The 57,671-nt window shown below is 39.8% G+C and carries 46 protein-coding genes (2 of these 46 cut by a window edge); 23 read left to right on the forward strand and 23 right to left on the reverse strand.

Annotation, left to right across the window (positions count from 1 at the left end; genetic code table 11):
• Positions 1 to 10 carry the beginning of a DUF4197 domain-containing protein gene (locus tag R2Q84_RS12780; RefSeq protein WP_316816937.1) on the reverse strand. 743 nt of this gene lie to the left of the window's left edge, so 10 of the gene's 753 nt are visible here — the first part of the coding sequence; the start codon lies at positions 8 to 10; its stop codon lies off the left edge, out of view.
• A 5-nt stretch (positions 11 to 15) separates the two neighbouring features.
• The gene (locus R2Q84_RS12785; RefSeq protein WP_316816938.1) at positions 16 to 1,899 is read right to left on the reverse strand and encodes a vWA domain-containing protein; all 1,884 of its coding nucleotides are present in this window, start codon (positions 1,897 to 1,899) and stop codon (positions 16 to 18) included.
• A gap of 97 nt (positions 1,900 to 1,996) precedes the next feature.
• On the opposite strand from R2Q84_RS12785, the gene R2Q84_RS12790 reads away from it, so the two are divergent.
• Both R2Q84_RS12790 and R2Q84_RS12795 read left to right on the forward strand, forming a co-directional pair.
• Positions 1,997 to 2,575, forward strand: coding sequence for a sigma-70 family RNA polymerase sigma factor (locus tag R2Q84_RS12790; protein ID WP_316816939.1), 579 nt, complete (start codon positions 1,997 to 1,999; stop codon positions 2,573 to 2,575).
• Complete coding sequence (locus R2Q84_RS12795) at positions 2,568 to 3,863, forward strand: carboxypeptidase-like regulatory domain-containing protein (RefSeq protein WP_316816940.1); 1,296 nt, start codon at positions 2,568 to 2,570, stop codon at positions 3,861 to 3,863. The genes R2Q84_RS12790 and R2Q84_RS12795 overlap by 8 nt, the downstream gene beginning before the upstream one ends.
• 65 nt (positions 3,864 to 3,928) lie before the next feature.
• Here R2Q84_RS12795 and R2Q84_RS12800 read toward each other — a convergent pair whose 3' ends face one another.
• From R2Q84_RS12800 to R2Q84_RS12830, 7 genes are all read right to left on the reverse strand, one after another.
• Complete coding sequence (locus tag R2Q84_RS12800) at positions 3,929 to 4,945, reverse strand: inorganic phosphate transporter (RefSeq protein ID WP_316816941.1); 1,017 nt, start codon at positions 4,943 to 4,945, stop codon at positions 3,929 to 3,931.
• Positions 4,946 to 4,957: 12 nt separating this feature from the next.
• Positions 4,958 to 5,599, reverse strand: coding sequence for a DUF47 domain-containing protein (locus R2Q84_RS12805; RefSeq protein ID WP_316816942.1), 642 nt, complete (start codon positions 5,597 to 5,599; stop codon positions 4,958 to 4,960).
• Positions 5,600 to 5,685: 86 nt separating this feature from the next.
• A complete protein-coding gene (locus R2Q84_RS12810; RefSeq protein WP_316816943.1) occupies positions 5,686 to 6,711 on the reverse strand; it encodes a sensor histidine kinase in 1,026 nt (341 codons plus the stop codon).
• Positions 6,712 to 6,771: 60 nt separating this feature from the next.
• On the reverse strand, positions 6,772 to 7,536 hold the full coding sequence (locus R2Q84_RS12815; protein ID WP_316816944.1) for a TIGR03915 family putative DNA repair protein: 765 nt from the start codon (positions 7,534 to 7,536) through the stop codon (positions 6,772 to 6,774).
• 9 nt (positions 7,537 to 7,545) lie between these two features.
• Positions 7,546 to 8,802 (reverse strand): putative DNA modification/repair radical SAM protein, encoded by a 1,257-nt coding sequence (locus tag R2Q84_RS12820; protein ID WP_316816945.1) that lies wholly within the window; start codon positions 8,800 to 8,802, stop codon positions 7,546 to 7,548.
• Between the two features lie 74 nt (positions 8,803 to 8,876).
• Positions 8,877 to 9,512: an HD domain-containing protein gene (locus R2Q84_RS12825; RefSeq protein ID WP_316816946.1), complete on the reverse strand. Its 636-nt coding sequence runs from the start codon at positions 9,510 to 9,512 to the stop codon at positions 8,877 to 8,879.
• Between the two features lie 6 nt (positions 9,513 to 9,518).
• Positions 9,519 to 10,712: a class I SAM-dependent RNA methyltransferase gene (locus R2Q84_RS12830; RefSeq protein ID WP_316816947.1), complete on the reverse strand. Its 1,194-nt coding sequence runs from the start codon at positions 10,710 to 10,712 to the stop codon at positions 9,519 to 9,521.
• Positions 10,713 to 10,784: 72 nt separating this feature from the next.
• On the opposite strand from R2Q84_RS12830, the gene R2Q84_RS12835 reads away from it, so the two are divergent.
• A complete protein-coding gene (locus R2Q84_RS12835) occupies positions 10,785 to 11,153 on the forward strand; it encodes a DUF3127 domain-containing protein (RefSeq protein WP_316816948.1) in 369 nt (122 codons plus the stop codon).
• 117 nt (positions 11,154 to 11,270) lie between these two features.
• Here the strand turns inward: R2Q84_RS12835 and R2Q84_RS12840 are convergent, their stop codons facing one another.
• Positions 11,271 to 11,981, reverse strand: a complete 711-nt coding sequence (locus R2Q84_RS12840; protein ID WP_316816949.1) for a hypothetical protein — start codon at positions 11,979 to 11,981, stop codon at positions 11,271 to 11,273.
• Positions 11,982 to 12,117: 136 nt separating this feature from the next.
• Between R2Q84_RS12840 and R2Q84_RS12845 the strand changes: the two genes are divergently transcribed.
• Together R2Q84_RS12845 and R2Q84_RS12850 are read left to right on the forward strand one after the other, a co-directional pair.
• Complete coding sequence (locus tag R2Q84_RS12845; protein WP_316816950.1) at positions 12,118 to 13,953, forward strand: HAMP domain-containing sensor histidine kinase; 1,836 nt, start codon at positions 12,118 to 12,120, stop codon at positions 13,951 to 13,953.
• Positions 13,953 to 14,648 (forward strand): response regulator transcription factor, encoded by a 696-nt coding sequence (locus tag R2Q84_RS12850; RefSeq protein ID WP_316816951.1) that lies wholly within the window; start codon positions 13,953 to 13,955, stop codon positions 14,646 to 14,648. The genes R2Q84_RS12845 and R2Q84_RS12850 overlap by 1 nt, the downstream gene beginning before the upstream one ends.
• Here R2Q84_RS12850 and R2Q84_RS12855 read toward each other — a convergent pair.
• Both R2Q84_RS12855 and R2Q84_RS12860 read right to left on the reverse strand, forming a co-directional pair.
• Positions 14,645 to 15,415, reverse strand: coding sequence for a GLPGLI family protein (locus R2Q84_RS12855; protein ID WP_316816952.1), 771 nt, complete (start codon positions 15,413 to 15,415; stop codon positions 14,645 to 14,647). The genes R2Q84_RS12850 and R2Q84_RS12855 overlap by 4 nt on opposite strands.
• A gap of 13 nt (positions 15,416 to 15,428) precedes the next feature.
• Positions 15,429 to 18,170: an outer membrane beta-barrel family protein gene (locus R2Q84_RS12860; RefSeq protein WP_316816953.1), complete on the reverse strand. Its 2,742-nt coding sequence runs from the start codon at positions 18,168 to 18,170 to the stop codon at positions 15,429 to 15,431.
• A gap of 142 nt (positions 18,171 to 18,312) precedes the next feature.
• On the opposite strand from R2Q84_RS12860, the gene R2Q84_RS12865 reads away from it, so the two are divergent.
• A complete protein-coding gene (locus R2Q84_RS12865) occupies positions 18,313 to 20,124 on the forward strand; it encodes a DUF4153 domain-containing protein (protein ID WP_316816954.1) in 1,812 nt (603 codons plus the stop codon).
• A gap of 23 nt (positions 20,125 to 20,147) precedes the next feature.
• Positions 20,148 to 22,448, forward strand: a complete 2,301-nt coding sequence (locus R2Q84_RS12870) for a helix-turn-helix domain-containing protein (protein WP_316816955.1) — start codon at positions 20,148 to 20,150, stop codon at positions 22,446 to 22,448.
• Positions 22,449 to 22,475: 27 nt separating this feature from the next.
• Here the strand turns inward: R2Q84_RS12870 and dapF are convergent, their stop codons facing one another.
• Positions 22,476 to 23,261: a diaminopimelate epimerase gene (dapF, locus tag R2Q84_RS12875; RefSeq protein ID WP_410478423.1), complete on the reverse strand. Its 786-nt coding sequence runs from the start codon at positions 23,259 to 23,261 to the stop codon at positions 22,476 to 22,478.
• A gap of 153 nt (positions 23,262 to 23,414) precedes the next feature.
• Here dapF and R2Q84_RS12880 point away from each other — a divergent pair, with 153 nt between their 5' ends.
• The 4 genes from R2Q84_RS12880 (at position 23,415) to R2Q84_RS12895 (ending at position 28,645) form a co-directional block, all read left to right on the forward strand.
• Positions 23,415 to 24,956, forward strand: a complete 1,542-nt coding sequence (locus tag R2Q84_RS12880) for a trypsin-like peptidase domain-containing protein (protein ID WP_316816957.1) — start codon at positions 23,415 to 23,417, stop codon at positions 24,954 to 24,956.
• Positions 24,957 to 25,162: 206 nt separating this feature from the next.
• Positions 25,163 to 25,843, forward strand: coding sequence for a succinate dehydrogenase cytochrome b subunit (locus tag R2Q84_RS12885; protein WP_316816958.1), 681 nt, complete (start codon positions 25,163 to 25,165; stop codon positions 25,841 to 25,843).
• A 25-nt stretch (positions 25,844 to 25,868) separates the two neighbouring features.
• Positions 25,869 to 27,848 carry a fumarate reductase/succinate dehydrogenase flavoprotein subunit gene (locus R2Q84_RS12890; protein WP_316816959.1) on the forward strand — a complete coding sequence of 660 codons (1,980 nt, stop codon included), beginning with the start codon at positions 25,869 to 25,871 and terminating at the stop codon, positions 27,846 to 27,848.
• 26 nt (positions 27,849 to 27,874) lie between these two features.
• On the forward strand, positions 27,875 to 28,645 hold the full coding sequence (locus R2Q84_RS12895; protein WP_316816960.1) for a succinate dehydrogenase/fumarate reductase iron-sulfur subunit: 771 nt from the start codon (positions 27,875 to 27,877) through the stop codon (positions 28,643 to 28,645).
• Positions 28,646 to 28,727: 82 nt separating this feature from the next.
• On the opposite strand, the gene R2Q84_RS12900 is transcribed toward R2Q84_RS12895, so the two are convergent.
• The 3 genes from R2Q84_RS12900 to R2Q84_RS12910 form a co-directional block, all read right to left on the reverse strand.
• Positions 28,728 to 30,731 (reverse strand): TonB family protein, encoded by a 2,004-nt coding sequence (locus R2Q84_RS12900; RefSeq protein ID WP_316816961.1) that lies wholly within the window; start codon positions 30,729 to 30,731, stop codon positions 28,728 to 28,730.
• Entirely contained in the window at positions 30,728 to 31,105 is a 378-nt protein-coding gene (locus tag R2Q84_RS12905) for a BlaI/MecI/CopY family transcriptional regulator (RefSeq protein WP_316816962.1), read from the reverse strand. Before R2Q84_RS12905 ends, R2Q84_RS12900 begins: the two co-directional genes overlap by 4 nt.
• Positions 31,106 to 31,388: 283 nt before the next feature.
• Positions 31,389 to 31,562, reverse strand: coding sequence for a hypothetical protein (locus tag R2Q84_RS12910; RefSeq protein ID WP_316816963.1), 174 nt, complete (start codon positions 31,560 to 31,562; stop codon positions 31,389 to 31,391).
• Between the two features lie 229 nt (positions 31,563 to 31,791).
• Here R2Q84_RS12910 and R2Q84_RS12915 point away from each other — a divergent pair, with 229 nt between their 5' ends.
• Complete coding sequence (locus tag R2Q84_RS12915) at positions 31,792 to 32,826, forward strand: sensor histidine kinase (RefSeq protein ID WP_316816964.1); 1,035 nt, start codon at positions 31,792 to 31,794, stop codon at positions 32,824 to 32,826.
• Positions 32,823 to 33,578, forward strand: a complete 756-nt coding sequence (locus R2Q84_RS12920; RefSeq protein WP_316816965.1) for a LytTR family DNA-binding domain-containing protein — start codon at positions 32,823 to 32,825, stop codon at positions 33,576 to 33,578. Before R2Q84_RS12915 ends, R2Q84_RS12920 begins: the two co-directional genes overlap by 4 nt.
• Here the strand turns inward: R2Q84_RS12920 and R2Q84_RS12925 are convergent, their stop codons facing one another.
• The 4 genes from R2Q84_RS12925 to R2Q84_RS12940 all read right to left on the reverse strand — a co-directional run bounded on the left by R2Q84_RS12925 (position 33,579) and on the right by R2Q84_RS12940 (position 38,026).
• Entirely contained in the window at positions 33,579 to 34,325 is a 747-nt protein-coding gene (locus tag R2Q84_RS12925) for a lysophospholipid acyltransferase family protein (RefSeq protein ID WP_316816966.1), read from the reverse strand.
• A 25-nt stretch (positions 34,326 to 34,350) separates the two neighbouring features.
• Positions 34,351 to 34,905: an NUDIX hydrolase gene (locus R2Q84_RS12930; RefSeq protein ID WP_316817181.1), complete on the reverse strand. Its 555-nt coding sequence runs from the start codon at positions 34,903 to 34,905 to the stop codon at positions 34,351 to 34,353.
• Positions 34,906 to 34,943: 38 nt separating this feature from the next.
• Positions 34,944 to 37,439, reverse strand: a complete 2,496-nt coding sequence (locus R2Q84_RS12935) for an outer membrane beta-barrel family protein (RefSeq protein ID WP_316816967.1) — start codon at positions 37,437 to 37,439, stop codon at positions 34,944 to 34,946.
• A 305-nt stretch (positions 37,440 to 37,744) separates the two neighbouring features.
• Positions 37,745 to 38,026: an ATP-dependent Clp protease adaptor ClpS gene (locus R2Q84_RS12940; RefSeq protein WP_316816968.1), complete on the reverse strand. Its 282-nt coding sequence runs from the start codon at positions 38,024 to 38,026 to the stop codon at positions 37,745 to 37,747.
• Positions 38,027 to 38,106: 80 nt separating this feature from the next.
• Here R2Q84_RS12940 and R2Q84_RS12945 point away from each other — a divergent pair, with 80 nt between their 5' ends.
• The 10 genes from R2Q84_RS12945 to R2Q84_RS12990 all read left to right on the forward strand — a co-directional run bounded on the left by R2Q84_RS12945 (position 38,107) and on the right by R2Q84_RS12990 (position 54,219).
• Entirely contained in the window at positions 38,107 to 39,153 is a 1,047-nt protein-coding gene (locus R2Q84_RS12945) for a beta-ketoacyl-ACP synthase III (RefSeq protein WP_316816969.1), read from the forward strand.
• A gap of 77 nt (positions 39,154 to 39,230) precedes the next feature.
• Positions 39,231 to 39,800 (forward strand): RNA polymerase sigma-70 factor, encoded by a 570-nt coding sequence (locus R2Q84_RS12950; RefSeq protein WP_316816970.1) that lies wholly within the window; start codon positions 39,231 to 39,233, stop codon positions 39,798 to 39,800.
• A gap of 80 nt (positions 39,801 to 39,880) precedes the next feature.
• Positions 39,881 to 41,020 (forward strand): FecR family protein, encoded by a 1,140-nt coding sequence (locus R2Q84_RS12955; protein WP_316816971.1) that lies wholly within the window; start codon positions 39,881 to 39,883, stop codon positions 41,018 to 41,020.
• 290 nt (positions 41,021 to 41,310) lie between these two features.
• Positions 41,311 to 44,730, forward strand: coding sequence for a SusC/RagA family TonB-linked outer membrane protein (locus tag R2Q84_RS12960; protein WP_316816972.1), 3,420 nt, complete (start codon positions 41,311 to 41,313; stop codon positions 44,728 to 44,730).
• A gap of 10 nt (positions 44,731 to 44,740) precedes the next feature.
• Entirely contained in the window at positions 44,741 to 46,216 is a 1,476-nt protein-coding gene (locus R2Q84_RS12965; RefSeq protein WP_316816973.1) for a RagB/SusD family nutrient uptake outer membrane protein, read from the forward strand.
• Positions 46,217 to 46,231: 15 nt separating this feature from the next.
• Positions 46,232 to 46,966, forward strand: coding sequence for a DUF4843 domain-containing protein (locus R2Q84_RS12970; protein WP_316816974.1), 735 nt, complete (start codon positions 46,232 to 46,234; stop codon positions 46,964 to 46,966).
• 2 nt (positions 46,967 to 46,968) lie between these two features.
• A complete protein-coding gene (locus tag R2Q84_RS12975; RefSeq protein WP_316816975.1) occupies positions 46,969 to 48,510 on the forward strand; it encodes a PKD-like family lipoprotein in 1,542 nt (513 codons plus the stop codon).
• 148 nt (positions 48,511 to 48,658) lie between these two features.
• On the forward strand, positions 48,659 to 50,923 hold the full coding sequence (locus R2Q84_RS12980) for a Gldg family protein (protein ID WP_316816976.1): 2,265 nt from the start codon (positions 48,659 to 48,661) through the stop codon (positions 50,921 to 50,923).
• 89 nt (positions 50,924 to 51,012) lie between these two features.
• Positions 51,013 to 51,945 (forward strand): ABC transporter ATP-binding protein, encoded by a 933-nt coding sequence (locus R2Q84_RS12985; RefSeq protein ID WP_316816977.1) that lies wholly within the window; start codon positions 51,013 to 51,015, stop codon positions 51,943 to 51,945.
• 12 nt (positions 51,946 to 51,957) lie between these two features.
• Positions 51,958 to 54,219: a Gldg family protein gene (locus R2Q84_RS12990; RefSeq protein ID WP_316816978.1), complete on the forward strand. Its 2,262-nt coding sequence runs from the start codon at positions 51,958 to 51,960 to the stop codon at positions 54,217 to 54,219.
• Positions 54,220 to 54,276: 57 nt separating this feature from the next.
• Here the strand turns inward: R2Q84_RS12990 and R2Q84_RS12995 are convergent, their stop codons facing one another.
• The 3 genes in view from R2Q84_RS12995 to R2Q84_RS13005 are tightly spaced (at most 10 nt apart) and all read right to left on the reverse strand, a layout consistent with a single transcriptional unit that may run on beyond the window.
• Positions 54,277 to 55,152 (reverse strand): SDR family oxidoreductase, encoded by an 876-nt coding sequence (locus R2Q84_RS12995; RefSeq protein ID WP_316816979.1) that lies wholly within the window; start codon positions 55,150 to 55,152, stop codon positions 54,277 to 54,279.
• A gap of 3 nt (positions 55,153 to 55,155) precedes the next feature.
• Entirely contained in the window at positions 55,156 to 55,917 is a 762-nt protein-coding gene (locus tag R2Q84_RS13000; protein ID WP_316816980.1) for an enoyl-CoA hydratase/isomerase family protein, read from the reverse strand.
• 10 nt (positions 55,918 to 55,927) lie between these two features.
• Positions 55,928 to 57,671, reverse strand: the 3' portion of a protein-coding gene (locus R2Q84_RS13005) for a carboxypeptidase-like regulatory domain-containing protein (protein ID WP_316816981.1). It continues 947 nt past the right edge of the window; 1,744 of the gene's 2,691 nt are visible here — the last part of the coding sequence; its start codon lies beyond the right edge, outside the window; the stop codon is at positions 55,928 to 55,930.

The raw sequence follows: 57,671 nt of genomic DNA on the forward strand, positions 1-57,671 counted from the left end.
TGCGTTTCATTTTTTTTATTTTTGAGTCGAAGATAGCAAATCTCCGGCCATTAATTTTGCTGATTTTGCCAGTTTAATAAATTCCGAACGATAGCCTTCTCTGTCTGTGCCCATTGCTCGTGAGGCCGTTTGGATAACATGGTCAAACGAGGCTTGCTGTTTAAAGTCTGATTGTCTCAGTAACATTCCAAATTCAGCAACACTTGCTGCAAAGCGGAAGTTGTTACTAGCGCTTTCAAAAGCAGCAGAACGATCAGTTACAGCTTCTTTTATCAACTTACTTGAGCTCCCGTCAGGATCTTTATAGCGTAATTTAACGGTCAGCATTTCTTTACTGTTACTCACTGTTTTTGGTTTTTTATTTTCCTGATATTTTAAATCATCCACAGCGCCGGTAAAACTGCTTTTGATACCAGTCGGAATAACCTCGTATAATGCGGTTGCCGTATGTCCTGCACCCATTTCACCAGCATCTTTTTTATCATCATTAAAATCACGGTCTTCCAGTAATCTGTTCTCATAACCAATTAGGCGGTATGCCTGCACCTTTTCCGGATTAAACTCAACTTGCAGTTTAACGTCTTTTGCAATGGTAAATAAGGTGCCGCCAAATTCATTAATCAATACCTTTCTTGCTTCATTAATATTGTCTATGTAAGCATAATTTCCGTTGCCTTTATCTGCAAGGGTTTCCATTTTGCTGTCTTTTGTATTACCCATTCCATAACCAAGGACTGTTAAAAATATGCCTGATTTACGTTTCTCTTCAATCAGGCTCTCCATGTCTTTATCACTGGAAGCACCAACGTTAAAATCGCCGTCTGTTGCCAGGATTACCCTGTTGTTTCCTCCTTTGATGAAGTTTTGCCCCGCCACTTTATAAGCCAGTTCGATTCCTGCACCTCCGGCAGTTGAGCCACCGGCATTTAAGGCATTTAAAGCATCTTTAATTTTAGTTTTGTCATTGCCAGCTGTTGAGGGTAGTACAAGACCTGAAGTCCCGGCATAGACTACAATAGCCACTTTGTCTATTGGGCGTAACTGGTCGGTTAGTAATTTAAAGGAAGAAACGAGCAATGGGAGTCTGTTTGGACCGCTCATAGAACCGGAGACATCAATTAGAAACACCAGATTGGAGGCAGGAAGGTTATCTGTCGGTATTTTTTTGCCTTGTAAGCCAATTTGTACCAGTTTGTGTTTTGTATTCCACGGGGCATCGGCAATTTCTGTTACAATGTTTACCGGGGCACTACCTTTTGGCTGTGCATATTCATAATCAAAGTAGTTGATCATTTCTTCAACTCTTACTGCATCTTTAGGAGGTAAACTACCAGTGTTAATGAACCTACGCACATTACTGTAGGAGGCGGCATCTATATCAATTGAAAAGGTCGATAGTGGATTTTTAAATGGATTTTGAAAGCCATTTTCCTTAATGGAAGCATAGCTTTCTGTATTTTGATCAGCTGGATAATAGGATTTATTCAGGTTACCTACCCCTCTAATTCTAATGCCTTGCGTAGCCGAAGCTAATGCGCCCGTTATTGCCATTTTCTTTTGTATGCCATAGCCCACGGTCACTACTTCGTTCAGCGTTTGAATATCTTGTTCTAAGCTAACATTGATGACAGTAGATTTTTTGATTTTTATGGTAAGCGTTTTATATCCTATATAAGAAAAATGGAGCTGTTGACTACTATCTTCAACAGTAATGTTGTATTTACCATCTTTGTTGGTCGTTACATATTTTTTACTACCCGATGTACTTACAATTACGCCAGGAATGGGCTGACCTGAGGTTTTATCGGTCACTGTTCCTGTAATTACTTTAACCGATGCATGGCTTTCCTGGAAGCCCATAAATATCAGCAGAACTAGGGGTAGCAATAATGTTTTCATAATTTTCTGTTTTGCTAATGATGTCGGCTTTGCAGAATTTCCATACCAGTGTCAGAAAATATTTTTATACTTGAGCAGATTATGCCCTAAAAGAACATTGAAGTTTATAAAAAATAACGCCAGGATACAGGAGCAGGATGATGCTGCTTTAATTGCACACTATAAAAAAAGTGGCAATCTGGAGGTATTGGGTACGCTTTATAACAAATATATGCACCTGGTATTTGGGGTTTGTTTAAATTACCTGAAGGATGAGGAGCAAAGTAAGGATGCTGTAATGCAGATATTTGAGGAGCTGGTGCTTAAACTGAAGCTCCATGAAGTACAGAACTTTAAAAGCTGGCTACATGTACTTACACGTAACCACTGTTTAATGGCACTTCGCAAACAATCGAAGAATACGACAGTTTCAATAGATGATACTTTTGTGGAAAACACAGATTTTGTGCATCTTGATATGGATGATACAAAAGAGAAGAGGCTGACCGTTATGGAAAAGTGTATGGAAACGCTTCCTGAAGAGCAACGTGTGAGTGTAGATCTGTTTTACCTGCAGGAGAAGTGTTATAAGGAAGTGGCAGATATTACAGGCTATGAGATGGTTAAAGTGAAGAGCTATATCCAGAATGGGAAAAGAAATCTTAAAATTTGTATAGAAAAAAATAGCAGTGAATAAGGATTGGTTAGATATAGGTGTTTTAGAGGATTATCTCGACGGTAAGCTTGATGCTAAAACCATGAACAGGGTTGAGCGCGAAGCTTTAGAAGACCCCTTCGTGGCAGAGGCCCTGGCTGGCTTAAGTGAGTCGCCTAAGCGCGCTTTGCAATCTATGTCCCTGCTTCAAAAACAATTACATGAAAGAGTAGCGGAACATCAGAGAATTAAAAAAACTTCGGTCATTACCTGGCAACGACTAAGTATTGGAACTGCTGCGGCAGTAATGTTTGTTGCGGTAAGCATTATGTTCTGGATGCGTGAAAGTAATCATCAGAAAGAATTGGCCGGTAGATCTAAAAATGTGGATGTGACGATTGCTCCGGTCGTCCCTGTGGTTGAACCACCCGCAGCGATACAGGCTGCTCCGGGGCTTGCAAGTGAATCGGCTGATCAGGTCGTAGAAAAAGAAATGGATAAAGCTGTTAAGGCGGCCAAAACAAATACTTACGCAGCAAGAGGAAAATCTAAAACAGAAGTGGCAATACCTCAGTCCGCACCTCAGCAATTAAACGATGTTGTCGTAGTGGGGTATGGCGTTCAGCGGAAACAAAATATAGTCGGGGCAGTTGCTTCGGTCGCAACTTTAGATGTTGCAAATGTAATGAGCGGGAAGGTAACAGCACAGGATGATGGAAAACCTTTAATTGGAGCTATTGTGAGGGTAGATGGAACTAATTTAACTGCGGTTACCGATACCAATGGCGAATTTAAAATCAATGCAGATACTTCTATTAAGGAGGGTAAGATTTTGGTTAACTCTATTGGGTTTAAAGCAACTGAACTATTGGCTAAAGCAAACCAGCCTATAAATGTTACCCTCGTACCTGATCGTTTAGCTTTGAATGAGGTGGTAGTTGTAGCATATGGTAAAGCCGAAAAGAAAGTGCAGGCTCTTGATAGCCATAAGGTAAACAACGCACTTGCCGAAAGGGTCGGAGGAGTTCGGATCAGGGGAACCAGCACCATGCAGGGCAAGGTAGCAATGGTTTCTAATCCTGTTGGAGGCTGGGATAAATTATGGGCTTATATCGGACTCAACAATGCTTTTAAAGATGAAGTGAAAGCAGGACAAGTAGTTGAAGTAAGTTTTAAAATCAATAAAGAAGGAACCCCAACAGATCTGAAAATTGAAAAAGAGGCCGATGATAAATATGAGCAGGAAGCGATCAGATTAATTATAAATGGGCCTAAATGGGAGAGACCAGAGAAACGGAATAGCAGGATGACCTTTAGAATAGATTTCTAAAAACAAAAGACCGCAGCGTTTAAACTGCGGTCTTTTGTTAGAATATTAATTTACCTGATCAACTATTAAAAGAAAAGGTGGATAATGGCGAAAAGAATAGCTGCCAGTGTAGCTGATACCGGAATAGTCAATACCCATGCCCATAATAAGCTTACTGTAACTCCCCAGCGTACTGCTGAGACTCTTTTTAACAAACCAACACCTACGATAGATCCGGTAATGGTATGGGTAGTAGAAACAGGAATACCAAAATGTTCAGTAATACCTAAGGTTACAGCACCAGCAGATTCAGCTGCAACACCTTCAAAAGCATTTACTTTGGTGATTTTAGAACCCATTGTTTTAACAATTTTCCATCCACCACTCATTGTACCCAGGGCAATAGCCGCGTAACAAGAGATTGGAACCCATTCAGGCATTACATCTCCGCTATTTAGTTGATTTCCAGCTACCATGGCTACATAGATGATACCCATTACTTTCTGGGCATCGTTACCACCGTGGGTAAAACTTAAGGCCGCAGATGAGATCAGTTGCAAACGTTTAAACCATTTTTCTGCTACAGAAGGCCTGGCATTTTTTGAAATGTGTAAAATGATGATGGATATGATCACTGATATGACCATACCAATAACAGGGGCCAGCACTATAAAAGCTACTACTTTTAATATTGGAGCAAGGTTGATAGCCGACATTACGCTAACGCCCAATGATGCAGCTTTTGCCATTCCTGCTCCTGCAAACCCACCAATTAGTGTATGGGATGAACTGGAAGGGATACCGAACCACCAGGTAAACAAGTTCCAGGCGATAGCGGCTAATAAACCAGCTAATATAACTTCAAGTGTAATAAAGTTTTCTACGACAGTTTTGGCAATTGTATTGGCAACTTTGTGGTCTGTAAAATAAAAATAAGCAGCAAAATTGAAGACTGCAGCCCATAGTACCGCCTGAAAAGGCGAGAGTACTTTCGTGGACACAATCGTTGCAATAGAGTTTGCTGCGTCGTGAAAGCCGTTAATGTAATCGAAGGCAATAGCCAAAACGATTACAATAACCAATAACGTAAAAGTAGTTACCATTTTTTTAAAGGGTTAAGCATTCTTTACCAAAATAGACTCCAACACATTTGCTGCATCCTCACATTTGTCTGTAGCCAATTCTAAGGTCTGCAGTACTTCTTTTTGTTTGATCAGTTCAATAGCGTTGGTCTCAAATTCAAACAAGCGTGCAATAGCAAGGTTGCAAACATAATCAGCCTGGTTTTCTCCACTGTTGATACGTACACAAGCATCAGCAATTACACGGATATTTTTAAAGCTTCTTAATTCTTTAATGGCTTTCTCCAAATCGGTACACATTTCCACTAAAAGTTCTGCAAGTTTGATCATTGCGTCACCAATATTGGTCACATTGTACAGTTCTATATTACTAGCCGAGGCATGGATGTAATCTGCGATATCATCAACGGCACTTGCCAGTGCATGGATATCTTCCCTGTCGAATGGTGTAATGAAGTTTTTACTTAATTCAAGAAAAATAGAATGGGTGATCTCGTCTCCAACATGTTCCAGACGTTCCACCTCTTTAATGTATTCTTTTCTTTTTTCCAGGTCTGTTGCACTTAATGCAAGCAGTAGTGCCTGAGAAATCTTTAATACGTTGCTTCCTGCCTGCTCAAATAACGGCTGAAATTTCTTGTCTTTCGGTGTAAAGAACTTAAAAATACTGTTCATATTAATTTAAAATATGATACAAAAGTATGAGTGTAATGTTAACTTAGTGTTAAGTGTTAAGTTATTTTTACAAATATATCCAACTGTTAACCAATCTTTTCTAGTGTAAAGGCAAATGTTGTCCCTATTTGCAGGGTGCTTCTTACTGATATAATTTGTTCATGTGCCTCCAGAATATGCTTTACAATAGCCAAACCAAGGCCGGTACCTCCTTCTTCTCTTGATCTATGCGAGTCGATCCTATAGAAGCGTTCAAATAAACGGGCCAGATGTTTTTCATCAATTCCGATCCCGTCATCCGTAACTTCAATTAAGTATTGGTCATGAAGTTCGAATATTTTAATGGCGGTTGATCCATTTTCTCTTCCGTATTTCAGAGAATTATGAATGAGATTGATCAATACCTGTCTGATCTTTTCGCGGTCGGCCCTAACGTATGCCGGGTGAGTATATTTGTCTTTGAATGAAAGCTTAATTTTTCTTTTATTTGCTGAATCTTCCAGGCCCTCCATCACCTCACGTGCAAGAGGTACAAAGTCAAAGCGCTCATAATTAATAGGAATAGCCCCTGTTTCAAGTTTAGAAATGGAATCCAGATCATTAATGAGGTAACTCAGGCGTTCAACATTCTTCTCCGCTTTGTTTAAGAATTTTGAAGCCATTTCCGGGTCAGTTGTCAGGCAATCCTGCAAAGTCTCGATGTAACCTTGAATTGCAAACAAAGGGGTTTTAAATTCATGGGATACATTGGAAAGGAACTCTCGTCTAAACTGTTCTTGTTTTTTCAGGACCTCAATTTCTCTTTTCTTTGCCCCGGCCCATTCTTTTACCTCGTGTTCTACATCATTTATCGGATCAGAACTTACATATTCTCCTAAGGCATCTTTCAGATCTTTACCCAGCTTTAGGTTGTGGATCATTTTATAGATCAATACAATCTTGGAGTAGATATATTTTTCGAGCAGATAATAAAAAACAATAAAGCTCGTAATAAAAGTTACCATAAAAGAAACCAGCATGTAATACCAGTTTTGCTGGAAATAGAAATTGACCAGGCCGATAGAAAGTCCTACTGCAAAAGCAGCAATTAGCACTAAAACACTTAATTTCATTCTTATAAATTTAAGGTAAGAGAGAGTGCTTACCTGTGGAGCAATTTACAAGATAAATCGTTATATGCCCATCTTTTCAGTAAGATATTTCCAATATCTTTTTGGGACATGCTGTACATGTAATTTCGTGTTTTTTCGTGCTGTTATATTGGTGCTTTTGAAATAGTCTTTCCATAAGGTAGCATATAGATTTTCATTGTCTGCCTGAACATCTAATGTTGTGGTTTGCAGATTCTTTTCTTCTTTTGTCGTAAAGCTCACTTCTTCTACTTTTTCAAGATCATAATACAATCCATAATGTCGGTCGAGGTCGTAAATGATCCATCTTTGATCCGCATAGCGATTTTTAAAATGGTTCATGATCAGTGGCAATACATTGTAGTCTGGGGTAATTCCACAGTAAAAGACGCCATCTGCCGAATGTTGGAATCTTATAAAAGCTTCCATCCTGTGTTTTTCCCGCTCTACTTTTCTGGCTGTTTGTGCTACTTCCAGGACATAGGGATTCCCATAGTTGGCTTCAGCTCCTGATGGATTTGAAAAGATATAGCAGGCAAATTCGAATAAGCTTAGGTAGGCTTTAGCTGATTCTGAAAGGAAAGTGCAGTAAAATCGTCGCATCCAGCCTTTATCTAACTTATCTTGAAGACCTTTCCATACCCTGTCTGCTTTTTTACTATCCTTGTGCACATGTAACACTGGCGAGAAAGCATCCGGTTGGTAATACTTTTCTAATCGGAGTGTTACTTTTTCGGGTTTTCGCTCAAACCGTTCAAAGATAGCGCAAAGCAGACTTTCTAAGCTTCCATCTATTAGGTATATCATAAGATCCTGCTAAAACAAAATTAATTGCTGGATATCATTTTTTAAATATTTGCTTTGACTTTCAGCCAGTATGAAGGATTTAATTTGTGTACCCTGATAGTCTTTAATCTGATAAGGCGTGTCTGCACATCTGATAAAGTGTTTTGCCCTATTGTAGGCAACTCCGATTTTCTTGAGTTGATCAATTCTTAACTTTCCGAACTTTCTGGCTTGTATTATTTTCTTAGCCGACCCAACCCCGATACCGGGAATACGTAAAATTATTTTATAGGACGCAACGTTGATGTCAACGGGGAAAAATTGAAGATTTCGGAGCGCCCAGCTAAGTTTTGGGTCTATGTCTATATCCAGATGCGGGTTTGTGTCATTTAATAGTTCATTGACCTGAAAGCCATAAAAACGCATCAGCCAATCAGTTTGATAGAGCCTATTCTCACGGATCAAAGGTGGTTGGCTGCGAATTAAAGGTAACCGGTTGTCGTTACTTATTGGTATGTACCCTGAATAGTAAACTCTTTTGAGAGAGAATTTTTTATAAAAAGTATCTGCTGTGTGCATGATGTCTTTATCTGTTTCAGGTGTGGCGCCAATAACCATTTGTGTACTTTGTCCTGCCGGGACAAACTTTGGGGTATTTTTGATCAGTTTTTTTTCATCCTTGAATTGTATGATCTGGTTTTGAACAAGGGCTAATGGACGTTTAACATCATCATGGCTTTTTTCAGGGGCCAGCAATTTTAAGCCGGTTTCTGTAGGCATTTCTAAATTGATACTCATTCTGTCCGCATATAACCCGGCTTCCCTGATCAGCTCTTCGCTCGCCCCGGGGATGGTTTTTAGATGGATGTAGCCATTGAAACGCTCTTCGGTCCTTAGTTTTTTTACCACTTTCAGAAGGCGTTCCATGGTAAAATCTGCATTTTTAAAAATACCGGAACTTAGAAAAAGACCTTCAATAAAATTACGTCTGTAAAAATTAATGGTTAAAGAAACGACTTCTTCTACCGTGAATGCTGCGCGTTCAATATCATTACTTTTCCTGGAAACGCAGAAGGCACAATCATAGATACAATGATTGGTAAGTAGAATTTTTAAAAGAGAAACACAGCGCCCATCTTCCGTATAAGTATGGCATATTCCGGAAGCATGACTGTCGCCGAGTCCTTTATTGTCATTTTTTCTTGTCCCGCCACTTGAAGAGCATGACACATCATATTTAGCTGCATCAGCAAGAATCTTTAGCTTTTCTCTAATCCGCTCAGACATATCAATTTATTTTGCTAACAAATGTAGTAAAATAAGCTAATATATTTAGTTTTAATTAGGCTGCTGTAAGGTTGTTAAATTTCTGTGTAAAACTGCTCGAGATAGGTAAGCATAAAATCGTGACGTTGTTGTGCCATTTTTTTTCCCGTTTCGGTTCTCATCAAGTCTTTGAGCAGTAGTAGTTTTTCATAGAAATGATTGATGGTGGGGCCTGCTGAGTTTTTATATTCCTCTTTGGTCATATTGAGCTGAGGTTTGATCTCAGGGTCGTAAAGTACCCTGTTTTTGTATCCTCCGTAGGTAAAAGCCCTTGCTATGCCTATCGCACCAATGGCATCCAGTCTGTCAGCATCCTGGACAACATCAAGCTCTCTTGATTTAAAGGTAACTACCCCAAGGCTGGCTTTATAGCTTAAATTTAAGATGATTTGCTGTACGTGACTGATGATATCCTGATGCAGGCCAAGTGTATTTAAAAAATCACCTGCGATCCTTGGGCCTATTTCTTCATCTCCGTTGTTAAACTTTGCATCAGCAATATCGTGTAATAGTGCCGCCAATATAACGATTAGCTCATTTGTTTTTTCACTGGCATTAATTGCAACTGCATTGTTATAAACGCGCTCAATGTGAAACCAGTCGTGACCAGCTTCAGCATTGGCTAAGGTTTTTTTTACAAATTGTATCGTTTGATCGATGATGTGATTCATAGATAACTATATTGTTGGTTTAACAGGCCGCTGATCTTCAGGTCTCCTGCTGCCATCATATAATTCATACTCTAACATACGGCAATCCAGTTTCCCGTTGTAGAACTCTACTTTGCGTTCTGCTTTTAGTCCGATTTTTTTAGCGAGGTCGGGGTTTCCGGTAAAAATATATCCAAAATAGCCTTTACAATGTTGTTTCATGAAGTCGCCCATGCGTTTGTATGTAGCTTCCAGTTTGGAGTGTACACCAAGACGTTCACCGTATTCCGGATTAAAAACGACTACTCCTTTTCCACTGTCGGGAACCGGGGTGTCGGCAAAATCGCATACCTCGAAAGTAATCAAGGTATCTACTCCTGCTGTTTTCGCGTTCTTTCTGCTAATGTCGACGGCATCTTCAGATAAATCTGAAGCTATAATTTGCAGGTCAACATTTTTAATTACCTGGTCTTTTAATATTCGACGTTCCGCAAAAAACTCCTGTTCATCATAACCCATGATGTGCATAAAACCATAATTCATTCGGAATAAGCCCGGACGACGGTTGGTGGCAATAAGAGCGGCTTCAATAGCAAGTGTACCTGAACCACACATCGGATTTACAAATGGAGATTTCTGATCCCATTTGGTGCTCAATACCACTGCGGCGGCAAGTGCTTCCAGCATAGGTGCTTTTCCAGGTATTTTACGATAGCCATGTTTTGCAAGTGTTTCGCCTGATGTATCAATAAAAATATCAGCTTCACTGTCTTTCCAGTATAAATGTACTACTGCTTTATTCGCATCAGAGCCAGAATTCGGACGAATGCCTTTCTTCTCTTTTATGCGGTCAACAATCGCATCTTTTACTTTTAGATTAGCAAAAAGTGGGGTGGTAATTGTTGGGTTATCCACATTTGAAGTTACAGAGAAATAACCGGAAAAATCGATTAGTTCTTCCCATGGAATAGCGACCATCTCCTGGTACAACTCATCAGGGTTATTGGCCTTGAAGCTTTTCAGACAGTATAAAATCTGACTTGCACACCTTAAATTCAGGTTTAGCTTGATGCATTCTGTTAAGGTAATGTTCAGTTCTAAGCCTGTTGGGAAATCTCTTACAACTTCATAACCCAGGTCTTTAACCTCTCCTAATAAATAGGAAGAAAGGCGCTTATTGCAGGTTATTATAACCTTGCTTTTTGTGTGGAAAACTTGCATAATTTATTGTGCGAAGTTATCAATAAAAATATAGAGATTTGAACTTCGTAGTAGAATAAAAGAGTATTTGTTATGGAAATTAAAGGAAAAGTGCATGAAATTGGTGCATTACAGCAGGTGAGTGAGACTTTTAAAAAAAGAGACCTGATTATAGAATATGCAGAAAACCCGACTTATCCTGAATACATCAGGTTTGAGGCTTTACAAGATAAAACAGCTTTATTTGATAGCTTAAAACAAGGTGATGATATCGAAGTTTCATTCAACTTACGTGGTCGTCCGTGGACAGATAAAACCGGAAAAACATCTTATTTTAACAGTTTAGTAGTATGGCGTATCAATGCGTTAACAAATGGCGCAGCCGCAGCATCTACTCCAGCATATGCACCGCCAGCTGATTTAAACAGCGCACCAGGCGAGGAAGATGATCTTCCTTTTTAAGAGCTTTTTTAAAGTAAACAATTTACAAATTATGCCGGAAATACCTTCCGGCATTTTTTTTGCTCAAAATTCTGATTGAATTTTGAGCTTTCATCCGGAATACTGTGAAGTAGCAATTTAATTGTCTCCAATCTTACTCCATATTTCATAGATTTTGTCACCCTTGCTACTTAACCCACTATGGTGCCAGTTGCGGTCTTCCAGTTTGCCATCAAAGCTTAGTGAGGCACCTACACGGGTGTTATCCCTTGAAAAGAACTCAATGTTTTCTACGTACTTACCATCTTTAAATGTGTAGCTGCCGCCCCCGGTTCCCGAAAACTGTTTTTTCCCCGGGTCTATAGCTACCCATTGAAATTTAGTGCCGGTTAACAACTTATAGGTTTGTCTTGTACCGGTTTGATGTATCGGACTAAGTTTTCCATCCTGCATTCGTCCTGTGATGTGCCATACACCTGCCAAAGGAGCGTTCCCATCGTCCACCCGTTGAAAGGTAGCCTGGCCATCGGGAGCGGTTACAACAAGCTCAGTTGTTGTAACGGAAAAGGGGTAATCTATTTTACTGCCCACCTTAGTTGAGTCAAGACTGTTAAATAGCACTTTGGTGATAATTGTATTGTCTTTAATCTCATAAAGGCCACCATTAGTTCCTACAAAAACATTCCCCTGTTGAACGGTATGAAAATAAAAGCCATTCTGGAAGAAGAGATGGTGTTTCGTTTCATCCTGGTTAAGTTGCCACGCGCCTTTAACTTCCGGGGTGCTTTGTGCTTTTAGATTAGTGAAGCTGACTGTTAATGCTAGAATGCTAAATAAAAATAATTTCATGATTGCTATTTCAATTAACGGTTAAGATTATAACTAAACGGATAATAAATATAATGATTATCGCTCATAGTCGTGTTAAATTTTGTTAAATAAGGGGGCTTTGTGTGAATGCTTCTTTATTTTTGAGTAACCTATAATGAAGAAAAGAAGCCTTTGGCTAATTACCGGACTGATGACCATAGCTTTGCTAGGGGTGTTTGTAATGCAATTGTATTACATCAGGGAAGCTTATAACCTAAAATCTCAGCTTTTTGAACAGGATGTAAAACAAGCTTTGAATAATGTAGCCAGTAAAGTTCAAAAGCGTTATGCAGCCATTCATATCACTAAAAAAGATTTTGAGATCAGAAGGGAACGGGATAAAGATTTTAGAGACAAGGCTCAGCAGATCGTTGATTTTAAAGAACAATATAAAGAACAGGAGGCTAAGCGCAGACTGGAACAACAAAGAAGGGTTGTCGCAGATTTGAATATGCGTGACAGTATTGTTCGACGAACTTTTTTAAAGCCTGAACTGATCAGTGAGGAGGTATTTCAGGAAATTTCAAATCCCAGTAATAAAGGCAGTTCATCTTTGCAGGTGCAAGTTGATTTTGGTGTTGATGCCTATGGAAATGTTAGTGGAAATGTAAACCAAACCCTGGTTCCCAAAATCGGAGCTACTTTTTCGGTAGCGCCAGGCCGACTTCCTGATAGCATCCGGTACCTTGCTGTAAATCCGAGGACTTTAAATCCTATGACTGTCTCGATCGAACGCGTTGCTCCTGAAATTGCATTGAAATTTAAGATGGAAGATAGGATTGCGGAGCAGAAATATAAATCAGGGCTAAAAGAGTTAATGAACGATACACTTGCTTTGGAAGGAAGTAATTTAAATTATCTGGAGGATGTTGCGAAAGAAATGCGCCAGGTATATGTTCCCATCAATCAGCGCGTGTCCAGAGATGTATTAGATACCCTTATAAAAAAAGAGCTGCAAGATCAGAATGTAAGTTTAAAGTATGACTTCTGGTTAAAACTGGCAAACAAGGATTCTGTACTTTATCAGAAAGCATCTAATTCTAATATGGAGATTTTGCCGGAAAACACTTACCGTACAACCTTATTCAGTAACGAGATTTTCAGAGATCCGGGGATGCTTTATTTGTATTTTCCTAATAAAAACTCTTTAATCCTGAGTAATATGTGGGCTACGATGGCTTCTTCTGCTGGTTTGCTTCTGGTATTGATCTTCATTTTTGCCTATACTATTTATGCAATTCTTAAGCAAAAGAAGATCTCTGAAATGAAGACGGATTTTATCAACAATATGACCCACGAGTTTAAAACACCCGTTGCAACCATTATGATCGCCAGCGAGGCCCTTAAAGATCCGGAGATTGTAGAGGACAAGAGCAGGGTGAAAAGGCTTGCAGGTATAATATATGATGAAAACGTACGCTTAGGCAACCATATTGAACGTGTGCTGAGTATAGCGCGCTTAGAAAAGAAAGAACTTAAACTGGAGCATAAGGAGGTAAATACGCACGATTTAATTGCGGCAGTAGTTGACAGTATGAATTTGCAGTTGCAAAAGAAAAATGCAAAGGTAAATCTGAGCCTCAATGCTGAACACCCACTTGTTTATGGTGACGAATTACACCTTTCGAATGTGTTTTATAACCTGATTGATAATGCCAATAAGTATAGTGCAGAAGATCCTGAGATTACCATTGAAACCAGAAGTACGGATAAAGTCCTGGTTATAAATATCTCCGATAAAGGTATTGGGATGACCAAAGAGCATTCAAAACGTATATTTGATCAGTTTTATCGTGTTCCTACCGGGAACCTGCATGATGTTAAAGGCTTTGGTCTGGGACTGAATTATGTACAGGATATTGTTGAACAGATGAATGGAACAATAAAAGTATATAGCGAGAAAGATAAAGGAACTACATTTGAAATAACTTTACCACTAAACCACAACTAATGAAAAGAATTCTATTGGTCGAAGATGATCCTAACCTCGGATTGCTTTTACAGGATTACCTTCAGTTAAAAGGGAAATTCGATGTAGTGTTATGTACCGATGGCGAAGAAGGTTTGCGTGCATTTAGCAAGCAGGAATTTGACCTTTGTATCCTAGATGTCATGATGCCTAAAAAAGATGGTTTTACACTCGGTAAAGAGATCAGAAAGATCGATCAGGATATCCCTATTATATTTGCGACTGCAAAGGCGATGATGGAAGATAAAGCTTCTGCTTATGATTTGGGAGGAGATGATTACATCACTAAACCATTTAGAATTGAGGAATTGCTGCTACGCATCAATGCTTTGTTAAAGCGTGTCGCCGTAAAAGAACAGGTTGATCAGGGACCCGCTCAAACCGAATTTCAAATAGGCGACTATACTTTCGATTATACAACGCAATTAATCCATTATAATGGACTGCAGCAAAAGTTATCCACCAAAGAAGCTGAACTGTTGCGGTTGCTCTGCCTTAAAAAGAACGCTGTACTCACCAGGGAAGAAGCTTTATTAAGCATCTGGCATGATGATAATTATTTCAATGGCCGCAGTATGGATGTGTTTTTAAGTAAACTGAGAAAATATCTAAGGGAAGATCCTAAAGTAGAAATCTTAAATGTACATGGTAAAGGCTATAAATTATTAGTCAACTAAAGTACCAGCAATTTAATCATACTGCCGGCCTGGCTGCCCCATCTGCTCAATACTTTGTTAATGGTTTCGAAAAGACCTTTGTTGTCTAATGGTTTCCCTTTTGTAGGGGGCTTTATCTCTGTAACAGGAACAGATTTGTCGGTAACAGTCTTAGCAAACCAGGTAATGTTATCATGTGGAAGTGCAACCCCGAGAATCATCCCCGGTAATCCTGTAAATGATTCCGGTCCACCTGAAACAGGAATTTTATCGGTGTAAAAGGCAACAACGTACACAGAATCCATAATAATGGCATTTGCCCTGCGACATTCATAGCCGGCGATATCACGCATCTCGCTTGTCAGTTTCCAGTTGATTTTTCGCGGACTGTCTTTTATTAAAAAGGTTTCTTCAAAAAATGTCTTTTCCGTTGTAAATGAATTTGCAGATAAGTCTGTATAAGTAATATTTGATTGCTCCGACTCCAGGCTCCCGCCAAACATTCCCGGAAGGCTTCCCGCTTCAGCAATAGGGGTAAACAAGGTTTTGTTGCCCGAAAATGTGAGCGTACTTTTGAGTATCTTAAACTGTGGTAAGGACTTTTTATAATCGTCAAAAGAACCGCTTATCATGCCGCCTGCCCGTGCCATCATTTTTCTAATCGCAGCATGTTGATTGATGCTCTTTTCGAATTCTATAACCCCACTGTTTACAAATCTGACATTTTGGGCAAATAGATTGTGCATGGTAAAAATCAGACCCGCTAATAATATGAATTTTGTTTTCATCGTGTTTTTCTAATTATATGCCACCCATTTTATTAAAATCCCATGACAGGGATAACATGAAATAGCGTTGAATAGTGGTTGAATTGCTTTGATTGATCGTATTATTATAAACGGATCTGCTAAAACCTGAATTTTGGTTGAGTAAATCTTTTCCGGATAAAGAAAGATTTAGGCTTTCTGTTTTCAGGAATTTCTTGTTGATAGAGGCATTCCATATCAGTCGGTTCAGCGTCTCGTTGAAAGCCTGACTTTTACCAGTGTATTGATATTCTCCGTTTGTGCGAATTTCAACTTTACCTGGTAAGCGTGCCATCAAGTCGAAATTTCCATTTGCACTATAACTATCATTATTGTTCTTAACACCTAGTACTGAGTTGCTGGAGGTATTATAGCTCGGCCTCAAACTTAAATGGATACTGTATTTATCGGCATATTTATAAATAGAAGGGCCAAGCGAATAATTAAAGGATTTCGAGGTATTTAGGAAGTTATTGGAAATACTATAGTTGTAGTTACCTCCGGTGCTGGCATCTACAGTCAGATTTATTCCATTTATTTTTCTGCCAGCAGACACATTTAAACTGAAATTTATGGGCGTCTTATCGCTCATGTTTATAGCCTGGCTGGTTGTCTTACCCGCGTCGTCTGTAACGACATTACTGGTAATCGCATTGGACGTAAAACCGAAGTTTCCGTTCACCATCAGAACCTGCTCTGTAAGGATCTTAAATGAATTGTAAGAAACACCAACGTTATTGCTAAAGGAAGGACGTAAGTTCGGGTTTCCTAAAACAATATATAATGGATCTGTATTCGCCCTGTATGGCTGAATTTGTTCCATTCCCGGTTGTGAAGTACTTCCGTTGTAATTTACACGAAGGAAGGTGGTCCTTGAAAAGTTGTAGCTATAGTTTGCCTGTGGACTCCAGTTAATAAAACTTCTCTTTAAGGTCGTATCCTCATACAAATCAATTTGTTTAAATCTTACCGCGTTAATCCTTGTGCCAAAGGTTATAACAGACTTTCCTGTTCTGTAATTAAAGTTCATACCGGCATTATTAGTTAGCTGGTCCAGTTTAAACTTGTTGCTAAATTCCCTGTCAAGATCATTGTAATTCCCGATAATGTCTTTATTAAAGGATTTTTTATCTGAACTGCTGTTGTTTAGACTTAGTCCGTAGTTAAGTACAAGCGCCAGGGTTTTTGAAATAGGTTCTGTATACGTCGCATTTGTACTAAATGTTGATTTGAATATATCGCTTGTCTTATACTGATCGATGTTGACAACGCTGTCCAGTTGATTTTGGGCATTAAGGAATTCATTTTCAGAATTCAGAAAGCCTGTACCTGTCGTTTGCTTAAAGGATTGTTTGACATTTACGGAGACGGTTCTCCCTTTTTTCTTTAACTTCTTTGCCCAGAATGCACTGGCATTAAAGCTTTTTTCGTCGCCTTCGTTGTTGATTTTTCTGGTTCCACGATTTAAGAAACTGTTGTCTTCTCTTTGGGTTGAAGATTTATAATCATCTGTTGAATCATTGTTTCCAAGCAATCCGCTAACCGTCACTTTTAATGTTGAAGTGGAATCTAAGTTCATGTTCAATGTTCCATCTACCTTCTGGTTGAAAGAGAAACTATTGGATTTCTCATCTGATTTATTGGTGTTGGTTTGCCCGGGTAGCGTATTTATGCTCAGGCTATTGTTCTCTCCTTTAGAACTAACGGAGCCTAGTTTGTAATTGGTATTGATGCCATATTTGTCTTTCCATTTATTTTCATAATGTAGTCCGGCATTTCTATTGATAGATATTCCGCCAGCTCCGCCCCCCATATCAAAGTCGTCTGCACCACCCATAGTTACCATCATTCCTCCATCATCTGAAAAATCAACGGAGCCAATAGAGATATTGTTACCAAAAGATTCATTGGTATTTCCTATAGCTCCATAAGCAGCATACTTTTTCCTGCCCTTAAAGACATTCAGGGTAGCCTGGTTCTGGTAAAAGTCTTTTGTGCCAATTCCGGCATTCAGTTTGCCAAAATACCCGTTCTTTTTATCCTCCTTTAGCTTAAGATTGATGGTTTTTGACTTTTCACCATCATCTATTCCTGTAAATGTCGCCTGGTCACTTTTCTTGTCGTAGAGTTGTACCTTGTCGATCATGTCCCCACGTAAATTTTTGGTAACCAATGTTGGGTCGTCACCAAAAAACTCTTCTCCATCAACCAGGACTTTATTCACTTTTTGACCCTGTGCAGTAATTTTTCCATCCTTATCTATTTGGATACCGGGCAGCTGCTTTAATAAGTCTTCTACTTTAGCATTAGGCTGGATGTTATAGCTGCCTGCATTAAATTCTGTAGTATCACCTTTAAAGGTGATTGCAGCATTTCCCTTAATGATCACATTCTCAAGTAGTGTCGACCGCAGGATAAGATGTATGTTGCCGAAATCTTTTTCAGGATTAACTGTATCCAGGGTAAAGTTTTCGGCATAGTCAGTATAGCCAGGATAGGTAACCAGTAAAATAAACTTTCCGGAGTGCAGGTTGTTGATGGCAAATGAGCCCTCGGCGTTTGCCCGCGTAAATTTTACAAGTGTAGAGTCTTTTTGGTTTAATAAGGTTACGGTTGTATTGACCAGTTTATAGGTTGCCATAGTATCCACTACAGAGCCTTTAATGGCGTAGGGTTTTTGTGCAAACAAAAGTACCGTGGAAAATACCATTAAAAGCGTTAAATAAGTCAGTTTCATTGTTAGTGTTTTGTTGGGATTAAAGCTATAAACTAAAATCGTATGAACGTGAGACGCATAATGTTAAAGATTGTTAAAGATATTCTTAGAAAAAGTTTAGTTTAAATATGTTTACTTTTATCTGTACGATTAAATTTTCCCTATGAAACTCAAATTGCCGTCTGTTCACTCATTATGGTTAAGCTTTCTTAAAGTCGTTTCCCGGTTTCCACTTCAGGTTGTGGTGGCAGTTGCGGCAACTATTTCCTGGTGTTTACTTGTTGATTCAAGTAGACGGATAGAAGAGCAACTTATTGTATTCCTTTCTGTTTGTAACCTGGCGCTGACTTTATTGCTGGCTGCTGATTTGTATGCGGAGGCAAATCAGTTGAAATCAGCAAAACAATGGGCATTGCGTCTGGTTGCGGCGTTAATTTGTACTGGTCTGTATTTTATATTAAAGCCATCCTTTTATCTCGCAGATGTTTACCGGATCGGTTTACTGGCTTTTGCTTTTCACCTGCTTGTCGCTTTTGCACCATTTATAAACAAGGGTAATATTAATGGCTTCTGGCAATATAATAAATCGTTGTTTTTAAGAATTCTCACTTCAGCACTGTATGCCGGGGTACTTTATATAGGTCTGGCGGTAGCACTTTTGGCTATCGATGGGTTGTTTAGTGTAAAAATAGAATGGCAAACTTATATGCGTTTATTCGCAGTAGTTACTGCGGGGTTTATGACTATCTTTTTTCTGGCAGGGGTGCCTGATAATTTCGGGGAACTGGATAAAGATGAAAGCTACCCAAAAGGGCTGAAAATATTTACACAGTATGTGCTGATCCCATTGATGACCATATATCTGCTTATTTTACTGGTATATGAAGCGAAGATCATCATGAACTGGGAACTCCCTAAAGGACTGGTTTCTACCCTGATTTTAGGCTATGCTGTTTTTGGGATCCTATCGCTGCTACTTATTCACCCCATTAAAGAAAAAGAAGGCAATGGATGGATGAAGTTGTTTTCCAGATTCTTTTATATCATGATGGTGCCCCTTGTTGTATTGTTGTTGCTTGCTGTCTGGAAAAGAGTGGGCAATTACGGGATCACGGAATCCAGGTATATCCTGATCATACTTGCAGCATGGTTGTCCTTAATTACCATTTACTTTCTCTTCAGTAAAAAGCAGAACATCAAAGTGATTCCGGTTAGTCTATGTGTTTTGGCACTACTGTCTACTTATGGGCCACAAAGCGCTTTTTCTGTGTCTGAGTTTTCGCAGGTGGCCCGGTTAAAGCGGCTGATGGGGTCTAAAGAAAAAAAGGACATAAAGCAGCGCGAGGATGTAATTGATTACCTGGTAGACAGACATGGTTTGGCGGCATTGCAGCCCTTTACAAAAGTAAATCTGACAGAAATAGAGCATGAAATCGAACTAAAAGACACTACGCTGTCTCGCTATAGCATTAAAAGTAATAAAACGGATACGGCGTACGCCTTGCTTAAAATAAAACGGACCGACTATCATAATAGTTATATGGATAACAAACGTTTTGAGCCAGAGACAGGAACAGTGATGGATGTTAAAGGTTACGATTATGTGGTCCCGATTGAAAATTATACTGATAAAACTGAACTGAAAATAAATCAGGTAAAGGTGGTAATAGAAAAATTAAGACAATACGGCAATCTGAAACTTACTGTAGGTCAGGCTCCTGCTGTAGAATTTAACATTCGGAAAATGGCGATGGATGCAATTGCGCAATTTAAGTCGGGAAAGTTGGGCACCAATCCAAAAGACAACTCGACTTCTTATTTGCCTTCCGAAGCGCTTTCCTTGACACATCATGTAGGTAATATGGAAATTAAACTGGTGGTTACGATGCTCAATACTACCGTCAATATTGATGATGAAGAGGAGCTAAACCGATGGCTAAATTATAATGGTTACCTGTTAGTGAGGGTAAAGTAGTAACTTCTTGCTAAATTTGCCGCATGCTGAATTCAGAAACTGTTAATCCTGCTGATCTTGCGGCCAGATTTGTCAACTATACCTCCAAACACATTTTCCTTACGGGGAAGGCAGGTACTGGTAAGACTACTTTTCTTAGACGTTTAATAGACCTGACGCATAAGAAGGCGGTGATTGCTGCACCTACAGGTATTGCGGCTATCAATGCAAATGGGGTAACCATACACTCTTTGTTTCAGTTGCCCTTTGGTGCCTATTTGCCTAAGCAGCCTGCAGCAGATGGTGATCATTATAATCAGCAGTACAATACGCCTAAATCTATAGTCCGCCATTTAAACATGACGGCTGCAAAACGTAAGGTGTTGGTGGATATGGAATTGTTGATCATCGACGAGGTGAGTATGCTTCGTGCGGATTTGCTGGATGCCATAGATATGGTGTTGCGTTACATCAGAAGAAATAATACAGCCAGCTTTGGTGGGGTGCAGGTTTTATTTATCGGTGACTTGCACCAGCTGCCGCCCGTAGTAAAATCTAACGAGTGGACAATGCTTGGGCAATTCTATAAAAGTGCTTATTTTTTCGATGCACATGCCTTATATCATGAACCTCCGATTTACATCGAGCTGGAAAAAATCTACAGACAGGCGGATAGCGTGTTTATCAACCTGCTGAATAATTTAAGGAACAATGAGGTAACCGCACAGGACGTGGCCCTGCTTGAAAAGTACTATCAAGCCGATTTTAAACCCTCCTTAAATGAAAAATACATTACCCTTACTACACATAACAATAAAGCCGATACTTTAAATAAACAGCGACTGGAAGAGTTGAAGGACCCTTCCTATCTGTATGTTGCAAAAGTAGAGAATGAGTTTAGTGAGTATTCCTATCCGGCAGAGCATATTCTCGAATTAAAAATCGGCGCACAGGTCATGTTTATTAAAAATGACCCTACAGGAGAACAGCGTTTTTTCAATGGTAAAATCGCTACCGTTATCTCGCTAAAGCCTGATATGATTGAGGTGCTGACCGAAGGCAACAATGAGAAAATTATACTCGAGAAATACAAGTGGGAAAACATCAGGTATACCACTGATAAAGTAACCGGCGAAATAAAAGAAGAGCTGATCGGAACTTTTACCCAGTATCCGCTAAAGCTGGCCTGGGCGATTACCGTACATAAAAGTCAGGGTTTAACTTTTGATAAGGCGATTATTGATATCGGTAACGCCTTTGCTCCCGGACAAATTTATGTTGCCCTCTCCAGGCTAAGATCTTTAGATGGATTGGTGCTCACCTCCTTAATTTCCGGTTCGGGTATCAGGCAAGATCAGAACGTAACTGGGTTTTCTAAAAATAAACAGGAGGCCGCTATATTGGAAAGCAGGATCCAGGAAGAAAGTGAAAACTTCTTAAGGTCTTATCTCTTACAGTGTTTTGATCTGACCCCACTCGATAATTATGTTTACGAACATGTGCATTCTTATACCAAAGACATCAATAAATCTGCAAAACAAAAACACGTAAAATGGGCAGCGCAATTGTTAAAGGAGCTGAGTGAATTAAAGGCGCATGCCAATAAGTTTCTGGCGCAGATCAGAAGGTTGTATGAGGATAAATCCGAAGCAGGTTTGCAGACACTTTTAGAAAGAACTACAGCTGCTGAGAATTATTTTAATCCATTGCTGTCTGCTTTCTCTAAAAGGATTTTTGAGCGTATGGAATTGGTAAAACAAGATAAACAGGTGGTGGCTTTTTTAACAGAGTTGCTGGAAATGGAAGCATTGTTTTACGAACAGGTGAAAAAGATCCGCAAAGCCACAGCCCTGCTGGAAGCCACAATTAATGGGAAAGAATTTACCAAACAGGATGTAAATGGCTTGCTAAGTCAGGCAGAACGTGCTGCGCAAATGGAAAAAGTATTTGCGATGTCTGGTAAACTTGATTTTACCGAGAAAAAAGGACGGACAGCTAAAGCCGGTATTGGTAAACCAAAAGCACCTAAAAAGGAAAAAGAACCAAAGGCCGATACTAAAGAATTATCTTTAATTCTGCTTAAAGAAGGGAAGACCATTGCTGAGATTGCTGAAGAGCGCAAAATGGTTGTTGGTACCATAGAAGGGCACCTGGCACATTATGTAGCGCTGCAGGAAATTTCTGCGAAAGATATTATTGGTAGTAAAAAACTCGACAGGATTCTTGATGCCATCAAGGAGTTAAAGACTTTACAAATGAACCCGATCAGGGAACGTCTGGGCAGAGATTATTCTTTTGGAGAGATTAAAATCGGCGTAGCTGCGCACCTGGCAGAAAGGGATTAGACTGTAAAGCGAATTAGCAGGGGGAGCTTAAAAAGCGACATCCCCCTCAAATACTTTTTCAGCCGGGCCGCATAAAAATACGTTGGTAAATTGTTTACCATTGTAATCGAATTCTATGCTCAAATTACCACCTAATACTTTTACAGGTGTTTTGATGTGCCCGCTTTGACCTTTGTGTTGTGCCATAGATAAAGCTACAGCTGTAACTCCGGTGCCGCAGGCATAAGTCTCGTCCTCAACGCCACGCTCAAATGTGCGCACAAACAGGTAATCGCCTTTGTCTTCCACATAGTTTACATTGATCCCTTCATTTTTGTAGGTTTCATTGTTGCGGATTGCTTTGCCATTGTGAAAAACATCATAGTTTTCCAGGTCGTTCATTTGGGTCACATAATGTGGTGATCCGGTATTTAATACATAAGCGCTACCATCTTTGTTAATGGTGTCGATATCAATCATTTGAAGGTCTATCCAATTGCCTTCTTCTGAAATTTTGGCATAATGTGGACCGTCGACTGCCAGAAAGTTAGTTTCACGATCAATGACACCCAGGTGTTTGGCAAAAGCCACAATACATCTGCCTCCGTTGCCGCACATGCTGCCCGGTCTGCCATCTGCATTGAAATAATGCATCTCGAAATCATACTCATCATGTGCAGTTAAAAACATTAACCCATCGGCACCAATGCCAAAACGCCTGTCACACAGGTTTTTTATGCGGTCATAGCTGATTTCCGTTAAAGGACTCATTCTATGGTCAATAAGTATAAAGTCGTTTCCTGCTCCCTGGTATTTATAGAAATGAGTGTCCATTTTTGTTGTTTCCTGCGCTTTTAACATTTTTTAACAGTATTCGTGACTGTTTACAGATGCAAATATCGTTGATATGGTATTAAATTTGAATAGATCAAGGAAAGAAAATAAAGGTGTTTTCTTAATAAGTTAAATTTAAAAACTAATATATAAATGAAAAGGATAGGATTAATAGCGTTGGCTGCATTTATAGGTGGTGCGGCTGCAATTGGTGGCTATAAATTATTAGAGCCAAAAAATGACGGATTACTGTCATTTGCCGATCAGCAAAAGGTAATGTTTGCAAGTAACCCAAAGATATCTTCAGCAGGAGCTGTTGATTTTGTAGAAGCAGCAGCGGCAGTTTCGCCAGCGGTTGTTCACATTAAGACATCATATACAGGTGGGGACTTAAGCGCGGGTCAGAGACGTCAGTCATCTCCAATGGATATGTTTGATGATCTGTTTGGTGGTGGCGGTGGCCGTAGAATGCAACGCATGCCAAAAGCAGCTTCTGGTTCAGGTGTAATTTTAACCCCTGATGGTTATATTGTAACCAACAACCACGTAGTGGATAATGCAGATAAAATCGAAGTGATCTTGTCTGACAGACGTAAAGTAAGTGCCAAAGTGGTTGGTAAAGATGCAAACACCGATTTAGCATTGATTAAAGTTGATGCAACTGATCTGCCTGTAGTGAAAATGGGTAACTCTGATAATGTTCAGATTGGTGAGTGGGTTTTAGCAGTAGGTTTCCCTTTGGATCTGCAAACTACGGTTACTGCGGGTATCGTAAGTGCTAAAGCACGTAGTATTGGCATTTTAGCAAGAGATCAGCAACAGCCTACACAAGAGGAGTTTGAAGAGTACCAAAGAACTGGGAAAATGCCTTCAAGGGCAGCAAATACCAGTATTGAGTCGTTTATCCAGACAGATGCGGCAATTAATCCTGGAAACAGTGGTGGTGCATTAGTGAATGCAAATGGTGAATTGATTGGTATCAATGCAGCTATTGCTTCTCAGACTGGTACTAACGTAGGTTATGGATTTGCAATCCCGGTAAACCTTGCTAAAAAAATCCTTGATGATTTTAGAAAATATGGTGCGGTTAAACGCGGTTATATTGGCGTAACATTCCAGACTTTGGATGCAGATGTAGCTGAGAAATTAAATGTGAAAGACAATTCAGGTCTTTATGTAAGTGAAGTGCTTCCTGGTAGTGGTGCTGCTGCGGCAGGTATCCAAAAAGGGGACATCATTAAAAAAGTTGAAGGATCGATCATTTACGATTCTCCGGACTTGCAGGAAAAAATAGGCCGTTTAAGTCCTGGTGATAAAGTAGAGCTTACTTATTCCAGAAACGGACAGTTGAAAAATGCTAAGGTGACCTTAAAAGGTGAAGGTGATATTAAATCAAATGACGTTGCTAAGGCGGGAGGTACTGCAAGTATCGATAAATTAGGTGCGTCATTTGCTCCGGCTCCTGCACAGCTGAAAAGTAAATTTGGTGTAAGAAACGGGGTAGTGGTTACCGGAGTGGAGCAAGGTAAAGTTTTTGATTCTTTAGAAATTCCTAAAGGTTTATTGGTTACTGCCGTTAACGGACAGCCGGTAAATAGTGCAAGTGATGTTGAAGCTGCGTTGAAACAGTCAAGAAACGGTGTGACTACTGTTTCTGGTGTAACAGCTCAAGGGAACTTTACTTATAGGTTCTAAGATTAGATTATCGCATAATGAAGGGGCATCCGGCAATCGGATGCCCCTTTTTTCGTTGCATAAGAAAATGAATCCTTCAATTTTGACTTTTATCATCTAATTGTAATGTTAGAATGTTTCTAAATAGCTGATTTGTGCTTTGAATTAACAGATTAATTCTTTTATTAAATACTTTTGCACATAACAAGTAATAAAAAAACAATCTAATGGCAAGTTTCGGAAAGGCTTTTTCCTCATCAATTGGAAAAAAATTAATAATGGGCATTACGGGCCTGTTTCTCATTTCATTTCTTTTAGTGCACTGCTTTATCAATGCATTGATATATGTGAATGATGGCGGCTTAACGTTTAACATGGGAGCTCATTTTATGGGTACTAACTGGTTAATCAGGGCTATGGAAATCGTTTTATTCGCAGGTTTGCTTGCGCATATCATCCAGGGTTTCAGATTGGTATTTCAAAACCAGGCGGCGCGTCCGGTTAAATATGCGGTTACCAATGGTGCTGCAAATAGCAAATGGTATTCCCGTTCAATGGGTTTATTGGGTACGTTGCTATTGATCTTTTTAATTGTCCACATCAACAAGTTCTGGGTGATGTCTCGTTTTACAGGCATTCCTACAACAGACGCAAATGGTAATCACGACCTGTTTGCAGTAATGGTAGAGACTTTTAAAGATCCATTGCTGGTTGTACTTTATGTATTGGCAATGGTTTCATTGGCTTATCACTTATTGCATGGTTTCTCTTCAGCATTCCAAACTTTGGGCTGGAACCACAAGAAGTATACACCAATCATCAAATCCCTTGGCGTATGGTATTCAATTATCATTTCTTTGCTGTTTGCTTCTATGCCAATTGCAATGTACCTGGGCCTTATTAAATAATTTTAGATCTTAAAGTTTAAACAACATGGCAGAATTAAATGCTCATATACCTGAAGGAGAGTTAACAGAGAAATGGACTAAATTACGTTCTTCTATGCCATTGGTTAATCCGGCCAATAAAAGAAGCATAGAAATTATCGTAGTAGGTTCGGGGCTGGCAGGTGCTTCGGCAGCAGCTACCCTTGCTGAAATGGGTTATAAGGTTAAATGTTTTTGCTTCCAGGATTCACCTAGAAGAGCGCACTCGATTGCGGCTCAGGGTGGTATCAATGCAGCAAAGAATTATCAGAATGATGGCGATAGTACTTATCGTTTATTTTATGATACCATAAAAGGTGGTGATTACCGCGCACGTGAAGCCAACGTACACCGTTTGGCCGAAGTGAGTGCAAATATTATAGATCAGTGTGTGGCACAAGGTGTACCTTTGGCCAGAGAGTATGGTGGTTTGTTAGACAACCGTTCATTCGGTGGTACACAGGTTCAGCGTACATTTTATGCTGCGGGTCAAACCGGTCAGCAATTGCTTTTAGGTGCTTATAGCGCTTTAGAGCGTCAGGTAGGTATGGGTAAAGTGGAAATGTTTACCCGTCACGAAATGCTTGAAGTTGTAACGGTGGATGGTAAAGCACGTGGTATTATTGCGCGTAATTTGCTAACCGGCGAACTGGAACGTCATTCAGGGCATGCGGTATTGCTTTGCAGTGGTGGTTACGGAAACGTGTTCTACCTTTCTACAAACGCAATGGGTAGTAACGTGACGGCTGCGTGGAAAGCACACAAAAAAGGCGCTTTCTTTGGTAACCCTTGCTATACGCAAATTCACCCTACCTGTATCCCGGTTTCTGGTGATCACCAGTCTAAATTAACCCTGATGTCTGAGTCGTTACGTAACGATGGCAGGATCTGGGTTCCTAAAAAGAAAAACGATACCCGTAAAGCTTCAGAAATTCCTGAAGATGAAAGAGATTATTACTTAGAGCGCAGATACCCTGCTTTTGGTAACCTTGTTCCACGTGATGTGGCCTCTCGTGCTGCTAAAGAGCGTTGCGATGCAGGTTACGGAGTAGGTAACTCTAAGCTGGCTGTTTATCTTGATTTTAAAGCCAATACAGAACGTTATGGCCGTATTGAAGCGAATGTACAGAATATCCATAACCCAGATAAAGAAACCTGCATGCGTTTAGGCCGTGAGGTGATTAAGGAGAAATATGGTAACCTGTTTGATATGTATGCGCAGATCACCGGAGAAGATCCTTATGAATTACCAATGCGTATCTATCCTGCGGTTCACTATACCATGGGTGGTTTATGGGTAGATTATAACTTAATGACTACCGTACCTGGCTTATATGCTTTAGGTGAGGCAAACTTCTCTGATCACGGAGCAAACCGTTTAGGTGCTTCTGCGTTGATGCAGGGATTAGCTGATGGTTACTTTGTAATCCCTTACACTATTGGTGCTTACTTATCTAAAGAACTGGCTACAAAACCAATTCCTCAGGATCACCCGGCATTCGTAGAAGCTGAGGCTAGTGCAAGAGGAATTATCGACAAGTTTTTTGCGATTAAGGGAACCAAATCTGTAGATCATTTCCACAAGAAATTAGGAAAGATCATGTGGGAAAAATGCGGAATGGCCCGTAACGCTAAAGGCTTAACAGAGGCGATCGCAGAAATTCAGCAGTTGCGTAAAGAATTCTGGAGTGATGTTCGTGTACCGGGAGAAGCAAATGAGTTTAACCCTGAATTGGAGAAAGCAGGTCGCGTGGCCGACTTTATCGAATTAGGAGAGCTGATGTGTATAGATGCCCTGAACAGAAACGAGTCTTGTGGTGGTCACTTCAGAGAAGAGTACCAGACTGAAGAAGGTGAAGCGATGCGTGATGATGAAAACTACGCTTACGTTGCTGCATGGGAGTTCAAAGAGGGTGTTAAATTTGAGCTGCATAAAGAAGAGCTGAAGTTTGAAAACATCAAGGTTGCACAAAGAAGTTATAAATAATAGCTAAGTACTAAAATCTCAATATCATGAGTACAGGAAATATGAATTTAACGCTGAAAATCTGGCGTCAAAAAAATACAAAAGCCAAAGGTAGTTTGGTTGATTATAAACTATCGGAGATTTCTCCTGATATGTCTTTCTTAGAAATGTTTGACGTATTAAACGAAGAATTGATTTCTAAGGGCGACGAACCAGTTGTGTTTGATCACGACTGTAGAGAGGGGATCTGTGGTGCCTGCTCTATGTTTATCAATGGAAGGCCTCACGGACCAAAAGAAGGGATTACCACCTGTCAGTTACACATGCGTTCATTTAAAGATGGTGATACCATTGTTGTTGAACCATGGAGAGCAAAGGCTTTTCCGGTAATTAAAGATTTAACTGTAGATAGATCTGCGTTTGACAGAGTTATTGCAGCTGGAGGCTTTATTTCAGTGAATACAGGGAATGCTCAGGACGCCAACAACCTTCCGATTCCTAAAGTGCAGGCCGACTCAGCTTTTGAAGCTGCAGCTTGTATCGGATGTGGTGCTTGCGTGGCTACTTGTAAAAATGCTTCGGCAATGTTATTCGTATCTGCAAAAATCTCTCAGCTGGCACAATTGCCACAAGGACAACCTGAGCGTTACCGCAGGGTTCAGAGCATGGTTGCACAGATGGATGCCGAAGGGTTTGGTAATTGTACCAATACAGGAGCTTGTGAGGCAGAATGCCCTAAAGGCATATCTTTAGAGAACATAGCACGTATGAATAGAGATTTTTATTCTGCAAAATTTGTATCTGAGGAAGATATTTAATAGTTTTATAGAACGAGACAAGGTATTACACAAAGAACCCCGGCCATAATGACCGGGGTTCTTTGCTTTAGATATTTTATAATTATTTCTCCTTCTTTTCTTTAGCCTCGCCGGTCTTCTCAATCCATTTTCCTGTTTTTGTTGTAATTAAAATTACGCCATTTACTCCTTTTAATCCATATAAGGCAGTTGCTGAAGCGCTTTTAAGTACATCGATGGCTTCTATGTTATTTGGATCTAACGTTGCCATGGTTGCGGCATCAATTGGCTTGCCATCCAGTATATAAAGTGGTTCGTGCTCTGGTTTTGCTCCAAATTTGACTTCGGCACCGTTTTCACTTTTAAAGCGAATTCCCATATTCTGTCCAGCGGGTTGAGCTGGCTCTTTTTTGTTTTGGGGCCTTGTCGGCACCCCTTCATCGGTGCTTAAGGAAAATACCATTGGAAGATGATACTTTACACGCACCGCATTTCCTGCTACCAGACCTGGGTTCCATTTTGGAGATTCTTTTAATACCCTTATGGCTTCCTCATCTGTGCCACTTCCCAGTTTTTTTTCCACTTTTATACCAGTTAAAGCACCGTCTGTTTCTACAATAAACGATAAAAATACTTTTCCCTGGATATTATTTTCCTGAGCCTCTTTTGGATAGCGGACGGTTTTGGACAGGTATTCGTATAATTTTTGCATTCCCCCCGGAAAGGATGGCGCAGTATCAAGTGAAGTAAAATCATAGACTTTTTCGTCATTGTCGCCACCCGAGCTGGCAGATGCTGGACCAAAGTAAGCGTGCAAGGTAATTTTATTTAATGCCGTATAACCTTTGATCGGTTCAATTTTTTCATTTTGTAAGGGCGTATTGGCCCCTTCAAGACGAAAATCTATGTTTATAGTGTATTTACCATCTTGAATTGATTTATAGCCTGAAAAGGAGGCAAGCGCTCTCATTGCTTCAGCATCGCAGCCTCCACCTAATTTTGTGGCGATACCAATGTTTTCTAACTGCCCACCAGCAATCGTGAATTTTAGCATAGTCGTTCCCTGAATTTTCTCTTGATGTGCTATAGGGGGATACCTAAGGCTTTTTTTCATGAATGTATAAAATTCCTCCCAGCCAGCCAGCGGTTGAATGGGTTCCTCATTTATGATTTCTGTCTTTTTTGAACGTTGAGGGGTAATGGGCTTGATCGACTCTTTTACGACCTCAGTAACCGCTTCAACAGGGGTGTTTAACGGGATGTTGTCTGCAATCTCCTGGATTTTCTCATTGCTGCGGATGGTTGCCGATGACATGATTAACGCTATAGCAAATAGTGGAATGAACAGGCCATATTTTAATACGGCTATTTTGTGTGATCTTTGTTTATGTAACATAAATATTCTCTTTTTTATCAGTGATTTATTAAAAAAACTGTTGGTTAGGGTGTTCACAGGTACCCGGAAGGCGCTGCTCAGTAGGAGTAAAGCATATTGTTCTTTATCCCCCTGAAATTTAGCGGCCTCTTCATCTGCAAGGTACTCGTGGATGCTTTTGATGGCATCTTTGTAAAAATAGATGATTGGATTGAACCAGGTAAAAATGCTCAGCAGTTCGAAAAAGAGCACATCCATACTATGCCATTGACGCATGTGGGTATCCTCATGTTTATGGATGGTATCGACTTGAGGCAGACTGGCATCAATGCGTTTCTTTAAAAAGAAAGAGAAGGCTGTGCCATTTTCTTTTTGTTTTAGCTTTCTGTTGACGGCGATCAATTGCGCGATCAGTCTTACACTGAAAAACAAAATACCTGTAATGTAGACCAAAACAATAAAGTTACCAGCATTCAAGCTACTCGGGGCTTCCTGAACAATGCTTACCTGGCCCATGAGTTGCCCCACACTGATGTAAACAGGTTGTATTGCTTCCTGTTTGGTAAACCATTCAAATCTTAAGAAGGGGATAGCGAGCGACAATACGCCTGCTGAAACCAAATAGATTCGGTTAAGTGTGAAATAAGTCTCTTTGTCTAACAATAACTTATAGAAGCCGTAAAATACCACCAGGTAAATGTTGACTTGTAGTAGGTAATGTGCTATACTCATCTCGGTCTGTTTTTAATTTTGTTAATCATTTTCAGAATCTCATCCACGTCGCTCAGGTCAAGCTTTTCTTCTTTCACAAAGAAGGAAAACATACTTTCAACAGAGTTTTCGAAGTAGCCATCTAATAGCTTCTCTGTGGCATGACGCTTATAATCTTCTTTGCTGATCAATGGATAATATTGATGCGATTTGCCAAAAGCCTCGTGTCCCACAAATCCTTTGGTCTCGAGTATCCTGATAATGGTAGATACGGTATTGTAGGCAGGCTTTGGTTCGGGCAAAAAATCCATTACTTCTTTAACAAAGCCTTTTTCAAGCTGCCATATAATTTGCATAATCTGCTCTTCTGCTTTAGTTAAATCTTTTATCTCCATATTATATTCGGTTAAATGTTTATTTTGGATTTGTTATTCCGTTTAACGCGTATTTTACGGTATAACTAAATTCTTAGTATAAATCTATAACTAATATTTTAGTTTTCAAAATGTTTTGCAAAATAAAACTGAAAAAGGCCTTAGGACGGAAAATAAAGCACAAAAAAAATGACGGTATCCGCCGCCATTCTTTATTATTAACTAAACTAAATTTATTGGTTGGCTTGCCTAAGCATTATAAATGAAGGGCAAGGGAGTGTAGATAAACTCTTTCCGGAGCTGATTACCTGGAAAAAGGACTTGCTACTTTTATAAGACCGCTCTTTACAGCCGGTGCTTTCGAAACGAGATCTTCATTTTGGTTATCAGTACTCACCTTAGTAAGGGTTAGTACTATCATCATAAAGACAGGTATCAACAGTAACAGAAAAGGCGATGTATTTGCTAACGTTTTCATAGGTCTTTGTTTTTATTGTTGTTGTTTGATGAAACAAATAGAATGAATAAAAACAGGCTGCTAAAATCTTTTAGACCAAGTGTATATTATCTTAGATCAACTGTTCAAATGGAAGGTTTTCTGAATATTCCCCTCAATTAGCCCGTTGGTAGAAGAAAAATGCCAGTTCGTCGAACGCCGGCATTTTAAAATAATTAGATTTGTGTAATTTGATGAATAATTTTTTTGTATGAAAAATAAAGGCCCTTTAGCTGTACACCTTTTGTTCTGGATGCTGATCCTGGCTGTGCTCCTTTGGGATACCTTTAGCAGTAATCAGCGCCCTACCTTATATGAGGTGGCCGTAAAGTTTGGTTATTTTGCTATCATAAACCTCTCCATTTTTTATATCAATTATACCCTGCTCATTCCTATACTGGTAAAGCAAAAGAAAAAATATGGCCTCTATATGGTCTCGATATTTATGCTGATCGCCATTATGGTCATCATAAAAACCGTAGTCGCCAGTTTAAATACTGATTTCTTTTTAACTTATTTAAATGAAGATAATGGTAAAATAGAGTACCTGGAGCTTACGAAATACGTAGTTTTTGCCATTTTTGTTTCGGGTTTTTTTGTTGTTGTTTCCGCTTTATTAAAGTTTGCGATAGATTGGTTTGGTAGTGAACGTATCCAGCGCGACCTCGTTAGCGAAAAAAGAGAGATGGAACTGCAGTTCTTAAAATCGCAGCTTAACCCGCATTTCCTGTTCAATTCCTTAAACAATATCTATTCGCTGGCGTATCAAAAATCAGATAAAACTGCAGATGCCATTTTAAAGTTGTCGGAGATTATGCGTTACATGATTTATGAAAGTAACGATAGCTGGGTTTCATTAAGTAAAGAGATCGACTATGTGCAGAGTTATATTGAACTGCAAAAGTTGAGGTTTAAAGATGGTGCAGCGGTAGAACTAACCTTAAATGGAGAGATAGATGATCAACAAGTTGTACCTTTGATCCTGATCTCTTTTGTAGAAAATGCCTTTAAGCATGGGGTGGCAAATGATCCCAACGATCCGATAAGGATCAATATTATTGCTAATCAGAAAATACTGCATTTTAGCGTGACCAATAAAAAGAATAAATACAACAAGGATATAATGGGTGGGGTAGGGTTAAACAACGTAGAGCGGCGCTTACAGCTGCTTTATCCCGAACGGTATAAATTAAATATCGTAAATTCGGCTACTCATTATACTACCGAACTAATGCTTGACATATGACAAAGTTAAAATGTATTGCCGTTGATGATGAACCATTGGCATTGGATATTATAGAGGATTATGTTTCTAAAGTTCCCTTTCTGGAACTTGTAAAGCGTACGGAGAATGCAATCGAAGCCTTGCAAATGGTACAAGAGGGGGGGATTGATCTCGTATTTCTGGACATACAGATGCCCGAACTTACCGGAATACAGTTTTTAAAGATTGCCAATGGAAAGGCTGATTATATTTTGACAACTGCTTATTCTCAATATGCGCTGGAAAGTTATGATCTGAATGTGTCAGATTATTTGTTGAAGCCAATTGCTTTTGACCGCTTTTACAAGGCTGTTGAAAAAGTACATAACCGTTTAAAAATGCAGGTGCCAACCGAGATTCCTCCCATACAGCCTTTATTTGCAGCGGCACCTGTTAAGCCTGTGGCCGCGCCAGTCCAGGATTTTATTTTTGTTAAAACAGAGCACAAAATCCAGAAAATTGAATTGGATGACATCCTTTATATCGAAGGATTGAAAGACTATATCTCCATTTTTACTAAAACAGAGCGCGTCATTACTTTGCAGAATATGAAAAAGATGGAGGAAACCCTACCTAAGGATCAGTTCATCAGGGTTCATAAATCATACATCATCGCGCTGGATAAGATTGAAAGTATTGAGCGGAGTAGGATTTCCATCTGTAGCAAGATTATTCCTATAGGCGATACCTATAGAGATGAATTCTTTAAGCATATCGACAATAAGAATATCTGATCAGACTGGCTTTACCTGGTTTAACTTTACCCTGATTGCATTTTCGGCTTCCAGTACAATTTGTTCTGGATTCTTGTCTGCTATGTTTAAGGGAGGTAGAACAGTCCATCTTAACTTCTCGCCAACACTCAAAGGGTACATGCCATACTGTACCAGTTTCCATGAGTTTTCAATGGCAACAGGAACAATCAGTGCATTTGGTACCACTTTTAAAAGTGTGGCAATACCCCCAACCTGGAAAGCCTTCATCTGACCGTCTTTGGCCCTTGTGCCTTCGGCAAATATCATGGCCGACCAATTGTTCTCTTTCATACGGCGGCCCAGTTTAATTAGCTCGGATACTGCTTGCTTGCTGTCTTTGCGATTTATATTTGCACCGCCACCATATTTAAGATTGTAAGAGATAGAAGGTATACCCTTTGTCAGTTCAATTTTAGAAATGAATTTTACATGGAATTTCCGAAGAAACCAGATTAAGGCCGGAATATCGTACATGCTCTGGTGGTTGGCTACAAAGATAATTGGCCTGTCAGTTGGCAACTGTTGCTCGTTTACAAAAGTAACAGAACTACCTAGTAACAGGTCGCAATAGGTCAGGAAAAAGTTAAGCGTATCCACGGAAGTTTTATGTGCTTTGTAGCCTAAAACTCTGTAGCAAAACCATTGTATAGGATGAAAGATAACCAATGACAGTCCAAAGCAGATATAAAAAAGCGGACTGAGGATATATCCAAGAAACTTGTTCATAGTGTGTATGTACCGTAGTTGAAAATTATACGTGCCCTTCGAGGATCAATATTTTAGTTTTTAAAATGGCAGCAACACTCATGCTGTCTGTAATTTCGCCGTTAACAACCATCTGGTATGCTTGGTCGAAAGGAAGTTTGCGCAAAGTAAGTTGTTCTGTTTCTTCCGGAGATGATTCACCCTGGGTTAAATCTCTGGCCATGTAAATAATAGCCAGTTCATTGCTTACAGAATTTGACAGGTGCATACGTTGCATTTCAACCCATTCATTTGCGCTAAGGCCAGTTTCTTCCAGCAGTTCACGTTGTGCACTTTCCAGCGGATCGGATTCCAGAGGGCCACCACCTTCAGGAATTTCCCAGCTATAAGCTTTTAAAGGGAAACGGTATTGTCCAACCAGCCAGGTATTATGGTCTTCATCCAAAACCATAATTCCAATGGCATAGTTCTTAAAATGTACTTCGCCGTATATACCTTTGCCACCCGAAGGGTTGATCACATTGTGCTCAGTTACCCCTATCCACTTATTTTCGTAGACTTTATGGCTGTCAATAGTTACCCAAGGATTATGCTCTACCATGGGCGCAATATACAAAATTCTGATTTTAGCGTAGCTATTTAAAATGATCCCTCATCAGAGCGTATTTCCTGCTGATCTTGTTTTTTTGGTTTCTTCATGAAGGTTGTCTTTCCAAAACGATAAGAAAATGTCAGGTTTCCTACAGGGCCTAATCTTCTTCTTTGAAATTCTGTTTTGGTATAGTCATCTTCAAAATCCATGCTCCATTTACGCGTGTTGAAGATATCTCTTACGTTAAAGCTCAATGACGCTTGTTTACCGAGAAAATCATATTTCGCTCCGGCATCGGTCGACCAGTTGGCATTTCTTCTGCCTTGTGCCATCACCTGATCAGACTCGTATTCAGTCTTCACCTGTAGGGTAATGCTATATGGAAGAACAAAGTTGTTGGTTACATTGGTATTCCAGTTAAAGCCGGAGTTGCCTTTAATACCATAAGCCGGGGCAGCAGCAATATCACTATGGTATAGATTTACATTGGCAGTGAAATTCCAGGCTTTAAGCACGTCAACTTTACTTATAAATTCAAAACCGCTGGATATGTCTCTTGTTAAATTATAAGGAGTCGTAATCGTAATCCCATCCGAATCAGGGGCAGATCTCACTCTTTGAATCAGATCGTTTGTACGGCGCATGTACGCGGATGAAATCAATGTTACTTTAGGCCAGAACTTGCTGTAGCTTAATTCAAAAGAATGTACGTCTTCAGGAAGCAGGTTCGGGTTACCACGGCGCCAGTTTAATATATTGGAATAGTCTGTAAATGGATTGGTGTCCCACGGTCTCGGTCTGTTCACCCTTCTCGAGTAATTTAACTGTATTTGTTGTTCGCCTTTAAACTTCTGGGTGAGGTAAACACTCGGATATAAACGCTGGTAGTCAATTTTACCAGGCGTAAAAGTTACATTTCCGGCGTTGTCAAATCCTCCCGATCGGGTGTTCAATAGTGCGTCTTCACCTCTTAATCCGATCTGGTACCCAAAATTTTTATATTGGTTCTGATAGTTTAAGTATAAGGCATGAACCTGATCTTTACTATCGAAAAGATTAGATAGGGCATAATCCTGGTCAAACATGCTTGTACTGTTGTTAAACTTCAAAGCTTGTGTATTGTTGTCCGAGTAGCGAATCTGACTACGGTATCCGGTCTCAATTTTACCAAATTTGCCCATAGGAAGGGTATAGTCGGCCTGGATATTATAATTGCTGTTGTCGCCATTGTTTATATTTCTCAACAACTCCAATTGCTCAGAGACAGGGACTCCGGCACGACTATAAACGGCTGTGTTGAACTCCTGAAATCTATCATTGTCTCCGGTAGAATAACCGAAGTTGAAAGTTAACTCTTCTCCTTGCTTCTGAAACTTATGGCTGTAATCGAAGTTTAGGTCATAACTGTTTCCAGAGCCAGTGCCGTTGTTGTTTCTGGAGCTAAAATCCAGCGGATTTCTTCCTTCACCATACTTGTAAATCATGGTCAGGTCACCATCTTTCTGATTTCTTTTGTTGAAACCTCCGGATAAGCTTAGAATGTCTTTGCTGGTCAGATAATAATCGATACCAGCCTTCGCATTGTGACTTTTATCTAAACCTGTAGATGTCATTGTTTGATCAGCAAAAGTCAGGCCTGTCACTGGATCGGGGGTTTTATAAAGAATATTATTAAATCCACTTCCGGGACGGTTGCCATAACGGTAACCGTAATTTCCATAGAGGTTAATTTTATTATTCTGGAAACTTAAGCTGGCGTTCCCATTGTAATTATCCCTGTTGCCGGCTGTTAATCCAATATTGCCATTTAAGCCCAGTTTCTTGTTTCTTTTTAGTACAATATTGATGATTCCTGATTGTCCTTCGGCGTCATATTTTGCGGAAGGGTTGGTGATCACCTCTACACTTTCAATAGAACTTGCTGGTATAGATTGCAGGATCTGTGCAATGTCGCCTCCCGCAATTAATGAAGGTTTGCCATCTATCAGGACTTTCACCCCTGTAGATCCTCTCAAACTTACGTTCCCGTCAACATCAGTTTGTATGGAAGGAACATTCTGCAGCAGGTCGGATGCCGAACCTCCTTCTGAAACCAGACTCTGGTCTACTGAAAATACCTTTTTATCAATACCCAGCTGCATGGTGCTTTTCTGAGCCGTAATGGCTACTTCTTTTAATGCCGTACCTCTAGCGGCTTTCATTTTAACGGTGCCGAGGTTAATGCTGTTTTGTGCATCAGAGATGGAAACTGAGTCCCTAACCATCGTTTGGTAGCCAACAAAACTAACTTTAAAAGTAAATACGCCCTTCGGCAAACCAGTTACGATCAGGTTTCCGTTTAAATCAGCCTGCATACCTTTTACAACAGCCTTTGTTTTTCTGTCCATAACAATTGCAGAGGCAAAGGGAATGGTTTCATTGCTTTGCGCATCCACAACCTTTGCAGTTATTTTCCCGTCGCCGGAAGTTTGTGCATTGGTTTTTATATATAATGTATTGAAGGTGAGTGTTAAAAGTAGAATTTTGTAGGCGTGGTTAATCATTAAAGTGGTTCTATTTATGTGTGTTTGTGTATGATGGACAAATAAACGACAAGGAAGTTTAAAAAGCGTGGCGTAACTATTTTATTACAGGGGCATAACAAAAGGGTAGAAGCGGCATGTAGACTAATATTTACTCCATAAATAAACTGTAATTAGTCAATATTATATCCATATTTTTATGGTAAAACATGGACTTGACATGGAGATACCATGGACTTACTATGGACTCACTATTTTTTTAAATACTCAGAATATGCTTTCTTTTATAGTTTGCCTCGAATAATTGGTGTTCTTATTTGTATGGTTTATTCGACTGACACGGTAAGTCCTTCTTGTTTCAGGATTTTACGGTAGATTTCCATTTCTGTGAAGGATCCTTCCAGAACGGCACATTTCCCTTTGTTGTGTACTTCCCATGCGATTTTCTCTGCCTGGGATTCAGAGTAGTCCAGATATTGCATCATGCAGTGGATTACATGATCAAAAGTATTCACATCATCATTCCAAAGTATTAAACGATGAACAGTTTTTAACGAAGTCAGTATTTCTTCTAGTGTAAATGTTTCCTCTTTTGTTTCTGTTGACATCTTACAAATTTAAGCTAATTTCAAAATAATGTTGTAGTTAAAGTTATTTTTGCTTAAAATTATTTATAAAGCCAAATATTATGCAGCGTTCAAAGATTGCCGGGATTGGGTATTACGTTCCTAAAAATATTTACACGAATAGTGATTTGTCGCGTTTCATGGAAACCAGTGATGAATGGATACAGGAACGTACTGGAATTAAAGAACGGCGTTTTGCTGACAGGTTGGAAGAAACCACTACAACAATGGGGATTGAAGCAGCCAAAATTGCAATTGAACGAGCAGGAATTACCGCCCAGGATGTTGATTTTATAATTTTTGCAACGCTTAGTCCTGATTATTATTTTCCGGGTTGTGGAGTGCTATTGCAAAGAGAAATGAAGATGAAAGAAATTGGTGCATTGGATATTCGTAATCAATGTTCCGGTTTTGTTTATGCTTTGTCTATTGCTGATCAGTTTATTAAAACTGGCATGTATAAAAATATATTGGTTGTTGGCAGCGAGAAACATTCTTTTGCGATGGACTTTGATACCCGTAGCCGCAATGTCTCCGTGATATTCGGAGATGGTGCCGGTGCGGTGGTTTTGCAGCCTGCACAAAAGGAAGGACAGGGCATATTGAGCACGCATTTACATAGTGATGGTGCTGATGCCGAATTGCTGGCGATGTATTATCCGGGTTCAAGCGCGAATAAATGGTTGAAAGATAAGCCGGGATATCCTGATCAGGAGCTTGGTGGTTTGTTTATGACTGCCGAACAATTGGAAGGTGGTGCGGCTTTGCCGTATATGGACGGACCTGCGGTGTTTAAGAAAGCCGTAGTAAAATTTCCGGAGGTGATCAACGAGGCTTTAAAGGCTAATGATCTAAAAGCTGAAGATATTGATCTGCTGGTTCCACATCAGGCCAATTTACGGATCAGTCAGTATGTGCAGCAGTTGTTGGGATTGCCGGATGATAAGGTGTTTAATAATATTCAGAAATATGGGAATACTACTGCCGCTTCTGTACCAATAGCACTTTGTGAAGCCTGGGAAGCAGGTAAAATCAAGGATGGCGATCTGGTCTGTCTGGCAGCTTTTGGTTCCGGGTTTACCTGGGGCAGTGCTTTAATCAGGTGGTAATGCATAGGAAGTGAGATATAAACACTAATTTTATACCCATAAACAGAAAAGATAATTTTTTTCAGGTATAATTAGTTATGAGTTTATATGGTAAGCTTTCTGATATTGAATTGCTGGACAAACTTAAGTCTGGAGATTCGTTAGCGCTTACTGAAATTCATTCCCGTTACTATGCAGTTTTATATGCTCATGCTTATAAAAGATTTCCGTATCGGGAAGAGGTTAGGGATATATTGCAGGAACTTTTCGCTTATTTGTGGGATAATCGTGATCGTATTGAATTGACTGCTGGAGTTCCCGCCTACCTGTATACAGCGGTAAGAAACCGCCTGCTTAAATTATACCGACATCAGAAAGTTCGGGGACAATACGTGGATTCATTACAGGATTTTATAGATCAGGGAGAAGACACGACATACGAACAGATTCATGAGAAGGAATTAATGGATTTCATAGAACGTGAAATCGCATCGTTACCCCCGCAGATGCGATTGATTTTTGAACTTAGCCGGAATCAAAACCTTAGTCATAACGAAATTGCCGAAAAGCTTGGTCTTAGTCCCCATACGGTACGAACACAGGTACGTAGTGCATTGCGTATTTTACGGATAAAACTGGGTGCAAATATCTTTTTACTGTTTTTTTAATTTTTTTTTAAATCCGTATACCCTATACCCGATCATGAAGGGTCATTAGTGTATAGGAGCAAAAAAGCTATACTTTTAGATTGAAAAACGCAGAAGAATTACTTGATAAATATAATGCCGGACTAGCGAATGCAGAGGAATCTGCTATTGTAGAAAGATGGTATGTGAATGCAGATGCTGCAGGCGCTTTGCCAGACATGCAGGATATTCTGGACGATCAATTGGAAAGTAGAAAAAAGCTGCAATTCTATATGCAACCGAAACAGAAGTTTAGGTTGTGGACAGTAATTTCTTCGGCAGCTGCTGTTTTAGTTATTGCAGGGGTATCTATGTTTTATTTCTCTAATCAGGATAAGGGCCGCCAATTGGCTTCCGTAGCTCAGACTGATGTTGCTCCGGGTGGAAACAAAGCCATACTTACACTGGCGGATGGAAAACAAATAACATTAAGTGATGCCGGCAACGGCACGGTGGCAGAACAGTCTGGTATAGCAATCACCAAAACAAAAGACGGTCAGCTGATTTACCGGGTAGCAGAGAATAGGCAATCTTCATCTGTGGAGCGTCCGAAAGAGGATGTTTACAATACTATTTCTACCCCTGCAGGAGGCCAATATCAGATTATTTTGCCTGATGGGACTAAAGTTTGGCTTAATTCGCTTTCATCATTAAAGTATTCAATCAATCTAGGTAAAGACAAACAACGTAACGTAGCATTGAAGGGAGAGGGATATTTTGAAGTGGCTCATGATGGCCAGAGGCCATTTTTAGTAAAAACAGATCAGCAAAATGTTGAGGTGTTGGGAACACATTTTAATGTCAATAATTATCACGATGAAGATGTTCCTTCAACAACACTCTTACAGGGGAGCGTTAAGGTTTATAACAACAAGTATAGTCGTGTCATTAAGCCTGGTCAGCAGGCGCAGTTTGAATCTACAGGGCAGATTAAAATCGTTCCGGTAAATACAGAACAGATAGTAGCCTGGAAAAATGGTGTATTTAGTTTTAAAAGGGCCGGAGTTGAGACTGTAATGCGACAAATTGCCCGATGGTATAACATTGAAGTCATTTATGAAGGAGAAGTTCCGGAGATTTCATTTACCGGGAAAATTTATAGAAATGTTAGCCTGCAGGAAGCCCTGAAAAGTATCGGATACATTGGTGTGCGGTATAGCGTAGAGAATAAAAAAGTAATTATAAACCCTGAAAAACAATAATATATCAATCAACTAACCACAACTTAACCAATTCAACTATGATCAAAAATCTACGACAGCAGTATTAAAATCTACCTGGGTTGACCATAAAAAAAACGGAGGTGCGCTAACACCTCCGCATAATTTTTATTGGGTTAACCCTTCTGTATTGGCGAGAGCCTAACAGATAAATAATTTGCGATTACTTTCTTGTTTTTAACCCAACATTTACAAATGTAATGAATTTTAGTTCCAATACTAAGGGCATCCCGCTATGCGTCGATTTGCCGCTAAAACAACTCTTCCAGGTTATGAAGTTAACAACGATAATTTTATTAATATCCCTGGTGCAGGTCAGCGCCAAGGGGTATAGTCAGATTACGCTCAACGAAAAAAATGCACCTCTGACCAAGGTGCTGGAGTCTATTGAAAAACAGTCGGGATATGTTTTTTTATATAATGAAAGCAATTTTCCTGGCAATAGCTTCAACATCATTACGAAAAATGCAACAATTACCGAAGTATTGAATAAATACTTTAAGCCGTTTGGTATTTCCTATCAAATTATTGGCAAAAACATCACCTTAAAGCAGGAAGGTGATGTTGTTATTACAATGGAGCCTGTTCGTAATAGGGGAATGATAAATATTCAAGGAACTGTGACAGATTCCCTTGGAAAGCCCATACCAGGTGTAACCGTTAAAATGGTTTCTAATACGATGACTTTTAAGATGAAAAAAGCAAATGCAAAAGAGCCAGCTGATAATCCGCTTTTAGAAACCAAAGAACTTGTAACCGTTACCAATAGGGAAGGTAAATATGCTTTGTCTAATGTTGATGATCAGGGCACGATCAGCTTTTCTTCACTTGGTTACATTACGCAAAGTGTACCTGTGTCCGGTAGGAAAATCATCAACGTAGTAATGCGACAGGAGGTGAAAGGATTAGATGAGGTGGTTATCAATACAGGTATCTATACCCGTACAGCCAATAGTTTTACCGGATCTACTATGGTAATTAAAGGTGAGGATTTAAAAAAAGTGGGTAATGCAAATTTCTTTCAGGCGCTTAAAAATATTTCTCCTTCTATGGTGCTTGATAATTTTACCCTGGGCTCCAGTCCTAATGCATTACCAGATATACAATTAAGAGGAACATCTACGTTTCCAGCTGACGATAATTCCGCTGAAGGCCTGAAAGGAAAGTACGAACGTAATCCAAACCAGCCATTGTTTATACTTGACGGATTCGAAGCCAGTATAGAAAGGATCTTCGATTTAGATATGAATAGAATTGAAAGCGTTACTATTCTTAAAGATGCTGCGTCGAAAGCTATATATGGTTCAAAAGCCGCAAATGGAGTTGTAGTTATTGAAACTAAAAAGTTAACATCAGCCAAACCCCTGGTAACTTATAATTCAAGTTTGGATCTCGATCTGCCGGACTTAAGAAGTTATAATTTAACGAATTCTCTACAAAAACTGGAAGCAGAAAGGATTGATGGGTTTTATATACCTTCAACAAAAGCCTCAGCTGACGAAAATATAGCGTTGCAGCAATTGTATAATGGAAGAAGGAAATTGGCACTGGAAGGTCTGGATACCTATTGGCTGGCGAAGCCTCTACAAAATGGTGTAGGTCAAAAGCATACAATTTCTGTTGAACTTGGGGGATCTGGCCTGAATATCATGGCCGATGCATCATATAGAGATGTTAAAGGTGTAATGATTGGCTCAGGTAGAAAAAATATATCGGGAAATATCATGACTGCTTATCGTCTGAACAACTTTATGTTCAGAAATATCATGAGTGCAAATAAAAACAATACACAGGAATCTCCCTACGGAACTTTTAGTGAATACGCTCAAATGAATCCATATTGGAGGGCCGAGAATGTTGACGGAACCATTCCTTTCTATGCAGAGTTTTTAGATGCTAATAATAAATTTGTAAACCCATTATTTAATTCAACGTTAAATTCAAAGATTGCGACTAGTTATTTTAATTTCACGAACAACTTTTATTTGGAATGGTCGCCACTTCCAGGTTTAAGAGCGACCACGCGTTTGGGAGTTGACATTAAAAATAGTGATGCTGACGAGTTTTATCCTTCGAGCCATACGAGGTTTGTTGACTTTACCACCGATGAAGAATTGCAACGCAAAGGGTCTTATCAGGTAAACAACGGGAAAGGTCAGACACTATCTGGCGATTTGAACGTAAATTATGGGAAAACAATTGATAAGCATGTCCTGTTTGGCAATATTGGGTTTAACATTAGTGAATTCAATTATAATGAAGTTGTCCATAAAGCAGAGGGGTTTCCCACCGACAGAGCCAGTAACATCCTTTTCGCAAGGGGGTATGCCTTAGATTCAAGACCTGGTGGTAATTCCGCCATTAATAGAGAACTTGGCTTTTTGGGCGCATTTTCTTATATGTATGACAATAGGTTTCTTTCAGACCTGACGCTCAGAACAAGTGCATCTTCCCAGTTTGGTGCGGACAAAAGATGGGCTCCTTTCTGGAGTTTTGGATTGGGCTGGAACCTGCATAATGAAAAGTTCCTGAAAAACTTTAATGCATTGAAGCAATTAAAAATTAGAGGATCGATCGGTTCCACAGGTAACTCCAACTTCCTGAACAACCAGGCTGTTGCCACTTACTCTTATTATCAGGAATCATCGTATCAAGGTTTCCCGGGTTCTTATCTCGTTAATCTGGCGAATTCAAGCTTACAGTGGGAATCAAAATTTGATTATAATGCCGGTTTAGACGCAAATATCGATCGGTTAACGCTGAGATTTGATTATTACAAAAGCTTTACCGAAAATCTAATTACAAATGTTAGTGTACCTAACTCAACAGGTTTTAACAGTGTTAAAGACAATTTAGGAAAAGTAGAGAATAAAGGATTTGAGATTTATGGCTCATATTTGTTATTCTCTGATAGAGGTAATTTTTTAACATTAAATGCCAGTGTTGAACACAACAAAAATAGAATTGTTGAATTGTCAAACGCGATGAAGGCCTTTAATGCTACAATGGATAAAATCGCTGCGGACCAGGGTAATAGTAGACCTGTGAAAAAGTATTTAGACGGTATGTCGATGAATGCGATCTGGGCTGTGCCTTCTTTAGGTATCGATCCTTCGACAGGAAATGAGATCTATTTAGACCGTAATGGAAATACTACGTTCATCTGGAATGCCAATGATATGATAGCTCAAGGTAATTCATTACCTGATTATCAGGGAACATTAGGTATTTCGGGAGAATATAAAGGCGTTGGTCTTAGTTTAACTGCAAGATACTTGGGGGGTGGACAAATGTATAATCAGACACTTGTGGACCGTGTAGAAAATGTAGATATGGCCTATAATGTGGATGAAAGGGTGATTACTGGCCGTTGGACAACACCTGGGCAGAATGCACTATTCAAGCGTCTGGGAACTTATTCTGTTCAAAATGAAGATGGCGGAAATGAAAGTTTTGATGAGAAAACACGGGCAACAACGCGTTTTATCCAAGATAGAAATGAGATCACTTTGTCGGCGCTAAATGTTTATTACCTGTTTAACAAGCGGATTACAGATAAGCTTGGTATAAAACGCTTAAAAGTTGGTTTCAATATGAATGAACTGACTACTTTCTCTTCCATAAGGATTGAAAGAGGAACCAGTTATCCATTCGCCAGGACCCTGTCATTCAATTTATCTGCAACATTTTAATTCCATTATCATGACTTCAAAATTGAAAAATATAACTTTAGCATTACTGCTCGTTTTTAGTATAAGCTCCTGTAAAAAAGGGTGGCTTGATGTAAATTCTGGGAATGAAATTGAGTCGGATGACCAATTCTCCTCAGAAAGTGGTTTTAAAGATGCTCTAATGGGTGTCTATATTGGAATGACAGATCCTGCCCTTTATTCGAAGGACATGACTTGGGGTCTGGTTGATATCTTATCGAACCAATATCGACCGCTTATAGGTAACTCACAATATGCGGATATTTATGCCCATTCTTATAAAACAATCAAAGCTGCTTCGCGCATGGATGCGATGTGGAATAAATCGTACAATACCATTTCTAATGTTAATAATGCATTAGCTAACATAGATAAGAATAAAAGTATACTAAACCCTATAAATTATGCCATCATAAAAGGAGAGCTATTGGGCTTGCGTGCATTTTTGCATTTCGATCTGATGCGTGTATATGGTTATGGAAATATTGCTAATCGCCCTGAAGTGACCACTAAATTGGCCATTCCGTATGTTGCTGAATTTAAGAAAGAGGTTACTCCACAGTTGTCTTATGCACAGACATTCGAGCTTTTAAATAAAGACATTAATGAGGCGCTTGTTTTGTTAAAAGAAGATCCGATTTATAACAACCCTAAAAAGCCAACATCTTATTACGCTAATGTAAACCGTGAAGGCTTTTATAACAAAAGAGAACAACGGTTAAATTATTATGCAGTCAAAGCTTTGCAGGCCAGAGTTCTGTTGTGGCAAGGTGGGGCAAACCTGGCAAAAGCTGCTTTGGCCGCCGAAGAAGTAATTAAAGATGGGCCTGTAAAACTGATCAGCTCACCTTCATTGGTTACAGCTAACCCTTCTTTATATCCCGAGCATTTGTTCAGTCTGAATGTGACGAATTTTCTCCCTATAATAAATTACTATCTTAATGCTGGTGATGCAGCTAATCTCAATGCATTGTATCTGACAAATGCATATGCACAGAATACTTATGAAACTTCTAATGCCAGTATCGGCTTGTCAGATTTCAGGTACAACACACAATTGTCTGCCCAAACATTGGGAATGGTCTCGGTAAAGCATTTTCAGTTTACTTCGGCTAGTAACTTCCGCAATACAATGCCTTTAATGAAGATTCCAGAAATGTATTATATCGCTGCGGAGTATTATGCAACAACTAATACAACAAAGGCCATTGAGTTTTTAAATACAGTAAGGGAAAACAGGGGGATCGTTCAGGACATTCCTGCCGGCGCCAGTCCGGATGTAATAAAAGCGGAACTGGACAAAGAATATCAGAAGGAATATATTATGGAAGGGCAGTTGTTTTTTTATTATAAAAGACTTGGTAAACGAACGTTTCCCGGTCTTGCCAGTACCGTAGTAGCAGATGACGGGATTTACCTGCTTCCATATCCTGCAACTGAAATAGAATTTGGTAACAGAGTACAATAACTAAAATTAACAATTATGAAGACGATGAAATATATAATTTATACAGTTATAGCAGGAGTGACAATGCTGCAATTTTCGTGTAAGAAAGATGAAATATCTTCTTTTAGCGCAAGTCCGGCTGTAAACTTCACTACAAAAGCTGTCGACTATTCCTTTTTGGGAAATCCATCTGGGGAATTCGTCCAGGAAATTGAAGTAAGAATTGTTGGAGATGTTGCTGATCACGACAGGGTCTTCACAGCAGAGGTGGTGAATGACACGATTACTACCGCAAAACCTACACAATACCGTATTTTAGGTGGTCTTGTCAAAGCTAACCAGTTTACGGGTAAGTTATCTGTCGCATTGCTTAAGTCTGATGAACTAAATACCACTAAAGTAAACCTTAAATTGAGGCTTACAGATTCAGAAGAATTAAAAGCCGGAAATGTTGAATCCCGGGAGTTTGTAGTTGGATGGACTAATCAGATCGTGTTACCAAGCTGGACTTACTATAGGGTTTTCTTTTCTTCTGCTTCAAGCAATAAAGCCTACCAATTGATTGTGCAAATAACCGGACTTAAAACAATAACCGCTGCTGAATACAGGGCGATGGGACAGATTGCTGCGGAAACACAGGGGACCAAATTTGGAGATTATGTTAAACAATGGAATTTGGACCATCCTAATGACCACCTGAAGCATGATACCGGTGCATCAGCAGGACAAGATATCGTACCTCTTTATTACACAAAATCTAAATATGACTAATCATGAACTGTAGAAAATTAATAAATATATTTTTATTCATTATAGGAGTAACAGCATTTTTCGCTTGTAAAAAAGATTTGAGTACACTTGATCTTAACAAGATTAAAGGAGTAACTTTAGATACCACGGGGACGGGGATTCTAAATGTTTTACAGTTTGAACACCTCGTCTTAAAACCTAAAGTAATTACAGGTATTGATCCGCAGAACCTTGCGTATGAATGGAGGATTAATTCTAGTCCATCCGATACCATTTACCTTAAATTGAGCAATACCAAAGATCTTGATGCTGAAATCAGTTTTACACCAACCCGGTCAGGAGCATATCACCAGTTGGTTTATACGATAACTGATAAAAGCAACGGATTAAAATATATGACTTCCTGGAAGGTTGCGGTTAAAAATAGTATCGGAGAAGGTTTGGTCGTTGCAGAAACTTCAGATGGGATTAATACAGACCTCAGCCATATTATGCATCCACTTGTTACAAGAGAGTTTACAGGTGAAAGTGTTAAACATAATATTTATTCGGGTATCAATGGCAGTACGATTCCTGGTATCGTAAAACAAATGCGGTTCAATTCGGATATTTTGGGTTTGTTTGGAATTACTGACAATAGCATATTTAAAGTAAACACTCTGGACTATAAACTTGGTGGTAAGAATGAAGAGTTATTTTTTAGTCATGCCGGAGCATTTGCACCGCAATCGTTAGGCGCGCTTTACCAAAGTGATGTATACATTGAAAATGGAAAAATGTATGCAAACTATATGGCTGTTGCAAAAAAGTGGGGTGTACCATTAGACAGTAAGTTTAATGTGCCTGGAATTGTGGCACTTAACGGCTACGATAATTTAACGAGTGACTTAGAAACGGTATTAAATTTCTACGATGAAATAAACGGTAAGTTTGTTTACCTGATGACTGTAGGAAATTTTGGTGATAGAAATATGTATGCCTATCCATCTAATCCCGCGCAGGTATTTAACCCGGGGAATTTGCCGGGTAAGATCAATGTAGCCGCTTCTATCGGAGTAGATGAAGACTATGTACATTTGCTTAAAGACAAGGTGAGTGGCAAATTGTCTTTATATGCTTTTGCCAAAGCAATTGATAATTATCCTGACCCTTTGACACCTCCATCACCAAAGGCAGTATATGATTTATCTAATGCTCCTGAAATAGGCGAGGCAATTAAATTTGTACTTTACAATGGCCAAAGAGTAATGTATTATGCAACTTCAAAAAAAATATATGTTGTGTTATTTGGTGGGGCTAGCCCAATTTTTGAGGAACGTTATACGGTACCAGCAGGTGAACAGATCACTACGCTACAAATGTTTCAGCAAAGTGACTATCCTTATTCTTACGGTCCATTTATCAGTACCAATAACAATCAGCTTATTTTATCTACTTATTCCGGAACTGAAGGTAAAGTTCATATCCTCCCGATAAAAAGTGTGGGTTCCGGAACATTAGACCTTCCAAACATTAAAACCTTTACCGGCTTTGGTAAAATAACCGCAATCACCTCTCAAAAGTAAATCAATATGAAGGGTACTCCAGTTTGGTGGAATGCCCTTCATATTATATCCGACACACTTATTTAACAACAAGAATATCATGTTGCTTACATCCTTATTGCTAGTTTTTACAAAAGTCGGCAATGATACAGCAATCAAAAACTGACAAATGAAGAAAATACTCAAAATAGCCCGTTTAGAGCTTAGTATACTATTTTATTCCCCGATTGCATGGCTGATACTTATCATTTTTATCATTCAAAGCGGCATCACCTTTACTTCCATGCTCAATATTGCTGAAACAAAACAACAGCTTGGACAGACCCCAGAATTTTTAACTGCCGAAATTTTTGCTGGTCTTGATGGTTTTTTCGCCGCTGTACAGAAGAAGCTGTATTTATACATCCCGTTACTAACAATGGGGTTGATGAGCCGTGAAATCAGTAGCGGATCTATTAAGCTATTGCTATCATCCCCGCTTACCAATGCACAGATTATCTTAGGGAAATTTGTCGCTATGATGGGCTATGGTGCTTTGCTTATGCTGGTCCTTTTAGGCATAACGCTGTCAAGCGTTTTTGCCATTGAGCATCTTGACATTATGCATGTGCTGGGAGGAATTTTAGGATTGTATCTGCTCATGTGCGCCTACGCTGCAATTGGTATTTTTATGTCCTCTCTAACGGCTTACCAGGTCGTTGCCGCAATCAGCACACTGGCAGTTTTGGCCGCGTTGAATTTTGTTGGAAGCGTTGGACAGGCTTACGATTTTGTAAGGGACATTACCTATTGGATTTCTATATCCGGAAGGGCAGACAACTTTATCAATGGAATGATTGGTAGCAATGATGTGATGTACTTCCTGCTGGTGATTACGGCCTTTCTCACATTGAGCATTATGCGGTTAAATGCCGGCCGGGAAATCAGAAGTCAGGCGGCTACGGCCAGCAGATACGCAGTGGTGATTGCTGTCATATTGATGATCGGTTATGTAACTTCTTTACCCTTCTTTATTGGCTATTATGATACAACAAGATCAAAGACCAATACCTTAACTGATGAGAGCCTTGCGCTGATTAAACAACTGGATAAGCCACTAAGCATTACTACTTATCCAAACGTATTGGGTGCCTATGTAAATATTGGGGCACCAAAAATGAGGAATTTCGAATTAAGAGCTTTTGAAAAGTACAGACGCTTTTTGCCTGGTTTGAAGTTTAATTATGTGCCTTATTATGATACGACAATTTATGTACGTGATAAAACAAAGCCACTGGTAGATCAGGCACTTCGCGCTGCTACGGCGCATGGTTATGACTTTGATAAGTTATTGAGTCCCGAAGAGATCAAAAAAGTAATTGACCTCTCTCCGGAAGAAAACTTCTTTGTCCGCACGGTGAACTATGATGGCAAACATACTTTTTTACGAATGTATTTTGACATGGTCGCTTATCCTGAAGAGGCAGAAATCTCTGCTGCTTTGAAAAGGTTCCTGGTAAGACCTCCGGTGGTTGGGGTTTTGAACCAGAATGATGAGCGTAGTATTGACAAGACAGGCGATAAGGCTTATAAAAGCATATTGAATACCATGACAACCCGTAGTTCACTAATCAATCAGGGCTTTGACATGAAAAGGATTGACTTATCGTCCCCGGAAGCGATTCCTGCGGATCTGGCTGTCCTGATTATTGCAGATCCTAAAACACCTTATACAGCTGCAAATCTTGAAAAGATTGGAGCATATATTCATGATGGAGGGAATGTGTTAATCGCGGCTGACCCCGGCAGACAACAAGCCTTAAACGGTTTATTGAAACCGTTAGGTGTGGAACTGATGCCAGGTGCTTTATTACAGGAAAGCAAAGATTTGGATGTTAACCTGATCCAGACGAAATTAACACCTGAATCAGCGGCATTAAAGTTTAATTATGCTAAAAAATGCGTAGTTAATATGCCCGGTGCAATTGGGATCCGGTATCAACCTGTTCAGGAATATACTTATCTGCCGCTACTCTCCACTGACGCGCAATTTACATGGAACAAAGTAGGTGTGTTTGACGATTCTGGGGTTAAAATTCCTTTTAATCCTGCCGTAGATCGTAAAGCCAGTATACCTACAATGTTGGCGGTGACCAGAAAATTATCTGGAAAGGAACAAAAAATCATCATTTCCGGTGATGCCGATTTTATGAGCAATGCAGGAATTTCAAAATCGGATGAAGTGATTGTAAATGCAGGTTTTACCACAAATCTGTTTAAATGGTTCAGTAATGGTGAGTTTCCAATTGAAACTGTTCGCCCAAAATCAACAGACAACCATATCCTGTTTTCACGTGAGCAGATCTCTTGGCTTAAAATTATATTCTTAGGAATCTTACCCGCCGGACTGGCCCTGTCAGCAGCCTACATTTTAATTAAACGTAAAAGAAAATAAAAATCAGGTTGCATAATTAGCACGATCATCATTCTGAATTCATTTCAGAATCTCGCACGGACTATTTACAACCTACAGATAAAATATATATGAAGCAAAGCATCGCTAAAATAGCAAACCTTTCACACCGTTACAGCAGGGATTGGGCCATTAAAGACATTAGTTTTGAAGTTACTGAAAAAGGAATTTTAGGTTTACTGGGATCTAATGGCGCAGGTAAATCAACCACAATGAATATCCTTTGCGGGGTAATCAACCAAACAGAAGGAGACGTATTTATTGATGGCATTAACGTGCGTAATAATCCTGTTGAGGCTAAAAAGTTGATTGGGTTCCTACCGCAAAAAGCACCCCTGCACCTGGAGCTAACCGTAGATGAGTACCTTACCCATTGTGCATACATGCGCTCTATACCTGCCGCCGAAATAAAAAACAGTCTTGAAGTTGCCAAAGCTAAATGCGGTATTTCTCATTTTAGCAAAAGAGTATTGAGCAACCTTTCGGGCGGCTATCAGCAAAGGGTAGGGATCGCACAGGCGATTATCCATAATCCGAAATTGGTGGTATTGGATGAGCCTACCAATGGATTGGACCCCAACCAGATTCTCGAGGTAAGAAAGTTAATTAAAGAGATTGCCCAGGACAGATCAGTGATCCTTTCCACTCACATTTTATCGGAAGTTCAGGCGACGTGTGATAACATCATCATGATAGAGCATGGCCATATTGTATTTGCCGATACCATGCACGCCTTCAACAATTATATAGAACCAAATTCATTGATTCTGATATTGGACAATATGCCTGAAATCGAAGAGTTGGAAGCTATAGAAGGAGTTACCAAGGCGGAGTTATTACACAGCAATCAATTTAGGTTGCACTTTAATAGCGGCCCCGCAATAACCAAAACCATCATTAGTACATGTATCGCTAAAAACTGGGCTTTGGCAGAAATATATCTTGAGAAGAGTTCATTGGATGGCATTTTCGCCCAGTTGTCTAAGAAAACGGCTAAAATTTAATCAAATCAGGAAATGCAAAAAATTATAAGGATAGCCCGACTGGAGCTGAGCATATTGTTTTATTCTCCAATAGCCTGGTTGGTGCTCATCATTTTTACGATACAAAGTGGCATCGCTTTTACAGAGATGCTGTATACTCAGGAAACTTATCAGCAGCTGGAACGTGCTTTGGGGCCTATGTCTAAAGTCCTGTTCGCCGGTGAAAAGGGGATGCTGACTGTAGTGCAGGAGAACCTGTATTTATATATACCTCTGTTAACAATGGGCCTGCTGAGCAGGGAAACTAGTAGTGGATCAATTAAACTGCTCTTATCATCACCTGTTACAGTAACAGAAATCGTATTCGGGAAGTTTTTGGCCATGATGGTCTATGCCTTCATGCTGATATTCATATTGTTCGGCTTTATGTTTGCCGGATATTTTTCTATTGAGGGGCTGGATCTGACTTTTGTGGCGGGAGGCATTTTTGGTATTTATCTGCTCATTTGTGCTTATACAGCCATCGGCCTTTTTATGTCAGGTTTAACAGCCTATCAGGTAGTGGCGGCGATAAGTACCCTGGCGGTACTTGCATGTCTGAATTTTATCGGCGAAATAGGAAAGGGGACTGATTTTTTGAGAGAGCTTACCCATTGGCTTTCAATGGCCGGAAGGACTGAAAATATGATCAACGGAATGATCACGACCAAGGACACGATTTATTTTATCCTGGTTATTGTATTGTTCCTTTTATTAACTATTATCAAACTGAACTCAGGTCGTCAAATCAGAAGCACGGGGTTCAAATTGATGCGTTACGCGGCTGTTTTGCTCGTTTTTATTGGTTTGGGCTATATTAGTTCGCTACCTTCATTAACCGCTTATTTTGATACAACAAGATTTAAAGACCGTACGCTTACCGAAAAAAGCCAGCAACTCGTTAAACGTTTTACAAAGCCGTTGAAAATGGTTACCTATATCAATGTTGTTGGAAATAACAGTCATATTGGTGCGCCTGATAACAGGATTGGAGACAAGGGAAGGTTTGAAATGTACGAACGCTTTATGCCTGATATGAAAATGGAATATGTAGCCTATTATGATACTATGGTTCGTTATAATGATACCAGCAAAACATTATTAGCGAAGACGAAGCAGGCTTCTACGGCATTAGGATTTGATTTTTCAAAATTGCTAAGCCCGGAGCAGATTAAAAAGCGGATTAATTTAATCCCGGAAGACAATAGTTTTGTACGGTTTATAGAATACAATGGTAAGCAGACTGCGTTGAGGATGTTTACGGATATATATGTTTACCCCGGAGAGCCAGAGATCAATGCAGCGCTTACGAGGTTGCTGGATGGCCCAGCCATAGCAGGTATGCTGATCGGAAATGATGAGCGTAGTGCGGATAATGGTAGCGACCGAGGGTATGAAGCGATTACTAGAGGTTTAACTATTAGAGCATCATTAATTAATCAGGGATTTAATGTGGTTGATATTGACGTGAATCACGCCAATGAGATACCTGATAGTCTGACTGTGCTGATTGTTGCCGACCCAACTATTCCATTTACTGCTGTGCAGCTGCAAAAAATTAATAAATTTTTAGATGCGGGCGGTAACATGTTGATTGCAGGTGAGCCAGGCCGTCAGCAGATCTTAAACCCCTTGCTGAAAACATTGGGCGTTAATCTAATGGATGGTACACTGCTGGAAGAGAGTCAGGATAATGAGCTTGATTTTGTTCAGGCATTTTTTACACCAGGAGTAGAAGCGTATAAATTGTCGTTTTTTGAGAGTGCTAAGGTTAGTCTTCCTGGTGTTGCAGGTTTAGCTTATCAGGATGCGGGCTCCTATAAAAAACAGCCGATACTAATTAGTAACGGGCAATTGAGCTGGAAAAAGACTGGTGTTTTTGACCTTAAGGATAAGATCGTTTTTGATCCATTTAAAGAGCAAAAAGCAAGTTATCCGGTAGCATTGGCCATAACCAGAAAAATTGCTAAGAAAGAACAGCGTATTATGGTTCTGGGGGATGCTGACTTCATGAGTAATTTAGAAGTCTCAAGAACTGGCCAGCAGTTGGTCAATGCGAGTTTTGTGATTAAAACAATGAAATGGTTTAGTGATGGTAAATATCCTATTTCTAATCCAAGGCCGAAGGCAATAGATACCGTTATTCTAGTGAACAGGAATCAGATAAATATGCAGAAGGCATTGTTTTTAGGAGTTATACCGCTCGTAATCGGTGCTTTGGGAGGAATAATCTTATTTAGAAGAAAGAGAAAATAGTAAGCGATTTGTTGATTCCCGAATAGTTCTCATCGGGAATCAACAGATTTTATATGTTTAGCTGCCTTTAGCTGATCTTGTCATTTGTTCAAAAGCATCCCACATCTCATTAGGGATAGCTTCAAGTCCGTTAAACTGTCCTGCGCCCTGTAGCCACTCTCCGCCATCAATGGTAATCACTTCTCCGTTGATGTAACCAGAAAAATCGCTAACCAGGAAAGCTGCGAGATTAGCTAGTTCCTGATGGTCGCCCACACGTTTTAAAGGTACGCGGTTTTTGAAGTCGAACTTGTCCGCAAGATCACCAGGCAACAATCTTTCCCAAGCCCCTTTAGTGGGAAATGGTCCGGGGGCAATGGCATTGGTACGAATACCATATTTACCCCATTCTACCGCCAAAGAACGGGTCATGGCCAGTACGCCACCCTTTGCGCAGGCAGAAGGCACTACATAGGCCGATCCGGTAAAGGCGTAGGTGGTTACAATATTTACAATACTTGCCGTTTGTTTTTCTTTTATCCAGTGTTTACCGAATGCTAATGTACAGTTTACAGAGCCTTTCAATACGATATCAATGATACTGGAAAATGCATTGGCTGATAAACGCTCTGTAGGAGAGATAAAATTCCCTGCAGCATTGTTTAAAAGACTGTCAACCTTGCCGAAGGTTTTTATTGTTTCGGCCAGTACGTGTTCAACCTGTTCGTATTCTCTTACATCACAGGCCAGGGCAAGTACTTTGCCACCTGTTTCTTTTTCCATTTCTGCGGCTGTTTTTTGCAGCACATCTAATTTGCGACTGGTGATTACCAGGTTGGCACCTAATTTCAGAAAGTAAGTGCCCATTGCTTTTCCAAGGCCTGTTCCTCCGCCAGTTATCACTATTGTTTTGCCTTTTAAAGCGTCATCTCTTAGCATAGGTTGATTAAACATGGCTTATTTCTTTTGAAGGTTGTCAATAATTGTTTTCAGAATGTTTCTGGTTGTTGGTGCCCACCATTGTTTTAGCATTGTGGCAAGGGCCTCACTTTGGTCGGCGCTGGTGCTGGCAATCAGGTCTTTTCTGATGCTCAATTTACTTTGTTCCCAGGTATTGCGTTCCATGGCCATGTATTTTCTGATTCTGCGTTCGGCAGCAGTTAATATACTCGCCGGATTAACCAGTTCGTCTACCAGACCTACCTGTAAAGCTTCTTCCGGACTAAATAGTTTCCCTTCCAGTAAACTCCGTGATGCATTTGCTGATCCGATCCAGAAGGCATAAAGATTGAAGATGCTGTTGGGTACAATAATGCCTACAGGCACTTCATTTAGGCCAATGATGTATTTGCCCTCAGCCATCACACGATAATCGCAGGCAAGCGCTATTACGCAGCCGCCGGCAGGACTATGTCCATTAATGGCGGCCACCAAAGGTTTCTTAAAAGCGGTGATATTTGCTATGAAATTCAGGAACAGGTGCCAGAATGATTCTGCTTCTGCTTCATTGTAATTATAGAGTTCGATCAGGTCAAGCCCGGCAGAAAAGAAAGGTTCCTTTCCAGTGATGATTACTCCGGCAATGTTAGGATCCGAGGATATGTTGTTCAGTATATCGTTCAATTCGGTAATCATTTCACGGTTTAGCGCGTTGGATTTGCCTCTGTCTAATGTAATCAGGCTTAAATGGTCTTTTATAGTAACTTTTATGGTATTCATTGCAGTTTTTTTATTTTACTTCATAAGTGTATACGGTCCTGGCCAGGCGGCCCAAAATATCTATCCCTTCAACTACAATCCTGTAAGTTCCGGTTTCATCGGTATTGAAAAAGCTGAATTGTCCTTTACCTTCGGCATCGGTAGTCAGCTGTGGATTCCAGTATACGGTACTACGGAGGTCAACTCTGTTATCTGGTACAGCCGGATCATATTTTGGATTGTAGAACTCTCTGATGAGATGGTAGCCTTTAGGTGCATACGTTGTAATTCCCGGAACGAACCTCGAAGTTGAAACTCCACCCCCTCTTTTCGTGGTGATAATGAGTAGGCCCCCTCCTCCCTGTGAACCATAAATGGCAGTATTACCAATCGATTTTAATACTTCAATGCTTTCTACGTCCATTGGCATAATGTTGTCCAGGAATTCTGAACCTACATTCATCCCGTCTACAATAATTTGCATGGGTTGGTTCATATTTCTGATTAAATAGGGTACGCCATTTCGTATGATTAAACCGGCGACACGTCCTTGTAAGCACATAGAAAGTGTGGGACAGGTCCCAAGCATTTCGGCGGTAATTACATAGTCGGCATTCCCTGCGCCATTTAGGTTTGAAGAGTTTTTGGCAGGGTTTCTTTTTTCTACAATATTTACTTCTTTGAGGACTAAAGTCCGTTCGAGTAACCCTCGTTTGGTGAGTTCATCAAAGTAGTTGTTGCTTTGTTTTAAATAACTCTGAAGTGCTTCGTTTACATTCACCTCAATGTCTCCGGTGTTTTTGTTTTTCGTCACAACTTGTCCGGGGACAATATCCAGTTTAATGTCTACATGTTTTTTGTTTTTAGCATTTCTGCCTTGTACAATAAACTTCGTGCTGTCAGTAAAAATAAGGTTGTCGAAATTAAAGCGTCCCTGGGCATCAGTCAAAGTATCAACGGCAAAAAAGCCTCCGGAAGAGGAGAACAATGATACCTTGCTGTTGGGAAGCGGTTTGCCACCATAGCTGGTAATGACGCCACTAACACCAAGGGATTTCTCAAGTTTGAAAGTGTTGACAGGTTGGATATTGCCGATGACGGACTTCCATAAGATCCTGCGCCAGCCTTGTGTGAGCATAAGGTTATCCAGATCCTGTGCTGTTTTTTCGTCGTTCTTGAGGAAGTAATAGTTTGGTGCCTGAATGTAACCGGTAAGCTCCGAGGTCAGCAGCATGGTTGTAAAAATGTTGGTTTCATTTTCGGGATCAGGCTTTACCGAGGCGGTATTGGTTACCGAAACGGAGAAACTTCCGCGCAAAGGTTTGTCACCAAACTTACTGAGCAGGTTGATATCTACCTTGCCTCTTTTTGAATAGCTTGGGTTTAAGTTTTCTATCGTGGCGTTGATCTGGTCTTCTACATTCCTGACAAATGCCAGTCGTTCACAAACAGGAACGTTCGCGCCATTAAATAAGGTGAATTGTACAATTCCAGAGGGTAATTCCTTTTTAGGGATACTGGCGGTAATGATCTGTTTTTGCGAAACGGACTTGGTTGTAAAGTATACATTCCCACTATTCTGGGCAACCAGTTTTAGTTCTGTTGTGCCTACCAGATCGTTACTTAGCAAAATTTTAACAGCAATTTTTTCGGGATTGGTATTGTTTATAGACAATATATAGCCGCTAGGCTGAGCTTTTGGTAACAGGATGCTTTTTTCTGACCCATCTTTAAACCTGACTTTAGCGGAATAAGTTTTACCCGGCTGCGGATTG

The sequence above is a fragment of the Pedobacter nyackensis genome (assembly GCF_032678475.1).
GTDB classification, from domain to species: Bacteria; Bacteroidota; Bacteroidia; order Sphingobacteriales; family Sphingobacteriaceae; genus Pedobacter; species Pedobacter nyackensis_A.

Excerpts from the sequence above, each read along its gene's own strand:
- R2Q84_RS12785 (WP_316816938.1), bottom strand. The coding sequence starts at position 1,899 with ATGAAAACATTATTGCTACCCCTAGTTCTGCTGATATTTATGGGCTTC.
- R2Q84_RS12800 (WP_316816941.1), bottom strand. The coding sequence starts at position 4,945 with ATGGTAACTACTTTTACGTTATTGGTTATTGTAATCGTTTTGGCTATT.
- R2Q84_RS12805 (WP_316816942.1), bottom strand. The coding sequence starts at position 5,599 with ATGAACAGTATTTTTAAGTTCTTTACACCGAAAGACAAGAAATTTCAG.
- R2Q84_RS12810 (WP_316816943.1), bottom strand. The coding sequence starts at position 6,711 with ATGAAATTAAGTGTTTTAGTGCTAATTGCTGCTTTTGCAGTAGGACTT.
- R2Q84_RS12815 (WP_316816944.1), bottom strand. The coding sequence starts at position 7,536 with ATGATATACCTAATAGATGGAAGCTTAGAAAGTCTGCTTTGCGCTATC.
- R2Q84_RS12820 (WP_316816945.1), bottom strand. The coding sequence starts at position 8,802 with ATGTCTGAGCGGATTAGAGAAAAGCTAAAGATTCTTGCTGATGCAGCT.
- R2Q84_RS12825 (WP_316816946.1), bottom strand. The coding sequence starts at position 9,512 with ATGAATCACATCATCGATCAAACGATACAATTTGTAAAAAAAACCTTA.
- R2Q84_RS12830 (WP_316816947.1), bottom strand. The coding sequence starts at position 10,712 with ATGCAAGTTTTCCACACAAAAAGCAAGGTTATAATAACCTGCAATAAG.
- R2Q84_RS12835 (WP_316816948.1), top strand. The coding sequence starts at position 10,785 with ATGGAAATTAAAGGAAAAGTGCATGAAATTGGTGCATTACAGCAGGTG.
- R2Q84_RS12840 (WP_316816949.1), bottom strand. The coding sequence starts at position 11,981 with ATGAAATTATTTTTATTTAGCATTCTAGCATTAACAGTCAGCTTCACT.
- R2Q84_RS12845 (WP_316816950.1), top strand. The coding sequence starts at position 12,118 with ATGAAGAAAAGAAGCCTTTGGCTAATTACCGGACTGATGACCATAGCT.
- R2Q84_RS12850 (WP_316816951.1), top strand. The coding sequence starts at position 13,953 with ATGAAAAGAATTCTATTGGTCGAAGATGATCCTAACCTCGGATTGCTT.
- R2Q84_RS12855 (WP_316816952.1), bottom strand. The coding sequence starts at position 15,415 with ATGAAAACAAAATTCATATTATTAGCGGGTCTGATTTTTACCATGCAC.
- R2Q84_RS12860 (WP_316816953.1), bottom strand. The coding sequence starts at position 18,170 with ATGAAACTGACTTATTTAACGCTTTTAATGGTATTTTCCACGGTACTT.
- R2Q84_RS12865 (WP_316816954.1), top strand. The coding sequence starts at position 18,313 with ATGAAACTCAAATTGCCGTCTGTTCACTCATTATGGTTAAGCTTTCTT.
- R2Q84_RS12870 (WP_316816955.1), top strand. The coding sequence starts at position 20,148 with ATGCTGAATTCAGAAACTGTTAATCCTGCTGATCTTGCGGCCAGATTT.
- dapF (WP_410478423.1), bottom strand. The coding sequence starts at position 23,261 with ATGGACACTCATTTCTATAAATACCAGGGAGCAGGAAACGACTTTATA.
- R2Q84_RS12880 (WP_316816957.1), top strand. The coding sequence starts at position 23,415 with ATGAAAAGGATAGGATTAATAGCGTTGGCTGCATTTATAGGTGGTGCG.
- R2Q84_RS12885 (WP_316816958.1), top strand. The coding sequence starts at position 25,163 with ATGGCAAGTTTCGGAAAGGCTTTTTCCTCATCAATTGGAAAAAAATTA.
- R2Q84_RS12890 (WP_316816959.1), top strand. The coding sequence starts at position 25,869 with ATGGCAGAATTAAATGCTCATATACCTGAAGGAGAGTTAACAGAGAAA.
- R2Q84_RS12895 (WP_316816960.1), top strand. The coding sequence starts at position 27,875 with ATGAGTACAGGAAATATGAATTTAACGCTGAAAATCTGGCGTCAAAAA.
- R2Q84_RS12900 (WP_316816961.1), bottom strand. The coding sequence starts at position 30,731 with ATGAGTATAGCACATTACCTACTACAAGTCAACATTTACCTGGTGGTA.
- R2Q84_RS12905 (WP_316816962.1), bottom strand. The coding sequence starts at position 31,105 with ATGGAGATAAAAGATTTAACTAAAGCAGAAGAGCAGATTATGCAAATT.
- R2Q84_RS12910 (WP_316816963.1), bottom strand. The coding sequence starts at position 31,562 with ATGAAAACGTTAGCAAATACATCGCCTTTTCTGTTACTGTTGATACCT.
- R2Q84_RS12915 (WP_316816964.1), top strand. The coding sequence starts at position 31,792 with ATGAAAAATAAAGGCCCTTTAGCTGTACACCTTTTGTTCTGGATGCTG.
- R2Q84_RS12920 (WP_316816965.1), top strand. The coding sequence starts at position 32,823 with ATGACAAAGTTAAAATGTATTGCCGTTGATGATGAACCATTGGCATTG.
- R2Q84_RS12925 (WP_316816966.1), bottom strand. The coding sequence starts at position 34,325 with ATGAACAAGTTTCTTGGATATATCCTCAGTCCGCTTTTTTATATCTGC.
- R2Q84_RS12930 (WP_316817181.1), bottom strand. The coding sequence starts at position 34,905 with ATGGTAGAGCATAATCCTTGGGTAACTATTGACAGCCATAAAGTCTAC.
- R2Q84_RS12935 (WP_316816967.1), bottom strand. The coding sequence starts at position 37,439 with ATGATTAACCACGCCTACAAAATTCTACTTTTAACACTCACCTTCAAT.
- R2Q84_RS12940 (WP_316816968.1), bottom strand. The coding sequence starts at position 38,026 with ATGTCAACAGAAACAAAAGAGGAAACATTTACACTAGAAGAAATACTG.
- R2Q84_RS12945 (WP_316816969.1), top strand. The coding sequence starts at position 38,107 with ATGCAGCGTTCAAAGATTGCCGGGATTGGGTATTACGTTCCTAAAAAT.
- R2Q84_RS12950 (WP_316816970.1), top strand. The coding sequence starts at position 39,231 with ATGAGTTTATATGGTAAGCTTTCTGATATTGAATTGCTGGACAAACTT.
- R2Q84_RS12960 (WP_316816972.1), top strand. The coding sequence starts at position 41,311 with ATGAAGTTAACAACGATAATTTTATTAATATCCCTGGTGCAGGTCAGC.
- R2Q84_RS12965 (WP_316816973.1), top strand. The coding sequence starts at position 44,741 with ATGACTTCAAAATTGAAAAATATAACTTTAGCATTACTGCTCGTTTTT.
- R2Q84_RS12970 (WP_316816974.1), top strand. The coding sequence starts at position 46,232 with ATGAAGACGATGAAATATATAATTTATACAGTTATAGCAGGAGTGACA.
- R2Q84_RS12975 (WP_316816975.1), top strand. The coding sequence starts at position 46,969 with ATGAACTGTAGAAAATTAATAAATATATTTTTATTCATTATAGGAGTA.
- R2Q84_RS12980 (WP_316816976.1), top strand. The coding sequence starts at position 48,659 with ATGAAGAAAATACTCAAAATAGCCCGTTTAGAGCTTAGTATACTATTT.
- R2Q84_RS12985 (WP_316816977.1), top strand. The coding sequence starts at position 51,013 with ATGAAGCAAAGCATCGCTAAAATAGCAAACCTTTCACACCGTTACAGC.
- R2Q84_RS12990 (WP_316816978.1), top strand. The coding sequence starts at position 51,958 with ATGCAAAAAATTATAAGGATAGCCCGACTGGAGCTGAGCATATTGTTT.
- R2Q84_RS12995 (WP_316816979.1), bottom strand. The coding sequence starts at position 55,152 with ATGTTTAATCAACCTATGCTAAGAGATGACGCTTTAAAAGGCAAAACA.
- R2Q84_RS13000 (WP_316816980.1), bottom strand. The coding sequence starts at position 55,917 with ATGAATACCATAAAAGTTACTATAAAAGACCATTTAAGCCTGATTACA.